Here is a 57,671-nt window from a genome sequence, read left to right as displayed (position 1 = left end):
TCGCCAAATTCGCTGATAAGGACTGCATGTTGGGTATGAGGTAATACTTGTTGAGTCATTTTAAATATCCTTATTTAATGATGATTATTCATTAATAATTATTGGTTTTATGAACAGTGAGTTATTTATTATTGTATTTAGAAAACTTGACTACTTTAACGCCAATTCTGCGCTAATAGGCAGATGGTCTGACAGTTTTGACCACGGCTTGCCCGTATGTACCCAAGCATCTTTAACAACTAAGTTACGCACATAAATACGATCTAAGCTCAATACCGGCAATTTCGCAGGAAAGGTCGGTGATAATTTACCATGACAATGTTTAAAGGCTTCGGTCATACCCAAACTTGACGCCAGCCGATCACAGGACATTTTTTTCCAATCATTAAAATCACCTGCCAATACCAGCGGCTGGTCAGGGGCAATGGCATGACGTACATAGTCGCTAATTGCCTGATACTGCTTGATACGGTCGCGCTCGAATAGATTAAGATGGGCGCATAAAATTACCACTGGCATCTCCCAACCTATCGGCTGTACTTCGCAATGCAACACCCCACGTTGCTCCAGCTTATTCACTGTGATATTAACATTATGCTTGGGGTCGAGTGGAAAGCGACTGAGTACCGCGTTGCCATGATGTCCATTATCATATTCTGAGTTTTTACCGTAGCTATTTTGCAGCTGCAAAAACTCTCCGAACCATTCGTGCTGCGACTGGTCAGGATACTCGTTATATTGCATATTACGTTTAAGGTTTTGCCCTTGAACTTCTTGTAAGCACAGCACATCTGAACCCACGCCTTCTAGTGCTTGGGCAATACCTTGCATTTTGACTTGTCGATTCAATGGCGACATGCCTTTATGGATGTTATAGCTGGTCAGGACAAAAGATTTTTTAGGAGTCATGGATTTAGTCGTCATCCGTAAAGTTAAAAATTTGAATTGAAAAAGCAAAAATGCTTAATCATAGTTTTAACGCCTAGCCATAAGTTTTATCGAGGTAATCAATAATATTTTGTGACTCAAACATTTTCGTATTCGTATTAGGGTCAATAAGGTAAGGAAATTGCAGCTTACCATTCATAACCTCATTCATGATGCGCTCACGTTTGCCGCCTTTGATCGGCTGGTATTTACCAAGGTTCAGACGCAATCCGAACACCCCAATATCTTCTATCTGCTCACGCGCTACATTATGACAGATGTAACCAACCTCAAGCTCACACAGCTTTTCACGTACCAAACGACAAAATGGACTGGCATCGAAACCGTATAAATGTAACAGCTGTTCAGGCTTACCGCGCGCGATATTCTTTTTCGGATGGACAGCTTTTACTCCACGCATCATCGAAGCAACACTGGTCGCTTTATTTAGTAAAGTAGCATTATCGCCACTAGGTTGCTGATATTTCTTAGGAGTCTTACCTTTTTGAGAATAATGGGCAAATAAATGGTCAATGATAACTTGAGAATCTAATAACTTATCATCTGTATTGTCATCTATTAAAAAAGGAACTTGCTTCTTGCCTGCCATATCTTCGAGATCATCACGGTAAACGTGACCTTTATGGGGACTTGGACGGCTTTCATAATCCAGATTAAGAGAGGTCATAACCTCTCGCACGCGACGTGAATAAGGGCATGCTTCATGCTCATATAAAATCAAGGCTTTATTAGGCTGCCTCGGCGTTGGCGTACCCATATTGCCACGTCCACCGCGTAATACAGTCGAGACTGTGGCTTGTACACTTTTTACTTTAAAACCAATGGTATTATTTGGAATCAGCATTGTCAGTGTCCTTCTTATTAAATCCAATATATTTTACTGCTATTTTATTTGTTAACACCGTTTTTCAAACCATTCTTAATAATACCTGACATAACTATCAATATAAAAAGAGTAGCAGTAATATAAAAGGAGCACCAGCTCTAGTGAACCAATGCTCCTTTTTATTGATTAGAATACTATCGTCGACGTAGTAGAATCCGACAACAATACAAATCATTTAGTCATTAATAACGGGTTACCAAGGCGATAGGTTGGTCTGCACTCATAATATCTTGTGGCATAAAGACTGCTTTGCCGCCATTATGAATCACATGCTCGATGATAAGTCCGATAGCGTCATCAGTCACGCCTGCGCCTCCTGTCTCGTCCGTCACACTTAAGGTCTGCGCATCTTCATCCACTTTAGCCGATTGCACATAGCCGCGACGCACATATAACGTCTCGCCTGCGCCTTGATAGGCTGCACGGTAAACATCTTGTAAATCCGTGCTTAACGCATTAGCACCGCGGGCTTTATCAATCTCGCCAAGCGCTGCTTCGTGTAAGGATGTACGATAGCTTTCTACTGCTTCTTGCACACCATCAATAATATGCTGGGCATTACCACTGTCAAGTTCAGTCAAATTTGAGACCGTTGCGATAATATTTTCAGGACGATCACAGACATCCTTATAATAGCCGATATTGCGCACGTCACCTACGATGACCAGCGGCATTTTATGCTCGCCCCACAGCTCTTGCACACTCTTGTCCACTTGATTAAAGAATTCTTTTAGGTAGCTATTTTCGTTATTAGCAGAGCGGTCAGAGCTGCCATCACCCGTGGTATATAGTCCATTATTATCGATGGGAAATGGGATATTTTCCATATTACTTTGCTGAATACTAGCCGCATCAAACTCTCTGACTACGCGATCATTTGCCGCTTCAATCAGCCGCGCTTTATCACGGGTCAATACGACGGTATAATAATGCACTGCACTTGCCATATCACGAACTAAATCACGGGTTGCAAAGCGATCAGAGATAACCACACGCTCAACCGTATCAAGTGGCATACGAATCACTTGCACATCATCAGTACTCGCGAAAATAGCCAATGTATCGAGATTATAATTATGATTCAGCTCTTTAGTCTCGGCATGTATTTTGTCCATAATCGCCGTTGCAGTATGCTTGTCATACTCATTGGTTAGACGCTCTTCAACCACTTTTAGCTGATTTTTTAGGGCAATGGGATCTTGGTCATTGGCAGGATGGGCACGGTGGGTTTTTACAAAAATGCTGACCGCTGGATTAGCTTTGGTTTCACGAAGACTTTTGAGTGTCGCTTTCATAAATACTTTTCCTTGTTTTATTATCATTAAGTTTGATAGTCATTAACTTTATAATGGTAAAAGTGAATTTTATTTGAAGCACATCTTTATTTTAATTTTGTTCTAAGATTTTGTTCTGCATCTTGTTCTATCAGTTTTATTCGAAGCTTATCTTCTTTAACCATAGCAAGTTCGTTGACAGCACTATACGGTGACTTTGCAAGGAAATGATGACAGTTTGTAAGTGAGCATAGATATTAATAAATATTCTAGTATTGGTTGATAATATAAAAGGTTGATACGATAAGCATCATACTTTAATGGTCTGGTTACCGCTCATTACTTAGTTAAGAGCTTGACTAAATGCTTGGCTTGCATTCTTCTGCCATCATACCCATCTTTTAGTTATTGCTATTTGATGTGACATAGCAAAATTTATTTAAAAAATTATAAAAGTGACATTGAACGCACTACTTTTCACATAACGATTCCTATTAACAAAACTTTTATTAACAAGATTTTATTCATACGCTTTATTCAACTTGGATACTTTTATGCCTACTCTGACTTCAGATTTACACCTTGTCGACTTTAGCACCGCTTCTGCTGACGACTTACAAACCCAAGTAACGGCAGCGATTGAGCAAGCCAATGCCTTTTTAGATACGCTCACGGCGCGTACCGATAACGGCAGTATGAGCGCAGAACAGGCGTTATCTGATATTATTGCCTTTGACCATATTAATTTGGCATTGGATCGCAGCTGGGGCGTTTTATCGCACTTAAATAGTGTGATGAGTAATGATGAGATTCGTCATGTGCACCATGAGCTACTGCCGCAGTTGTCTGCTTATGGTACGCGGGTTGGGCAACATCAGCCGCTCTTTGGCTGCTACCAAGCCATCACTCAAGATGCAGCGTTTTTTGCCACGCTTGAGCCAGCACGTGCGCGTGCTATCGAGCTGTCATTACAGCGTTTTGAGTTGTCAGGTGTGGCACTAGCCAAAGCAGATCAAGAGACATTTGCGGCGATTCAAAGTCAACTATCCACGCTGTCCGCTACTTTTTCAGATAACGTTATGGATGCTACCCAAGCGTATGCCTTACCTCTTGAGAAAGAGCAGTTGGCAGGGTTGACCGACAGTGGCTTGGCACTATTAGCGGATGCGGGCGAGCAGTATAAAGCAACGGCGTTAAAAAATGGGTCGCTCACGCCTACCGATATCGCAGCGTTACCTGAGCCTTATTATGTGGCGACTTTAAATATTCCAGTCTATTTAGCCGTGATGACTTACGCGGATAATCGCGAACTGCGTGAGACGTTGTATCGCGCTTATGTGACCCGTGCTTCAGAGTTTGATGCGCATACGAATACTAAGGGCGAATCGCTTAATAATGCCGATATTATGGGACAAATCTTACAATTGCGTGAGCAAAAAGCCCAACTATTAGGGTTTGCTAATTATGCTGAAGTGTCGTTATCGACTAAAATGGCAGACAACGTAGCAGAAGTTGAAGCCTTTTTGCGCAGTCTAGCGGTGCAAGCAACGCCCACTGCCAAGCAGGATTTGGCACAATTGCAAGACAGTGCTAAAGCTTATGGCATTGATGCGCTACAAGCGTGGGACAGCGCTTATATTGCCGAAAAGGTAAAACAAAGCAAATTTAGCTTATCGCAAGAGGAAATACGTCCTTACTTCCCATTACCTACTGTGATTGACGGTTTGTTTGCTATTGTTGAGCGCTTATACGGCATCACAGTACAAGAGCAGAAGTTAAATGATAGCCAAAACATAGCGCAAACAGATGACATACAAGTAAATACAGTATCGCGCTGGCATGATGATGTGCGTTTTTATCAATTATTCGATGCTGACGGCAGCTTAGTTGGTGGTTTTTACTTTGATTTATTTGCCCGCAGTGGCAAACGTGGCGGCGCGTGGATGAGTGGCTTTCAATCACGCTATCACCATGAGGATGAAGGCTATCAGCAGTTACCGGTCTGTTTTATGGTTGGCAATTTTACCCCAGCATTGGATGGCAAACCCAGCCTACTAACTCATGATGAAGTCATTACCTTATTCCATGAATTTGGTCATGGTTTGCATCACTTGTTAACGCAAGTGACCGTCGGCGATGTCGCGGGTGTCAATGGCGTTGAGTGGGATGCCGTTGAGTTACCCAGTCAATTTATGGAAAACTGGGCGTGGGATGCAGAAGGCATTGCCTTGATTAGTAGTCATGTCGAGACTGGAAAGCCACTGCCACAAGACAAGCTCGATGCGTTGCTGGCGGCGAAAAACTTCCAAAGCGGCATGCAAACCTTGCGACAGATTGAATTTGCCTTATTTGATTTATTGATACATTCGCACACGCCAGCGCTAGATTATGCCGGTATCTTGAGCACGTTAGATGGTGTGCGTGATGACATTGCCATTATGGAAACGCCAGACTATAACCGCTTTGCCAATGGCTTTAGTCATATCTTTGCCGGTGGCTATGCTGCAGGTTATTATTCTTATAAATGGGCGGAGCTACTGTCTGCCGATGCCTTTAGTAAGTTTGAAGAAGAAGGTATTTTTAATCCTATTATCGGCAAAGCCTTCCGTGAGACCATTTTATCTGTCGGCGGCAGCTTGCCTGCAAAAACTAACTTTGAGAATTTCCGTGGTCGTAGCGCCAGTATTGATGCGCTATTACGCCACAGTGGTTTTCATGATAAACAGGCAGGTAATGTTAGCTTAAACAGTGAGGCGAGCTGATGCGATATCAATCAGAAGCGCCAAAACGGCGATTTTTGGCAGGCGTGAGCTGTCCCAAATGTCAGCAAATGGATGCCGTGGTTCAGGTCAATATTGTCACACCAGTGCCCGATGAATATATCGAATGTACTCAATGCGGACATCGCGAGCATCGACCTGATCCCAATGTCATTAGCGCCAAAAACCATGCCGAAGACCAACTTATTCGTGATGCTATGGTAACGGGTACAAGTGGCACGGTGAAGTTTAAACCTTAAATACGGTCTGTATCATTCAAAACTGTATAACTAAAAAGGCAATGCCCTTGACGACGTTAACCTATATCGCCCACTATCCTGAGCACATTCAAGCGCAAGCCGCCACATTGATAAACAGTGGGCGGCTGGGCGACTATATTGACAATAATTATCCGACAAAGCATGAGATACAAAGCGATAAAGCCTTATATCAGTATATTAATGAGATAAAAAGTCAATATATGCGTAAAAGTAGTTCATTGTCACAAGTCAGTTATAACAGTAAACTGCAAGTATTGCAGCGTGCATTGGGCATACATACTTACCAGTCACGCGTACAAGGCAGTAAGCTAAAAGCGCACAACACCATCACCGTTGCCAGCTTATTTAAAGAAGCGCCGTTGGAGTTTTTACGGATGATTGTGGTGCATGAGCTTGCCCATTTTAAAGAAAAAGAGCATAACAAAGCCTTTTATCAATTGTGCTGTCATATGGAACCGAATTATCATCAATTCGAGCTTGATACGCGCCTCTGGCTGCAATGGCGAGAGTTGTAGGTAGTTCTCAATAAATAATAGTTAACAATTAATGGTCACTTTTACAAATTACTTTATGATATTCATCATGCCTATCAACACAAATGACAATATTCTGAAGTGATAACGATTTTTCATGACAATGATTTTTCATAAAGAGATATCTATTACTATGCTATCTTGCGCAGGTAATTTCCTCTCCTTATTAGTAATCTCCCTGATAAAACGCTATACCCAATTTCGGGCTCATTGTGCTGTACTGGCACCTTTTTTTGATTGATATTTATGACCCAACAGCTTGAGGTCGGGGACGTATCCCTCCGAACACAGTATTCCCGCATGATTCTTATGGGTGTCAGTGCTTTTGTAGTGAACACAACAGAGTTTGTCCCTGTTGCCTTATTGAGTGATATTGCGCAAGATTTTTCCATTACACCAGCAGAAACCGGGTGGATGGTGACGCTTTACGCATGGATTGTCGCTGCGATGTCTTTACCGCTCATGCTACTCACCAGTAAGTTGGAGCGTAAGCGCTTATTGTTGTTTGTATTTGTCATCTTTATCGCCAGCCACGTGCTATCCGTATTTGCATGGAGCTTCCAAGTTTTACTGATTAGTCGGGTCGGTATTGCCTTATCGCATGCGATATTTTGGTCGATTACCGCGGCGATTGCGCTGCGTGTGGCGCCTGTTGGTAAAAAAGCACTGGCGCTTAGTGTGCTTGCAACAGGTACGTCACTGGCGATGGTGCTTGGTGTGCCGATAGGGCGTGTGGTAGGTCAATGGTTTGGCTGGCGCACGACGTTTGGCGGTATCGGTGTCATTGCCTTTATTATCTTTATTCTGCAAGCAAAACTGTTACCGACTCTGCCCAGTATGTTCAACGGTTCATTTAGAAAAGTTCCGGAGTTACTGACCAACCCCTTATTGGTGTGCTTGTACTTATTCTGCTTTTTAGCGTTTACCGCCGATTACGCAGCTTACTCTTACATTGAGCCTTTTATGCGCGACGTTGGCGCTATCAGTGAGAACTTAGTCACTTTTATCCTGTTATTGTTTGGCGGTGCAGGGTTAATTGGTAGCGTTATGTTCAGTCGTTGGGGTGAGAAATCCACGACCAATCTGATGTTAATATCTACCATACTCATATTGCTATGTATGGTGACGATGTTGTGGTCAGTCTCGTCCATGTGGTTGCTGAGCCTTAATACCATTATTTGGGGTACGGCTATGATGTTGCTACTGCTGTGTATTCAAGTCAAAGTCATCATGATTGATGTCAATGCGCAAGATATGGTAATGTCAATGTTTTCAGGTATTATCAACTTAGGCATTGGCACTGGGGCGCTGCTCGGCGGCTATGCGGTTACCCATATTTCCCTCTCAAGCGTGGGTTATGTGGGCGCGGCGATCGCAGCTATCGCGCTGTTATTGATGATATTTATGATTCAACGTTTTCCAGCGCTGCGGCACGCTTCTGATTAAGTGAACACTTTAAGTTAAGAATATAAGGTGTTAAAAAAGTACAATAAGAATCAATAACGCTGTACTGAACTTAGGTAACACGTTATCAACACGCATAAAAAAACCGCCTTGAGCACTCATAATAAGTGACTCAATGCGGTTTTTTTACACTCAACTATTATATTATTAAAATAATAGCTTAGTTTTGCTCAACACCTTTCATGGTCAATTTGATGCGACCACGGTTATCGACGTCTTGTACCAGTACTTTCACAATTTGACCTTCAGTCAAGTAATCAGAAACGCTTTCTACACGCTCATCAGAGATTTGTGAGATATGTACCAGACCGTCCGTATTTGGCAATACGTTGACAAACGCACCAAAGTCAACGATACGAGCAACCGTACCTTCATAGGTTTTGCCTACTTCAACTTCAGCGGTCAAGGCTTCGATTTTACCAATAGCGGCTTTAGTCGCGGCTTTATTTTCACCAAAGATACGAATATTACCCGCATCATCGATATCAATAACCGCACCGGTTTCTTCAGTTAGCTGACGAATGGTTGCGCCACCTTTACCGATAACATCACGAATCTTGTCTGGATTGATAGCAATAACCGCATAGTTAGGAGCATGCGCGTTGATTTCAGTACGGCTCTCTGGCAATACTTTATTCATGGCGTCCAAGATATGGATACGACCAGCATGGGCTTGTTTGAGCGCTTGCTCCATGATATCTGGGGTAATACCTTCGATTTTAATGTCCATTTGCAGGGCAGTAATACCGTCTTTAGTACCCGCAACTTTAAAGTCCATATCGCCAAGATGATCTTCATCACCTAAGATGTCAGACAATACAGCAAAGCGTTCGCCTTCTTTAACCAGACCCATTGCGATACCAGCAACCGGTGCTTTTAGTGGTACGCCAGCGTCCATCAATGCCAAGCTTGCGCCGCACACAGAAGCCATAGATGATGAACCGTTAGATTCAGTAATCTCTGATACCACACGAATCACATATGGGAAGCGGTCGCTATCAGGAAGCATCGCTTGCACACCACGGCGTGCTAAACGACCATGACCGATTTCGCGACGTTTTGGTACACCTTCACGACCGGTTTCACCGACTGAGAAATGTGGGAAGTTATAATGCAACATGAAATGGTCACGAATCGTGCCAGCAAGTGAATCAATCATATTCACATCGCGAGTATTACCGAGCGTAGTTGTTACTAAGGCTTGGGTTTCACCACGAGTAAATAGCGCTGAACCATGAGTAAATGGCAATACGCCCACTTGCACATCAAGCGCACGAACGGTTTCTAAATCACGACCATCAATACGTGGCTTGCCTGACAGGATATTGTCACGAACAGTGCGGTATTTTAGGTCATTGTAAATTTCTTTCAGCTCAGCAACGTTATTGCTATAGGCTTCTGACTCTGCATCACCTGCAAGTGCTGCAATAGCTGCGTCTTTGATTTCATCAAGCTTCGCATAACGAGCTTGCTTATCAGTAACGGTATAAGCGTCAGACACTTGCGCGCCAAACTGCTCTTTCATACCAGTCTCTAACGCTTCATCGCGTTTCGGCGCAGTATATTGCTGCTTCGCTGTGCCCACTTCTTCGGCTAACGAGACAATGTTATCGATAACAATTTGCTGCTGCTGATGACCGTATAATACAGCGCCTAGCATTTGGTCTTCTGATAGCTCTGCTGCTTCAGACTCAACCATTAAGACCGCTGATTTTGTACCGGCTACAACCAAATCAAGATCGCTTTCTTTTAGCTGCTCAAGCGTTGGGTTAAGCACGTATTCGCCATTGATAAAACCAACGCGCGCAGCGGCAACAGGACCATTAAATGGCGCATCAGAGATAGCTAGCGCGGCTGAAGCACCGATTAGTGCTGCGATATCTGCTGATTGGGTTTTGTCAGAGGACACAACCGTTGCGGTGATTTGAATCTCGTTGACGTAGCCTTCAGGGAATAGCGGACGAATTGGACGGTCAATTAAGCGTGAGGTTAAGGTTTCAGACTCGCTCGCACGACCTTCACGTTTGCCATAAGCACCCGGAATTTTACCCGCAGCGTACATTTTTTCTTGATAGTTAACCGTCAATGGAAAGAAGTTTTGACCTTCTTTTGCATCAGACTTTACTACTGCAGCTACTAGTACAGTAACGCCACCCATGTGTACCAGAATAGAATGAGCTTGGCGCGCGATACGACCCGTTTCGATGACTACTTGCTGGTCACCGTATTGGAATTCACGTTTAATGGTGTTGAACATACTCTGATTTGTCATATAAATTTTTTCCTAATAATGAATGAAGAAGATAGTATCAGCTCTACATATTGCTGATGCTGATCACTAGAAACTTTGGTTATAGCACTTTATTGGTAAGTGTTGATATTACAGAACCTACCGTCAGTACGGCTATCAACGTACCTCTTACGGTCATACTACTAGATTCTGCTACTTCAAATTCAGTGTCATATCAGCCTTTATCAATTAAAAAAGACTCATATAATTTGTTTAGCTTTGTTCTATCTATACATTTATTTAGCGTCTGTTATATAGCACCTGCTATATATAGACAGAGATATAAAATTGCAGTGCATCATTTTACAGTGATTTGCCCGCATTGACCAATTTATTACATCAGTCTTTTTACTTTACGCGTCAATAGATTTTAGCCTCGAACTGGATAGCTATTTTTATGAATAGCTATCCTGCTTCATACAGGTTTTTTACCCTTATAATCAGACAATTTACCAGCTATAAATATAAAAAAAGCGGTGTGAAACTATTTCACACCGCTTTAATATTACTACTATTTGAGTATTTGGCGTTGAATTAACGACGTAGACCCAATTGGCTGATCAATGTCGTATAACGACCAAGATCTTTACCTTTTAAGTAATCAAGCAATTTACGACGGGTATTAACCATACGGATAAGACCGCGACGGCTATGATGATCCGCTTTGTGTGCTTTAAAATGGTTCTGTAAATCATTGATGCGTGCGCTTAATAAAGCAACTTGCACTTCTGGGGAACCCGTGTCATTTTCGCCGCGCTGATATTGGGCGATAATTTGTTCACGATCAGTATTAGTTAACATAACTTACTCCGGCAATGCTAAAAGAACCAAAAATACTCAATAAAATTAAGCAGGATGGAACAATAGAATAGGATAAAAAAATAGTCTGCTTATGATTCAGGACAACCCTGCATTACTAGAGTTGACCTAGTCATAAGCAAACACAATGTCTTAATGTGGCGCAATTATAGCAAAAAACAATCAAACTAACAGCTTATTTTGCTGCTAGCCTAATTGTTTTTTGCAAAACCTCGTTAGCGTTTAATAATAACCTACTCTTTAGTAACTTACTTTTTGGCATTTTCTTTAATATCCGCTTGCGTTGCGTGACCACCAAGCGCATCGTCGGCTAACGGTGCCGTTATCGCTTCAGCCAGACTTTCAGGCTCTTTATCTTTAGGATTAATATCATCCGCTAACTGTTCTATTTTTTGTTCTTCTGCATCCAGTATTTGTTTAGATTTATCCATATTATCTCTCCTTTCTATAGGCTATATAAATAACAACCCAAATACTGGAAAATAAAAATGCCAAACCTTTATTATGTTTGGCATTTTTAAAATGAAAATAAAAGTTCAAAGAAAAATTTACTATTTTTTTGAACATTATTTAAATTATTGTTCACTTATTTATTATTTGCTTACTCAGAGTCACTTTCATTATCATCACTATTTTCTGACTTACCACTTTCACTATCTTTTTCCGTTTGACCTTCTAACGCAGCTCTAGCAGCATCAGAACGTTGTTGCTCAAATGGCGTATCATTCGGGTTCGGCTGTGACATTGTGTACTCCTTCTTGATGGTTAGAATAGCTCACGATTTAAAATTAATACTTATATAAGTTTTCTTGCAATACTTCTTTCTCAGCAATCAACTTTTCTATTAATAATTTTATTAGTTAATATTTTTCTTATTTTTACCTTAATAGTTTTTTTACCTTAATAATTAACAGTGTCGCCTTCCTTAGCGGACAAGGTTATCTAACAAAAACTAGTGTATAAAAAAGGCAGGTTTCACTATAGATGAAACCTGCAATTAAATGTGACAGTATGTGATTAATGTATTTTGTACGTAAATATGACAAAAACTATCTAACGTTGGATTAATTTTTTCGGCTGCAAGCGTCCATTAAGGCTGACAGCGCCCAAACCTAAAAATTGTCCTGCTTCATCTATCAGACGAATATCAACAGGCAACTCATATTCCATTGGGATATCGGTAGCGCTAGAATTTGCCACCTCTCGCGCGATATTAGCGCTAATATATGCATTAAGCTCAGGCGTCAGTTGTTCAAGCACGTTTAAGCGTTGCCCCATATGTATACGCTCGCACTGCGCGACATTTAACATTAATGTGGCGCTAATATTGACGCAAGCATCAATAGGTAAAAGCTGTCCTAAACGGGCATTGATATCTTTTTGTTCGAGTTGCTCAATGGTAATAGCGTCACTCAGGCAAAATTTGCCCACTTGGATACGGCGTAAAGCAACCAAGTGACCAAGCGTTCCTAAATACTTAGCAATATCCTCGCCAAGTACGCGCACGTAAGTGCCTTTTGTACAAGTTACGGTCAGCTGTATTTGCTGCGCAGTCAGTAGCTCTAAGCTCAACGCTTTAGTCTCAATATCCCTTAATGGACGTTCAATCTCAATACCAGCTCGCGCATACTCATAGAGTTTTTTACCATCTTTTTTTAGCGCAGAGTACATCGGCGGCATTTGCTGCTGTGCGCCCATAAAGTGCTGAGCAGCCTGCTGTAATAAGTCTGCGGTAAGTATCGGTACGTCAGCTTGGGCGACAACTTTCCCATCAGCATCACCAGTATCCGTCTGACTGCCTAACAATATCGTAGCCTGATAAGATTTGTCTGCATCAAGCTGATAATGGCTAAATTTAGTCGCCTCACCTAAGCAAATAGGCAACAATCCTGTTGCCATTGGGTCAAGTGTCCCCGTATGACCCGCCTTTTTGCTGTCATGTATTGGCGACTTAAACAAATACTTAACCTTAGATACCACTTGCTGTGAGGTCATACCGATGGGCTTGTCAATTAAGATAACCCCTGAGATTTTTTCCTTTACTGCCAACTTTGACGCTATAGCCATAATAGTCATTTACTCGTCTATTTCTTGCACTTCAGTTTCGTTTTGCTCAGTTTTAGTCACTGCCTGATTGATCAAATCCATCATATAGTTGCCGCGAGCGGTAACCTCGTCATAATGAAAACGCAAACGCGGTGTAGTACGTGTTTTTAGGCTATGGCTAAGCTCCGTACGCAAGAAGCCAGCTGCTTTATTTAATACGTTTACGCTTTGTTCATGATTGGTTTTAACCATGGCATCATTGAGCTCAGGCTCCATGATGGTGACATAAATATCGGCATAACCCAAGTCAGGGCTAACTTTGACGGTAGAGATGGTTACAAAACCAGTCAGGCGTGGATCGTTAACAGCATCACGTATCAGTACTGCAAGTTCGCGCTGAATCTGATCGGATAGGCGTTGTAAACGTTGGTTCATATTATTATCCTGTTTCTTATAAAATAGCGGCGGTTATATAATAAAAAAGGTCTACCAGGATGAACCTGTTAGACCTAATTACAGCACAATATCCGTCAGCAATGCTAAAAAGATGCGCAGCTGGTTAGGCGTATCGTCTGTTTAGAGAGTACGCTGGTTTAGATGGTACGCTCAAACTGCTGAATTTCAAATACTTCGATTTTATCACCGGCTTCAACATCATAGCCACGAACAGCAAGACCACATTCCATGCCAGTACGTACTTCGTTAACGTCTTCTTTATAACGACGTAGTGACTGCAATTGACCGGTAAAGATAACCTTGTCATCACGCAATACACGAATAGGTTTATTACGGAAGATTGTACCTTCAACCACCATACAACCAGCAGCCGCGCCAAACTTACTAGAGCGGAATACTTCACGTACGTCGGCAATACCTAAGATTTTCTCACGATGTTCAGGAGCAAGCATACCACTCATTGCCGCTTTTACATCATCGATCAAGCCATAGATAACACTGTAATAACGAATATCCATATCAGCAGCATCTGCTTTACGACGCGCCGTTGCATCCGCACGAACGTTAAAGCCAAGCAATACCGCCTCACTAGATTCAGCAAGGGTCACGTCAGATTCAGAAATCGGACCAACACCTGAACTGATCACACGAACTTTAACTTCATCCGTCGATAAGTCGTTCAACGCTGAAAGCAGCGCTTCAAGCGAACCGCGAACGTCAGTTTTAAGAACAATGTTTAAGAAGGAGACATCGCCTTGTTCCATTTGCTCAAATAAGCTTTCTAAGCGCATAGTGTTTTGACGTTCAAGCTGCTGCTCACGTTCACGACTGGCTCTAAATTCTGCCACTTCGCGTGCTTTTTTCTCATCACTAACGACTAAGAATTCACTACCAGACGCTGGTGTTTCAGGTAAGCCTAAAATCTCAACAGGAATAGAAGGACCTGCTGATTGAATGCGTTTACCATGTTCATCAATCATGGCACGAACTTTACCATAATGTTCACCGGCTAGTACTAAGTCGCCTTGCTTCAACGTGCCTTTTTTGACCAAGACAGTAGCAACAGGACCACGACCTTTTTCAAGTCTTGACTCAATAACCACACCTTGGGCAGCGCCGTCTAATGGAGCTTCTAATTCCATTAGCTCTGCTTGCAAGCTGATATACTCAAGCAGCTCATCGATACCTTCGCCAGTTTTGGCTGAGATACGTGCCATTGGCGTATCGCCACCCCATTCTTCTGAGATAACTTGCTTGGCGGTCAATTCATTTAACACACGATCAGGATCGGCGCTTGGTTTGTCCATTTTGTTAATGGCAACAATAATAGGCGTACCCGCAGCACGTGCGTGATCAATAGCTTCTTCAGTTTGTGGCATCATGCCATCGTCAGCAGCTACTACTAACACCACGATATCTGTTGCTTGAGCACCACGTGAACGCATTGCACTAAAGGCGGCGTGACCTGGAGTATCAAGGAAAGTAATAACACCACGTGCAGTTTTCACATGATAGGCACCAATATGCTGGGTAATACCGCCTGCTTCACCTGTGGCAACTTTCGTTTCACGGATTTTATCAAGTAAAGATGTTTTACCATGGTCAACGTGACCCATGATGGTCACCACTGGTGGGCGCGCTTGCACATTACTACTACGCTCATCAACGGCGTCATGCAGATCATCTTCGACTTTGGTATCACTAACCGGTACTGGGTTGTGACCCATTTCTTCAACGATTAAGCTCGCTGTAGCTTGGTCAATACTATCTGACTCGCTTGCTAACTCACCCATTTTCATAAGTAGCTTAGTCACTTCGCGGGCTTTAACAGCCATACGTTGTGCTAAATCTGAAACGGTGATTTGCTCGCTAATTTCAACATCATAAACGATTTTTTCAACTGGCTTTTCAAACTTATGCTGTGATGCTTGTGCTGAACGTAAGCCGTTATTACGATTTTTAATTTCGCGCTCATCTTGATTTTTACGGCGACGTCCGCGAGCACCCGTGCTAGTGGCGCCGCGCTTGATTTCGCGACGTTCTTTTTCAAAGGACTCTTCTAATGCATCACCTACCAAACCTTCAGCCAATGGCTCATCTTTACGCACTTCCGTTGCTGGCTGATCAGTATATTGACCTGCCATTTTACGCATTTGCTCAAGCGTACGCTTTTGCGCTTCTTCAGCTTGGGCGCGACGCGTTTTTGCCTCGATTTGACGTAGACGTTCTTCTTCTACTTCACGTGCTTCACGAATTTTGCGTTCAGCAGCTGTTTCAACTTTAGGCTTGGTTGCTGCAACTTTTTTCTTCGCTTTCTCTTTTTCTTTTACGATGATTTCAATGGCAGCATTTTTGCCACCTTTTTTTACTACCACTGAAGAGTTGGCAACTTTAGCGCTTTTGCCAGAAGAGTCTTTACTTGAACCAAGACTGGTGCGCATGGCAGCAAGTGTTGCCGCTTGGCGCTCTTCTGCCTTTTTCTTAGTAGCAGCACGTTCTTCTGCATCTTTAACCGCGCGAGCTTGTGCTTCTATTAGCGCTTGCTCGCGTGCTGCCAATTCTTCAGCCATCTGTTCAGGATTTGGCTTCTCAAAGGTTTTCTTTTTGCGCACTTCAACATTGACACTCTTCGATTTGCCTGAAGAGCCGGTCACGCGAGCGGTACTGGTCGTCTTAGATTTTAGGCTAATACGGCGCTTTTCTTGCTGACCATGACTTTGTTTTAAATACGTCACCAACTTTTCTTGCTCAAGTTCGGTGACCAAGTCATCCTCACTACGAGCAGGCAGCCCAGCATCCAACAATTGCTGTTGTACAGCACTTGCGGCTTTGCCTACCATATCTGCCAGTTCTTTGACGGTCTTATCTGCCATTGATTATCACCTACTGTCTATTGTTTGCTATATGTTCAATTCAATTATTGGCTACAAATGATTGCGTTAAGCGGGATAACTGGCTTTTTATACACCCAATTATCCGTGCTTTATGTCGCTAGCATATCACCAAAAGACAGTGATATGCAGTTAACGCCTATTCATCGAACCAAGATTCCCGAGCCTTCATAATCAGCTGTCCTGCTGTTTCAGCATCTAAGCCTTCGATATCTTCCAAATCAAATACTGCTTGTTCAGCCAAATCATCAACGGTAATGATGTCTTTTTGAGCCATTTTATAAGCCCAACCGACTGTCATACCCTCTAGATCTTGCAGCTCTTGACTCGGCTCTTTCATATTTTGTTGTTTTACCAATTCATCCGCGATTACAACTTCTTTTGCGCGCTCTTGAATCATATCAATGGCTGCATCGTCCAAGCCTTCGATATCATAAAAGGTATCGGCAGGCACATAAGCCACTTCTTCAATACTGGTGAAACCAATATCAACCAGCGCTTGTGCCAAGTCTTGATCCACCTCTAAGCGCTCATAAAAAAGCGTGATAAAGACTTTTGATTCATTTTCTTGGCGCTGCTGATATTCTTCTTCTAGCATCATGTTGAGCTTATAACCAGTCAACTCTGACGCTAAGCGTACGTTTTGACCTTGCGAACCAATGGCACGTGCCAGTTGATCGTTGGTAGCAAATACGATATCAGCCGTCTTGGTATCTTCATCTAGAATAATACTACTAACATCAGCAGGCTCAAGCGAGCTAATGATATACTGTGCAGGATCATCTGACCATACTACGACATCAATGCGTTCGCCATCAAGCTCTTGCTGAACCGCTTGGATACGCGTACCACGCATACCAATACAGGCACCAACAGGATCAATACGATGATCATTGGTTTTCACGGCTATTTTAGCACGAGTACCTGGCAGACGAGCAACATTACGAATCTCAATAATTTGCTCAGCAATTTCTGGCACTTCTTTTTGCATCAAGGCAGATAGCATCTCAGGACGTGTACGAGATAATAATAATTGGGCGCCGCGATTCTCACGATTCACATGATATAAAATAGCGTTAATACGTGACTTTGCTCGTAATTGCTCACGTGGCAGCATCTGATCGCGTGACAAATAACCCTCAGTATTATCGCCTAAATCAACGATATAACCATCACGGGTCTGTTTTTTAATTTCTCCATACATCATCTCACCAACGCGCGGCTCAAAAGCATCAGCAACAAGCGCACGCTCTGCTTCACGAATTTTTTGGATGATGACTTGTTTCGCTTGCGTAGCTGCAATACGACCAAATTCAATCGATTCAATCTGTTCTTCTTTAATATCACCAATAGACCATTCTTCTTGATCAAGATCGGTAATTGCCAACTGGCAAGCAGGCATTTCATGATCTTCATCAGCCACAACAGTCCAGTAACGATAAGTATCATAATCGCCTGTTTCGCGATTAATCGCCACGCGCACTTCTACTTCCGGCTGATCGGTATAGACTTTTTTCTTGGTCGAAACCACCAAAGCGTCTTCTATTGCTTCAAAGATGTCTTCAGGATTTAAGCCTTTTTCATTACTGACGGTTTCAACTACCGTTAAGATTTCACGACTCATGCTATACCTGTCCTATCATTTTATAATTGGCTTCAATGGTGTCAGTGCTGAATCAATAGCTTATAACTATGTTCAGCGACTTACTATTTCGAAAGTTACGGTTAGATACTTATCTGTTATAGCTATACGCTAATACCTTTATAACAAAGCTGTTACGCCAACGCCTCTAAAGTAATTTTTTAGACCATGACTGAGTCAGCAATGATTAAGTAATAACTAAGCATCTTCATAAATTAAATTGGCTTTATCAATATTGCTCAATGCAATGTCAAACTGCTCGCCGTCTGTTGCGGTCAAAGTCAAGTTTGTCGCATCAATACTATTCAAGATACCTGTTGTTTTGCGACGTTTTTTGTCGCCTTCCCCGATTGCTTGAATCAAACGTAGACTCACCGTCTGACCGATATAACCATGCATTTGCTCATCAGAGAAAAAGGCACGATCAAATCCAGGTGACGAGACTTCTAAAATAAATTCGCCAGCAATAGGGTCATGCACTTCTAAAATACCGCTAACTTGATGATTCACCGCTGCGCAGTTTTCAATCGTTACCTGCGTACCTTGGGCTTGCTCTGCTGGCAACGCCTCAATATAGATACGTAGTAATGAGCGCTGCCCTTGCGGTACAAATTCAACGCCCCATAAAGCCACGTCACAAGCAGCAACGGCTGGGGCAATAATCGTAGTCAACTCTGTTACTTTGGTCGAAAGTTTCATAATCTGTTTATATCTTCCTAATCACTTAGTTATTATATTAAGTGAATTATATAATGGGTGGGTATGTTTTTTTAAAGAGTTAGGTAAGATTACTTTAATATAGTTAACTTTTAATGTGTCTGACGAAGTTGATATAAGTATTGTTGTTGCTATTAAGCTCAATGTTGCTATGACCTAATCTTATTCTGCTATAACCCTTATATGTATAAGGCCAAATAATGAGCACGCACTAAAAAGCTAATGCAGACATTTATCATAGGAAATAGGGATAAAAGAACATAGCCTTCATCATGATAAGCTAAGAGGTGGCGATTGCTGGACGCTGTAAATCAAAAGCTTAGCATATATATGACAAATACCGAGATAACACCAACCGTTAGATACAAAAAAACCCACAAACATTATGGTGGGCTGATTGTTACTGACAAATTTAGGTTACAAAACATCAGTATAAAAAGTGGTAGCGGGGGCTGGATTTGAACCAACGACCTTCGGGTTATGAGCCCGACGAGCTACCAGACTGCTCCACCCCGCATCAATCTAGAACGCACATTATAGGTAGGTTTGATACAACTGTCAATCTTTATTTTAAAATAACTTAAATTAAAAATTTCGTTGCTACAATCTCTAACTTCACGCGGTGCTGCGTGTCAAAAACTTGGTGCGATTGGGGGGACTTGAACCCCCACAGCTTGCGCCACCACCCCCTCAAGATGGCGTGTCTACCATTCCACCACAATCGCTTATCCTGCTATCTACTTATGCTACTTTTTACTTATCTCAATAATCATGAGGACGATTATCATTAGTAAACTGCGCTAAAAGCAGGTAAGCATTGTAAAACTAACTCATACAAATTGCAAGGGCAGCCCATGAAAATGCGTTCATCGGCGCTATCAGACAACATTAGCCATCTAAAATCATTAATACAAACTGAGCATTATTAATAGTTTAATGAGTAGCATTAATAAGTTACTGGCTATTACCAGTTAATGGACGCGGCGTTTGTGGCACTGATACTGGCGCATCTAAGCGAAACTGGTCATCAGCTTGCTTCCGGGCTTGTACGGCTAGCGTCATACTGGTCACAAAGAAGATAGCAGTCAATACGGCAGTAGCACGAGTCAAGAAGTTGGCAGTACCCGCTGCACCAAACACAGTACCTGAGGAACCGGCACCAAAAGAAGCCCCAGCATCTGCCCCTTTACCATGCTGTATCAAAATCAAGCCGATCATGGCAATCGCCACGATAATGTGCAAGGCTAATATAAATGTATACATGGTGTCCTCTTGTGCCGCGTAATAACGGCGGATAACGGTAGTTAAATCTTACAGTTGCAACAATGACGATAAAGAACAATGCGCTTAACTGATGCTATTAAATTGAGAATATTAAATAAGGCGCATTGTACACGATTGCAAGGTCACTATTAAAGTGACTTGTCATAATTTATCACTAACCGTTTAGATAGGTGTAATAGTAGCAATAATAAAAGTTGCACGGCGGCTATATCCATTTATCTGTGTTGGGCGTTAAGCCTTAACACAGTGGCTGTTATGCTTTGGCACGAGCAAACGCACCTGCAATAGCTAAAAAACTATCAGCATTTAAGGCAGCGCCGCCAACCAACGCCCCATTAATCATCGGACTTGCTGCAAAGTTATCGGCATTAGCAGTATTAACACTACCGCCATATAAGACACTGACATTGGCAAGCGGGGTAGCAAAACTGGCAACGGTTTGTTTGATATATTCATGAGTGGCGCTGACTTCGTCAACGGTAGGTACTTTACCAGTACCAATTGCCCATACCGGCTCGTAAGCGACAATCAAACGCTTAGCAAGGATTTCAGCACAGTCAGCAACTTGCCCTGCTTGTTGTAACAGCGTCTGTATCACTGCCAATTGTTCTGTTAACACGGCTAGCGTTTGCTTGGCATCATACTGAGCCTGAGTCTCACCAACACACAGAACAATACCTAAATTTTGGCTAAGGGCATTGCTCATTTTTTGTACAAGGATATTGTTACATTCTCGATGATATTGTCTACGCTCTGAGTGACCTAAGATTGTCCATGACGCACCTGCATCCGCCATTTGCTCAGCGGAGCAATCACCGGTATAAGCACCAACACTTGGGCTATGAGTGCTGATATCTTGCGCGGCACACAGCAGTGATGAGCCTTGCAAGCGAGCGCTTACCGTTGCCAGATGAATGCAGCTGGGCGCAACCATCAATTGGCATTTTTGTTGATCAATACCTGTATTTGCTGCGCTTACTAATGCATCCACAAGTGTCATCGCATCACGATTCGTTGCTGGATTTTGCTTCCAATTGCCAATTACCCAAGATTGCATTACTACCTACCTTATAATCATTGTCAGTGCCGATATGGCTAATATGCGCGCAAGTATAACAAATATTTGTCAACTGCTATAGTATAGGCATTATCCTCTTATCTCTTAGATTATACCTTCTATCGAGCTTGCAGTAATAAGACGCACCTAGATGGAACTTATATTTAAGTAACGCTTATTTTAATAGCGCTAAATTTTAAGCGCGAGTGATGTCATCTTATTTTTATTACGCTTACTTTAAAGAATATTAATTCGTTTTAAAAGCCACTCATTAATAAAGTGGATATGGGAGCCTATTAAGTAACACAGAGTTGTCACGTTTCTTGCATGTATTTTCAGTATATTGATCGTTTTTTGCTTATATAAGTATTAAGGAGCAGGCCTAATGTCTAGCACAAATAACAAATTTGGTGGACTGCCACAGTATTTGATTACCGAAGGCGTTCTTAGCGAAACGCTAATGAAGTCAGCACAGGCAGAAGCGCAGCAACAAGAAATTGGGCTGGTTCCTTATTTAGTAGACAATAAGATTGTCAGTGCTTCCCTATTAGCTCAATTATTATCAAAAGCTTTTGACGATCCTTATTTTGATCTCAATGTGCTGAGCAATGAACATATTCCTAAAAACTTAGTCGACGAAAAAATTGTCCGAAAATTTAATGCCTTACCTATTTTTAAGCGAGGTCAGCGCCTATTTGTAGCGCTTAGTGATCCAACTCGCTTAGATGCTATTGATGCCATTGCGTTTAACTCAAGATTGCCGGTAGAAACGGTGGTGGTTGAAGAAGACAAGCTAAAGCAGCGTATTGAAAGCTTGTATGCCAATACCATGCAGAGCTTTGATAGCTTTTCGAGCAGCGATTTAAACGTTGATTTTGAAGATAGCGCGGAAGATGATAACGAAACAAAATTAAACGATGGCGTGGATGAGGCTCCGGTTGTAAAGTTTGTCAATAAAATGCTGGTCGACGCCATTCGTATGGGCGCGTCCGACTTACACTTTGAGCCGTATGAAAAAACCTATCGTGTCCGCTTTAGGGTCGATGGAGTCATGCAAAAAATGGCAAATCCGCCTGTACAGTTGGCGCAAAAAATCGCGGCACGCCTAAAAGTCATGTCTCAAATGGATATCTCTGAGCGACGCGTGCCACAAGATGGGCGCATTAAGCTAAAACTGTCAAAGACGAAAGCCATTGATTTTCGGGTAAACTCATTACCAACGCTATTTGGTGAAAAAATCGTGCTGCGTATTTTAGACCCTTCTTCTGCAATGCTCGGCATTGAAGCGCTTGGCTATGAGCCGGATCAAAAAGAGATGTTTTTGGAAGCGCTACACAAGCCACAAGGTATGCTGTTGATTACTGGTCCAACAGGTTCTGGTAAAACCGTCTCTTTATATACTGGTATTAATATTTTAAATACTGGCGATACCAATATCTCTACCGCTGAAGACCCGGTGGAGATTAACCTTGAAGGCATTAATCAAGTTAACGTCAATCCCAAAGTCGGCTTAACTTTCTCAAACGCACTAAAGTCTTTTTTACGTCAAGACCCGGATATTGTGATGGTTGGGGAAATTCGAGATCTTGAGACGGCAGAGATTGCCATTAAAGCGGCGCAAACTGGACACATGGTGCTCTCAACTTTGCACACTAACTCTGCGCCTGAAACCTTAACGCGGCTCAGTAATATGGGCGTTGCTTCCTTTAATATTGCTACTTCTGTGAACTTGGTCATCGCGCAACGATTGGCGCGCCGCCTCTGCAAAAACTGTAAAAAGCCACTCAATATTCCACAAAAAAGTTTATTAGAACTGGGGTTTTCAACGGCTGATTTGGAAAACCCAGAACATACTATTTATGAACCAGTAGGCTGCAGTGAATGCCGAGATGGTTATAAAGGTCGTGTGGGTATCTATGAGGTGATGAAAATCACGCCTGATATTTCTCGTATTATTATGGAAGGTGGCAACGCCATTAATATCAAAGATGCTGCTCTGAATAACGGATTTCGAGATTTGCGCCGCTCGGGTATCTTAAAGGTATTACAAGGGGTGACCAGTATTCCAGAAATGATGCGTGTTACCTCTGAGTAATAAAATGCGAGCTAAAAAAAACTTGCCCTCACAATGCAATGAAATTGTTATGTAGAGCGCTGATACCGTTCAATCACGTTGATCTATTTTGCAAAACAGCCAAAATTTGAGGTGCTAATATGGCAAAAGTAAAGACTGACCATCTTTTAGACTTCGTTTATGATGGGGTTAATCGACGCGGTCAAAAGGTAAAAGGCGAAACCACCAGCCGCAGTTTGGAGCTCGCAAAAGCCACACTGCGCAAACAAGGTATTACGGTTAAATCCATTAAAAAGAAATCAAAACCTTTATATACCTTTAAAAAAGCCATTAAGCCGATTGATATTGCTATCTTTGCGCGTCAGTTAGCGACCATGATGAAAGCAGGTGTGCCGTTAACTCAATCGTTTGAGATTGTTGCTGATGCCCTCGATAATCCAAGCATGAAAGAGTTGGTGCTACAAATTAAAGCAGATATTGAATCTGGCGGTACCTTTGCCTCAGCGCTGCGTCGCCATCCGCGCTATTTTGATGATTTATTTTGCTCTCTTGTGGATTCTGGTGAGCAGTCAGGTGCGCTTGAAACCATGCTAGAGCGCGTCGCTACTTATAAAGAAAAAAGTGAATTACTTAAAGCCAAAATTAAAAAGGCTTTAAAATATCCTATCGCTGTTATCGTAGTGGCAATTATTGTGACCATTATTCTACTAATTAAAGTAGTACCCGTATTCTCAGGGTTATTTGAATCCTTTGGTGCTGAATTGCCTGCGTTTACACAAATGGTGGTAAGTATGTCTGAATGGATGCAATCGTGGTGGTTTGTGCTAATTGTAATGATTGGCGGCGCTATTATTGGATTTTCTGAAGCAAAAAAACGCAGTAAAAAGTTTCGCGATTTCTTAGATCGTTTAACTTTAAAAATGCCAATATTTGGCAATATTGCATATCAAGCGATTATCGCACGTTTTTCTCGCACTTTATCCACCACCTTTGCCGCTGGTGTTCCGTTAATTGATGCGTTGGATTCTACGGCTGGAGCAACCAATAATGTGGTGTTTTATAATGCCACTCAGCAAATTAAAAACGATGTGTCGACCGGGCAGCAACTACAGTTTTCCATGCGCAGTACCAATTTATTTCCGAGTTTGGCGATTCAAATGGTTGGTATTGGCGAGGAATCGGGAAGCTTGGAGGAAATGCTAGATAAGGTAGCTGTGTATTATGAAAATGAGGTCGACAATGCCGTTGATGGATTGACCAGTTTAATGGAGCCGCTGATTATGGCAGTACTTGGGGTTTTGGTTGGTGGCTTAGTCATCGCTATGTATTTGCCTATTTTCCAAATGGGCTCGGTAGTAGGTTAACGACTAATTACAGGACAGTCAGCGGATGGAATTGATAGCATTATTACAAGACAATATGAGCGTTGCGCTCATCGTATTTACCTTACTTGGGCTTTGCGTCGGCAGCTTTCTAAATGTGGTGATTCACCGTATACCGCTGATGATGCATCACGCCTGGCGACAAGAATGCAGTCAGTTTTTAGCGCAGCAAGTCGATATCCCTGTTGAACCGGCTAATGTGCTGACCAACATTGTGGCAGCTGATACGGCCATTACTTTAAGTAAACCAGCATCGCGCTGTCCGAACTGCGCTCACAAGATTAGCTGGACAGAAAATATCCCACTGATTAGTTGGCTGCTATTACGCGGACGCTGTTCCGACTGTAAAGCGCCTATTAGCGTGCGTTATCCTATCGTTGAGTTGGTCACTGCCTTACTATCGGCACTGGTCATTTATCATTTTGGGGTTACTATGGCAGGACTGTCCGCCTTAGTCTTGGTGTGGACGCTGATTGCGCTCACTGGTATTGATTTTGATACTCAGCTGTTGCCAGATCGCTTAACCTTCCCTTTGGCTGGACTAGGGCTGGCGGTAAATTCGCAAGGCTGGTTTGTCAGCCCAACCCAATCCATTTGGGGATTACTATTAGGCTTTCTGTCGCTGTGGGTAGTGGTAAAAATATTTTATTTGATTACGAAAAAACATGGTATGGGGCAAGGCGACTTTAAATTATTGGCGGTATTGGGCGCGTGGCTTGGACCAATGATGTTGCCGTTAATTATCTTATTGTCCTCTTTAATTGGCTCTATCGTCGGTATTATTTTGCTTAAAAAACAAGGGGAAAGCCAACCCTTTGCCTTCGGTCCTTATATTGCTATTGCTGGCATTATTGCCTTATTATACGGCACGGACATCGTCAATGGATATTTGGGCATGTATGTCTAATAGCATAGCAAGCTCAAAATTAGCACAATCGAGATTAATACATTTAACCAGTACCTCTAAAATTAGTGCGTTTAAAATTTGAGGTTGGTCAAGCGCGTCTCCATAACCTTATCATTCTGTCTCATTTTCTATTTTATTCGTCCTATTCTATCAGCCAAATAAGTCACTTCTATGTCAACAAACTATAGTACATCGTCTCATCACGCAGTTGATAATACCAACCTTATGCGTCAGCAAGATAATAGCCAGACTGCAAATACTTCGTTAAAAAAGACGCTTGTAGTCGGCTTGACCGGTGGTATCGGTAGCGGTAAGTCCGCAGCAAGTGACTGGTTTGCCCAGCAAGGGATTGATATTATTGATGCCGATGTGATTGCGCATGAAGTGGTCGCAAAAGGCAGTGAGACCTTGCGCAAAATTCAGAAAAAATTTGGCGATTGGGTATTAAATCCGGTAGGAGAGATGGATCGAGCGGCGGTACGCAATCACGTGTTTAGCCACCCTGAAGCACTAATAGAGCTTGAATCTATCACTCATCCAGCAATACGTGAAGCGGCAAAAGAACAATTGCGTACGTGTACATCCGACTATATTGTATTGTCAGCGCCATTATTAATTGAGGGCGCAGAAGCTGGATTAGCAAATTTATGCCAGCGTATCTTAGTCATTGATGTTGATGAAAACATCCAGCTTGCGCGTGCCAGTTTGCGTGATGACCAAAGCATGACCAAGATTAAAGCGATTATGGCAAATCAATTAGACCGCGCGGCTCGTAATCGCCACGCTGATGATGTCATTGTCAATGAAGGAGATGTGGCGGCACTACATACACAGTTAGTACCGCTGCATCAAAACTATCTTACCCTTGCGCAGCAGCTAGCGTACGCTGTCGATTAACCTCGTACAGCGCCATGCCAGTGGCGACGCTTACATTTAAGCTTTGCAAATTACCGTGCTCATTGCCTGACATCGGGATATAAACCAGCTCATCACAGCTTTCTGTAGTAAGCCTGCGCATGCCTTCGCCTTCTGAGCCCATAATTAGTGCCGTCTTGCCAGTCAAGTCAGCGGCATGTATCGGCTTGGCATCAGCATTAAGTGCCGTACCAAACACAAAAACCCCAGCGTCTTTAATATGCGCTAATGCTCGTGCCAAATTTGTCACGCTAATAATGGGCATCATCTCAGCTGCCCCGACCGACACTTTAGCGACGGTAGGTGTCAAGCTTGCTGCATGATGCTTGGGACAAATAACGGCATCAACGCCCATTGCCACTGCAGTACGCAAACAAGCACCAAAATTGTGCGCATCGGTAATCTGATCCAATACCAACAATAAGCACTGGTCACGCGCAATGATGGTATCTAAAACTGCTTCATTTGCAAAGCCCAAGGGACGGGCATGCATTACAACCCCTTGATGCTGAGGACTGCCGCATAATTGGGTCAGCTTTTCTTTTTGCGTTGGCTGTAGACTGATGCCCTGTGCTTGAGCTTGCGCCATGATTGCTTGTACATGACTGTCACTCTCTCGCCCTTGTTGCACAAAGAGGCTGAGCGCATCGGTCGGACGATATTCAAGTAACGCTTCAATAGCATGAATGCCATAAAAATAAGTGGGTTTTGCCATAACATGCCTATTGATCAAAAAAGAACTACCGCTCATGCGATAGAAGGTAAATACTGCGCTAAACTATTTGCCCAACTGCCTAACCTTCTAAATGACAAACATATTGGACGATTTCTTCGGTGCGTAAGCTAAAGCCACTATTGCCTTCAACCACAAACGATTGACCAGCGCGGTAATAGCTGTAGTCTTCTTCGCCATCGATTTTGACTTCACATTCGCCACTGATGAACTCGATACGTTCGGACGTATTGGTACTGAACTGGTAATATTCGACGCTGCTATCACAGGGTAAAATGACGCCTAATGTCTTATGGCGACCGTCTTCAAACATGATGGTATGGCTAGAACAGCGTCCATCATACGTAATCGTGGCCTGCGCATTGACTGTCACGTTGGTAAATTGTGCGGCTGTCATAATGACCTCCTTATCAAATAATTGTGGCTAAACTAAAAAATAAGTGACTGATTATCAGGGCTTACTTCACAAAGCAATTCTTAAAAAGGGCTTAAAAACTGTTGGCAAAATGCCCAGCAGCATGTACTTTTTCACACTAAAAAGGCAAGTAAACAAGACATCTGGGCCTTATTTAATCGCCGTCTATCGTGAAAGAAGGGGGTATAAGTTATGATTCGGTAAGATTATGCTACCACATTATATCTATAAAGTTTGTTACAGCGCATCTAGAAGCTAAAATAAATGCTAGAAACAATCACTTTTTTGACTTGGTTATACATTATAAATGGCTGATGCTATGTATCTTTGAGGTTAAATATAATGAAGGTAGTATCATTGAAAAAATAGTTTAAAATGAACCACTAAACACAACTATTTTTATCTACACATATACATATATAACAATCTTTATTTGTCTATTCAAATAGTTCGTATTGAGCTTTTTAAGCCTCATTTCTACTATAATAGAGCTTTTGTTAAAGCGCTATTTTTAATTTATAGACGTTGATTGCTTTTATTATTTATATTTTTATCCTTAAAACATCCTATATTGACCTATAACTTCCACTGAATCGACATTATCTTATTTATATTTTTAAGATATTTTCGGTTGATTGTCTGCTATGAGAGAACTTGATGCTGCTATCACTTACCTTACGTCAGTTTGCGCTAATTGCTGAGCACGAGCTCAATGTGGCAGATGGTTTTAATGTTATTACCGGAGAGACGGGCGCTGGAAAATCCTTGTTGCTAGATGCCTTGTCGCTGTGCGCGGGTGCACGCGCGGACAGTGCCATGGTGCGGCATGGCGCAGACAGTGCCGATATTTATGCCAATTTTGACGTTACCGATAATAAAGTGGTGGCAGAATGGTTTCTTACCAATGAGCGGGTATTAGAAGAGACGGACTTGCTGATTCGTCGACAACTGAGCAGTAACGGGCGCTCAAAAGCATGGCTAAATGGCACGCCGGTCAGTATGGCGGAACTAAAAAGCCTTGGTACCTTACTCATCAACATTCATAGCCAACATGCTCAGCAAGCCTTACTCAAACCGCAATTTGTGGTGCAGTGGCTTGATGCGATGGCACAATTAACGCCTCTTGCGACCCAAATGGCAAGCGCTTATCAAGATTACCAACAGCTGAAGCGCCATGCGGATAATCTTGCCAATCGTGAAGCACAACGTCAAGATAGAATCCAGCTGCTGCAAAGTCGGCTAGCTGATATTGCGCCCTTACTGAGCGTCAATTATCAAGAAGTTGAAGCGGAGCACGAAGAGCTGTCCAATATTGAAGCATTGATGACGGAGGCCAGCCATGGCTTGCATCTGCTCGATAATGATACTGATGAGCCTGATGTGATGACTTTATTGGGGCAAGCAATCAAGCTATGTGATCAGCAAATGGGCGTCAGTAACACCTTTGGGCAAGCGTCAGAGCAGCTGCATTTAGCCCAGCAGCAGATTACTGAGGTGACGGCGCTATTGTCCGATTATGCCGAACAGCAATTACCTGACCCTGAACGCTTGCAAGAACTAGATAGTCTCATCAGTCTGGGACACCGTTTATCACGCAAACATAACTTGCCAGCCAGCGATTTAATCGATGAAGCAAAGACATGGCAAGAGCAATTAGAGCAGTTAGAAAATGAGCCAAGCAGCGAGGCGTTAACCGCTCAAATTGATCAGGCATGGCAGCAGTATCTAGCGCTTGCCACATCATTAAATGAGCAACGTATGCAAGCAGCGCCACCGATTTGTGCGCAGCTGATTGCCCAACTGCAACCGCTGGCACTGCCCAATGCACGCTGCGAGTTTGTATTTACCCAAAAAAGTGATACGGCATCTTATAATGCTCAAGGCTGCTATGATATCGACCTATTATTTAGCGCCAATGTCGGTATGCCGATGCAGCCGCTATATAAGATTGCCTCCGGTGGCGAGCTGTCACGTATGGCATTGGTCATGCAAGTGCTTCAAGTCACCAGCGCCGATAACAATGCGGCAAAACCAATGCTGGTCTTTGATGAAGTTGATGTCGGTATTAGTGGCGGTACGGCGCAAGTGGTCGGCGAACTATTACGCGCGCTTGGGCAATCGCAACAGTTATTAGCAATTACCCATCAAGCTCAAGTTGCCGCGCAAGCGCATCAGCATATCTTGGTACAGAAACATCATCATGAGCAGACCCAAAGCGAGCTCATCATTTTAACCCATAGCGCCCAAGTTGATGAGTTGGCGCGTATGTCAGGGGGTATTACTATTACTGACGTCACGCGCGAGCATGCCAAAAGCTTACTGACCGATGTCAAATCTTAAACACCCATTAATGCTCTTAACGGGTTAGCAACAGACATCTGTTGCTTTCTTAGCGCCTATCACCATATAGTAATCTCTCCCCTTTTTCTGATGTTGTGCCTGTCCTTATGTCTAAAGCCAATCTAACCCATCATTTTTTAATCGCTGCCCCTGAGCTGTCCGACCCACGCTTTGAGCGCACGCTGATCTATATCTGCCGTCATGATAAGCATGGCGCATTGGGCTTGGCGGTCAATCGACCAATCGAGCACTCTAGCGTTGGCAAGTTGCTAGAGGATTTAGATATAGAGGTGAGCGACGCGCAAGTGATGGAAGATATGGCGTTGGATGGTGGTCCTATGTATCCTGAAATAGGTTTTGTGCTGCATACTGGTCAGCCGCAGTGGGCATCCTCGTTTGCGATTTCAGAAAACGTCTGCATCACCACCAGTCAAGATATCCTTGAACGTATTGGCGCCGCTCAAGGTATCGGGCATTACCATCTGTGCTTGGGGCATGCGAGCTGGGGTAAAAAACAACTGGACGAAGAGTTAAAGAATGGTGATTGGCTGGTGTGTCCGGCGGATTTGACCCTTTTATTTGATACGCCTTTTGAAAAGCGCTGGCAAGTGGCGGCTGAAAAAATTGGGGTGAATTTTGATTATTTAAGTAGTGACATTGGTCATGCATAGAAAAGCTAATGCTTAATATTGGTCACGTTTAATACAATGAGAATCTGTGTGGCTAAATAAAATTTAATCTAGTAAAAACTATTAAGTACATACATTGAACATAGGAAAAAGTCGCTACTATGACGATAGCAGACCGTAATACCATAACGGATATTGAAAGCGAAACGTTACCTATTGATAACGCTCAGCCAGTGCCAAAAGCGCATCTTATCTTGGGATTAGATTATGGCGTTAAGAAAATGGGCATGGCGCTGGGTAATAGTATTACCGAAACCGCACGTGCTTTTGATATTTTAGCGATGAATAATGGACAACCTGATTGGGATAATTTGCTGGGCATTATTCAAACGTGGGGCGTCACGACAGTAGTAGTGGGACTGCCGCTTAATATGGATGGCAGCAGCTCGATGCTATCAAAACGTGCGCATAAATTTGCCCGCCGCTTGGCGCATCGGTTGATGGAACAAGGCGTGCCTACCAGTGTGCTGCTATCTGATGAGCGCTTGACCTCAGTCGGTGCGCGTGAGCTGGCGTGGGAGCAAGGCTGGATTAAAAACGAGCGTGACCCGATTGATGATATCTCCGCCTGTATTTTATTATCTGCCTATTTTGCTGACCCAAGTTGTGCGCTACCGATTGATGCGATGAAAGCAGAATAAGCAAACATGGCTGGATAACTATCAGCATAGTTATACCATTCTTAATCATATTTATATAAAAGATGGCTGTTTGTTATGACCACTGCTCCAAACCAATCCTTACAAAATGCCTCGCAACATGGCTTTGCGCCGCTTGCCATTGCCCGTATTAAAGGCGCACAGCAAGCGAATACAATAGCTATTTATTTAATTTATGCCGCCATTATTGCCTTTATGGTCTTTGGTACGATTGCCAGTATTAAGATGTTTCATGACAACACGCTACTGTATCGCCTGTTTTTTAATTTGCCGTATGCACTGATTGGGCTCACTATTCCTATTACGCTATATGATGCATTTATTATTTATCGCTATCGGCTCAATCAAGCGTCGATGGTGAGAATGACAATTGGCGTTTCAACTATCGTATTGATTGGTGGCTTATTATTTGCCGATACCGCTTGGCTTGGGCTCTCTTGCTGGCTTGGCGTGGCGTTTTTATTTAAAGTCAGTTTTAAGCGGTTTTTTGATTTTTTGGCAGTATCGAATGAGCCTGAATCAGCTCCTCATGAAGAATAACTCATAAAGACTAGCTGGCAGTAATAAGCAAACTATTAACCTATTTTTAAACCATACAAAACGATGACTATGACTACTTTGACTCAAGATACGACTGTTAATCATCATCTAGACACGCAAGGGCTGATTTGTCCTGAACCAGTGATGATGCTGCATAAAACTATACGTCAAGCAGACGGCGGCCAGATTATCGAAATCCTTGCCACTGATCCAGCAACGACGCGTGACATTCCTAATTTTTGCCGTCATTTAGGACACACGCTTGTTCATCAAGAAACGCTGGATGACGCGCCAACGTATCGCTATTTGGTTAAGAAAAAAAGCGCTTAATAGCGGCTAGGGGCATCAGCAACATCTCATTCATAAGTTAAAGGTAGGTCGCGTGTTAGCAACAGAAAAGCAGTATGTGCAGTGGTTTGACAACGAAACGTTATGTCATGCGCGCTGGTTGTCTGAGAGTAATCAAGTGCCGCCTGCACGTATCGTTTTGGTCGACGATAAAACGAGTGCAGATGAAGCATATCGCTTGGCTTGCGCGGGCACATCAATGCTGTGGCACGGTGACTTTCAGAATGCGCGGCAATTATTACAAGCTCTCACGCGACGTATTGAGCGCAGTGAAAAGCGCAAAATGAGCAAAGTGGCTAATAAATTGAGTAAAGCTGCTGAGTCTGAACGCGCGGCTAAACCCTTAGCAGCATCTAACTTAGAAAATCCTAACTTAGTAACTTTGAATTTGGAAAGCTCTAAAGAAATACCCAATTTATTCCATCAGCAACGCCAAGCACAAGCTCAGCGTTCGCGCTTATTAAGTCGTTTATTGTTAGCGCTTGATGCCGGTTATGTCAGCCAGTTACGTCGCGCGCCCGATGTAAGCGCGGCATGTACGGCGGCGTTTGGTAAGCTAGATAAGCCGTGCTTGATTTCATTTCGTGACTTGCAAGGGGCGTTAGGCGCGGCAGGATGGCGTGCGAAAGGCGTGCCAATTACAAATTTAGGACTATCCATTTTTCCACATTATGGCGTGTTTGCCCCTACCCGTCATGAGTATGTGCAGTTATTGCTTGATGCACCTCTCCCTGATAAACATGATGTTGCCTTTGATATTGGTACGGGAACTGGTTTGCTGGCGATTATCTTAGCGCAGCGCGGTATAAAGCAGATAATCGCAACGGATTTGAATCCGCGTGCGTTGGCTTGTGCCAGCGATAACTTTGCACGTTTAGCCTTATCTACTGTGCAGTTGCAGCAAGCTGATTTGTTTCCGACTGACGCGCCATTGGCTCATCTGATTGTCTGTAATCCACCTTGGCTGCCTGCTAAACCAACTTCCCCATTAGAATATGCCGTCTACGACGCCAATAGCGCCATGTTACGTGGGTTTCTGCAAGGTGCAAAACAGCGCTTAGCTGAGCAAGGAGAGGTCTGGTTAATTCTGTCAGATTTAGCAGAACATTTGCAATTGCGCAGCCGTGAGGAATTATTAGGCTGGTTTACGGAGAGTGGTTTAAAAGTAAAATACCGTCTTGATACCACGCCTAAACACGGTCGCAGTCAAGACAATACTGACCCTCTATTTGCAGCACGCAATGCAGAAATCACCTCGTTATGGTGTTTAGTGCCTTTTGCTGATTGAAGTAATATCTAAATAGTACTTCAAGTATAAAAGCTGCCTAGCAAAATCTTATTAACGCTTTATTGATATTGTTAGAAGATCAAGTTAAGCAATAAACTTCTCAGTAAGTCAACTTATCTCATTCTGTTCTATAAAACTGCCGAGTATTGTCTTATGAGCCGTGATCGTGCCGTACAGCCGCGCCAACCAAAAGCGCTAGCCGTCGATGACGAACCGGCTTATATCACCGAATTTCGTCAAGCGATGCTCGCGCGTGGTCTAGCGACGCGTACCCGTAATGCTTATGTGCGCGACTTGCGCTCTTGTGAGCTGACCAACCGTAAAGCGCTAACGATTTGGCTGCCCGAAGATGTCCTGCATTGCTTGTCTATTCTTTCTAAAGATGGCAAAACCCCACGCACCCAAGCACGTATGCTTTCAAGCCTACGTCAGTTTTATCTGTGGATGATTGCTGGTAATCTACGCGAAGATAATCCATGCGAACGTATCAAAAGCCCAAAGCTTGGACGACCGTTACCGAAAGACTTATCCGAAGCCGATATTGATAATTTACTTGCCGCACCCGATAGCAGCACTGCGCTTGGACTGCGTGATAAAGCCATGCTTGAGGTGCTCTATGCTTGCGGTCTGCGTGTGAGCGAGCTGATTAACTTATCACTTGAACAAGTCAATCTCAATTCAGGCTGGCTACAGATTACAGGAAAAGGTAATAAAACCCGTTTAGTGCCATTAGGTGAATTCGCATCAGAAGCGTTAGAGGATTATCTCACGCATGGTCGTGGCGATTTAATTGCGCATCTAAAAGCGGGAAATTGCCAAGCGGTATTTTTGACCGCGCAAGGCGGTTATATGACGCGGCAAAACTTTTGGTATCTTATTAAGAAGTACGCCAAAGTTGCCAGTATTGATAAAGAATTATCACCCCACACCTTACGTCACGCTTTTGCTACCCATTTACTCAATCATGGCGCGGATCTTCGTAGCGTACAATTGTTATTAGGGCATAGTGATCTGTCCACCACTCAGATTTATACTCATGTGGCAACAGCGAGATTGCAGAAATTACATGCGGAGCATCATCCGAGAGGATAAGTTGTTGGCGTGTGGCGCGCCCTACTCCACTATCATTATGCTAGGGTTACGTGCTTGTATTTCTCGATAAAATTGCGGCTTATCTTTTGGTGATATTAATACTTCTTTGTTTTGATAATTTATTTCAAGCCTGTCTAATGAGAGCGCTGGCGCAGAAATAGAACTTCGACTTGGGGTAATATAAGTAATATCGGCAAGTTCAATACGCTGGGTAAAAAAACCATTATTTACGAGAAGCTGACTATCCGTTAACGTATATTTCGTACCAAAAAATGGCATAAGCATCAAAGCAATAAATGGTAAAAGAATAATCGTAAGCAGTATACTTTGGGCTAATGAACCGTTTTCATTCCGTTTCCATTGCCAAAATGGAATGGCAATTACTAGTAAACTGCTGCCCCAGAGCACCAACGCAATCCAAAAATCAACTTTGGATATAAATACAATGTCTGACATGATGTCACTTTAAGATTGATTAAGACGAACTTCAGTTTAGCATAGCCGAGTGATTTTTCATCCGTATCGCTGTATCACAATTTCTACCAATCCCTAGCTGCAAACCGCTCCTTTTCTCGTTACAATACCCGTCATAATATGTACGCTGTTTTATTCCATCGCGTACCGCCTTTTACTTATCCATTATTCGAGAAAACCATGAGCCATAGACCCCCTGCTGACCTATTAGAAAAAGCCAAACACTGGCGCGAAGATATTAATTTTCGTCAAGACGTACTGGGTAAGCCGTTTGATTTTGCCACCACGTGGGGTATTTTTTCACCGCAAAAGCTTGATGACGGTAGCCTCATGCTGCTTGATTATGTAGACTTTCAGCAAGACGATGATTCGATAGATTTGGGCTGCGGTTACGGCGTGCTCGGTATGACGGCAGCGCGCGAATGTCCGAACGGTCAGCATACTTTGATTGATAAAGACTTTATGGCGGTAGAATATGCGCGCCAAAATTGCGAAAAAAATGGTTTGTCTAATGTCGATGTGCACTTATCAAATGGTTTTAATCATGTCGATAAAGCAAAAGACTTTAGCCTTGTGATGTCAAACTTGCCCGCAAAAGTGGGTAAAGAGCAGCATTATCTCTATTTCTTAGATGCCCATGCGCGTATGCGTAAAGGCGGACGTTTTTATGTGGTGACAATTAATGGCTTGCGTCAATTTATGAAACGCTCATTTACCGAAGTATTTGGCAATAGCGAAAAGGTCAAACAAGGCAAAACGTATACCATTACTATGGCAACGAAAGATTAAAACTTAAGCTATTAATGAAGATTTAAGAGTAATAAAAAGCACGCTATATCTTCGAGATTTAGCGTGCTTTTTGTGGCTAATTATTTAGTATTACATCTGCCGTTTTATCAGATAACCACCTGCCGCGGTACTGGCGATAATGGGTAATAGCACCATCAGTAACGGTGAAAAACCAGTGGCGAGCGATATAAAACCGACCAAATCTTGCACATAGCTGAACAATAAACCGAATAATAGTGCCACCACGATACGCAAACCTAAACTGTGCGTACGGAGCGAGCCAAATACGAATGAGCACGCCACAATCACTAGCGATAAAATCGACAAGGGCGACAGCAACTTTTGCCAAAATGCCAGCTCATGCGTCAGAGAACGTTTGCCTTGTTGGCGCATAAATTGGCGATGCTCATAAAGTTGGGTAAGCGATAAATCTTCAGCTTGACGGGTAAGCAGATATACAGACTTTGGCGCAAAGGGCAGACTTATAATATCCGATGCGGTCGTAGATTGGCTGCTACCAAAGCCTTGATTGATACTTAAGGTGGTCATATTGCCCAACTGCCACTCGTAGCGATATTGCTCACTGGGACTAGCATTGTCGCTGGTGACCGCTTGGCGACCGGTATATTTACCACCTGTAGCATGAATTGCGGTTTGCAAATTGCCACTATTATCTAAATGCCAGCGTTTTATCTCACCAAGACTACCCTTCACATCAGCGTAGTCAATATACAGAATATCGCTGCCATCCGGCTGTACACTTGCTTCATCGGCATTATTATTAGTATTGTCATTTGAACTATTACTGTTAGTAGCAACAGTCTTAAAGCGCGGCTGTACCGTCCAATAACCGCGAACTGAGGTAACGAGCGAAGTGTTGTCTTCATTATTGATTTCATTGGCGCGCTGATTACTATAGGGCAGTACAAACTGATTGATTGCCAATGCCAGCAGCACAAATAACAAGGCCGGTTGTAATACCCAACCAACGATACGGTAAATACTCACGCCAGCCGCGCGCATGACCACCAGCTCACTTTTATTTGCCAGCAGACCCAAGCCCACTACTGCACCGAGTAGCGCCCCAGTCGGCATAAATTCTTCTAAAAAATAGGGCGAGCGATAAAAAATAAAGGCCAGCGCATCGGACATGGTGTAGCTGTCGCTTAGCGCATCCAGCTCAGATAAGTAAGAAAACAATACTTGCAGCGCCCACAGCCCAATCACAGCAGCGATAATGGCTAATAATGCATTGAGTTTTACATAGCGCCCCAGCACTTGTAAATTGGCGTTACCATTAACATTGATATTTGACGTTCGGGATTTAGGGAACAAAGAGCGCATGATTACTGCCCTCCTTGTGAATGCTGATTTGGATGCTCTACTGCTAATGCAGGGTCTTCTTTTAGACGCAAGCGCAAGCGATGTTGGATGCGACTACCCCAGTTCATATATAGTGCCAGTGTCATAAAACCAATAACAAGCCACGCATATGACCAAACGCTGACACTGCCTTTACTCACTGCATTTTTAAGTGAAATAACCCCCAGCGCACAGCTGACAAATAATAGAATCGATGGGAACAAACGTAACCAACGCCCTTGACGGGGACGAACTTGTGATAGCGGCACTGCGAGCATGGGCGCGATAATCATCAGCCACGGCAGCGCCAAGCGATAACCAAGCTCCCCTTGCGCGGCACGCATCGCATTGACGCTGCCTACCTCTGAGCCGCCAGTTGCCGCTCGCCACAATGGGACAATCGCTTGAGTTTCAATATTGTTCTCAGTCACCACTTCTTTTGGCGACTCTGACAACGTAATGCGATAGCGATCAAAGCCGACTTGATTATATTTTAAGCTGCCTGCACCCACTTCATAGCGCCGCCCTTGGAATAAGTCCAACTGAGTCACACCGCTGGCGCTGTTTTCTACTTGCTCGGCACGCTTGGCTAAGGTAATAATGTCCTTAGTAATTGCATCTTTACCGGCAGTCGCATTGATACCATCGATACGCTCGTTGATCGCTGTTGGTACACCATCGACTGGAAGCGTCTCATTAATGGCAGCTTGGGCTGCTTTATTGTCGGCATTACTATCTTTATTTGAGCCTGAACCCTTCGGCGCAGGCTGAGTTTGAATCAACACCACATCTTGCAGCTGAGTTTTATCGTCACTTAAGCTGCCCACATATAGATGATAATTGCCGTTACTGATAAATTCATTGGGGCGAATTAAATCAAACGCGCTGCTCAAAGCTTGCTGCTGCCAGATATTCTCTGCCGAGCGCACGCCCCACGGCTTGCCAACCATGGACAATGCTGCCTCACCGATAAACAATGCCAAAATTAAAGGCGTCATTAGCCGAGCAAGCTTACCGCGTGACATACCGCTACCATTAATTACCGCCATCTCTTGATCGACATACAGCCGACCAAAGACCAGCATCAGCGCAATAAAAAATGCCAATGGCAAAATAAGCTCTAAAAAGTAAGGTAAGTTATAGCCGATAATGGTAAACAATAAACTGATGTCTAAATTGCCTTCAGCGGCAATACCAAAGTAACGAATTAAGCGACCGCCTAGCATCAGCACCACCAAAAACCCCAATACCAAAGCAGTGGTCGAGGCAACCTGACGGGTCATATAGCGGCGTAATATCAAAATAGGCACTCTTAAAAGTTGGTCATTAGAAGATAAGTCGCAGAGATATACAGAAATTTTTGATAAGATTTCTGTATAGATTTTTCATGCAGCACGGGTGCACAAAATATAGTGCCATTAGCCTTCATTTCAGCCAATAGCAGGACTGCTAATGCTAGCATGTTTTTGTAATCAATGGCGGTGAAATGTGTTTGCAAACATTACCTAAGCCTTACACACTGCGCAGTTGTCCCCTGGTATGCTACACTAGCTCACACGCTCCATGAGCATAGACAATCAATTATAACGCTAAATAACGATAGACTTTATTATAGTCACCATTTTTAGTTTTCGTGTGGCAGACCTATCGTCAAAATGTTAATTCTGCTCTTAAAATTATATGCCCGTTGTCTACGGGTCAAAACAATGTCTTGTTAGTTTTATCAGTCTTATTACTCTTCTCGTCAATAAGGATAACCATATATGAATATTAATCTAACGCAAAATCTACCAGAAACGCATACTAAAAAAATGCTTAAAAAAGCCGCCAATGACAAAGACGCATCTTGCCTTGTTGTTTTGGTTGATGATAAGAAAAATATATTAGCGGCATCAGCGTTAACTGAGTATCAAACCCGTATTGAACAGTTGATTGACGTCTCACACTTTAAAGGTAAAGCATGCGAAACGGTTGCTGATTATGCTTTAGCGGGCGATAAGAAAACCACCAAGCAAAACCCAGTGCAACTGTTACTTGTCGGTGTTGGATGTGTGGATAAGCTGAGCAATGTTGTCCTGCAAAAAATTGCCACGACCATTTATCAAAGCACTCAAAAACGAATTGGGTCTATTACCGTAGCCTTAGGTGATGCTTTAGAAGAAGACGAGTTTGGTCAATTTGCCTTAAATTTATTGGCAGCAAGCTACCGTTTTGAGAAGTATAAATCTGAGCAATCCACGCCCGTATTAACCGATATCTATCTGCTTGCCGATGCCACATTACAGTCAACGTTGGATTTTGCTGAATCGGTATTTGCCGGTCAAAGTCTGACCCGTGATGTCGCTAATGAGCCAGGCAATATTTGCTTCCCAGCTTACATGGCAGAGCAAGCACAAGAATTAGCCAAAGCTTATCCTGACCTCTTAAAAGTGACGGTACTGGGCGAAAAAGAAATGGCTGCTTTAGGGATGGGCTGCTTTTTATCCGTATCACAAGGCTCTACCAAAGAAGGTCAATTGGTCATTCTAGAGTATCAAGGCAAATCTAAATTTAGCGCCACCGATGATACAAACACCGGTACTCAAAAAGTTAGCAATGCCGCAAAAGTAACCAGCGGTATAAAAGCTATCACCGATAAGCTTCCTCTTAAAGGCACTGGCAAAAAAGCAGATAAAAACGATGTGACTACCCAAGTAGCTCCTGACAATGCGCCAATCGTATTGGTTGGTAAAGGCGTGACCTTTGATTCAGGCGGTATCTCAATCAAACCGGGTGCGGCAATGGATGAGATGAAGTTTGATATGGGTGGCGCGGCTTCAGTATTGGGTACGATTAAAGCATTGTGCATATCGCGTCTGCCGATTAACGTGGTTGGTGCGCTGGCATGTGCTGAAAATATGCCATCAGGCGATGCGACGCGCCCTGGTGATATTGTGAAAGCGATGAACGGAAAATCGGTTGAAATCATGAATACCGATGCCGAAGGTCGCTTAGTATTAGCCGATACCTTATGCTACGTACAGCGTTATAACCCATCTGCCATCATTGATGTAGCAACGTTAACGGGCGCTTGTGTGGTGGCATTGGGTCATGTGCGCTCAGCAGTATTTAGTAATGATGAAGACGTGTTGTTTGCGTTAGAGAATGCCAGTGCTCAGTCAGGCGATTTGATTTGGCACATGCCGTTAGATGATGCCTATCAGCCACAAATAGACTCGCCGATTGCTGATATTCAAAACATTGGTGGTAAATCTGCTGGTGCTGTCACTGCCGCTTGCTTCTTAGCGCGTTTTATTGAAGATGGTCAAGCATGGGCGCATTTAGATATTGCTGGTACCGCATGGATCTCTGGCGCGGATAAAGCAGCAACCGGTCGCCCTGTACCATTATTTATGCAATATCTTAAAAACAGCGCAAATATGGCATAATCTATTAATAGAAACTAATTAATAAAAACTAATTAATGAAAACCAGTTTATGAATATTAGCTTTTATGTATTAAGCGAGAGTAAAGCCCAAGACAGCTTGGGCTTTACCTGTCAGCTGACGCAAACGGCGCTCAATAAAGGCACTCAATCGCTGCTTATTCTTACTGAGGATGAGACGATGCTTGACGTGCTTGATGATGCGCTGTGGGCGGATGAAGCGACCAGCTTTATTCCGCACCAGCGTTTGGTCACTGATGACATTATGACTGACCAAACAGCGTCAGCTGGAGCGCCCGTTTTTCTGGGTGCTTATTTACCAGCGAATTTTAATGGCATTATCATTAATCTCACGTCCCGTCCCATTACCGACTTTATGACCATAACCAACAATGCCACGCCGACACGGGTGCTTGAACTCATCAAACCCGATACCGCAAGCATGCAAGCAGGTCGCGATAACTATAAGCATTATCAACAATTGGGCTATGAACTAACCCATTTTAAAGTCTAGTTTCTTTATTATTTTATTGTTCTATATCTTAGTAGATTAATGAGTTTATTTACTTTATCCATCTCTTCCTTAACTTTGAATTTTCCCAATTCTCTTTTTCTAATATTACTCACTTAATTTTTTCTCAGAATACTTTTCTGTTTTTGAGATGGTCTGTTGTCGTCTTTGAGATGATGCGCCCATTCTATTACAGTAGGCGAATATCTGAAAAAATGCTACCATCCCCTGCTTATTATAGTATTGATATGATTCGACTTTCATGATTGATGTTTGTTGAATAAAACCAGTGATTAACTTAAGTAAAGGTGGGGTAATGCGTTCATTGATTGCGATGTACCAGCGAATAGGGCTAGTACCGCTGATTATTATTGGCTTAATATTAGGGGTGTTAATCGGTTGGCTGGCGCCCAATATTGGCATTGCCTTGGGCTTGCTCGGTACTTTATTTGTCGGGGCGTTGAAAGCGGTCGCACCAGTGTTGGTATTTGTGCTGGTCATGGCAGCGATTAGCCAGCATCGTAGTGGCAATGAGGTGTTCGTTAAGCCCGTCATTATTATGTATATGTTTGGCACCTTTTTGGCGGCACTGACAGCGGTAGTCGCAAGTATGTTATTTCCCACCAAACTGGTATTAATCAATGCCACGATTGAGCAAGTTCCGCCTGCTGACCTACAAGAAGTGCTGACCAATTTACTACTCAATTTGGTCGCCAATCCCGTCAATGCTATTGCCGAAGCCAACTATATCGGCATCTTGGCGTGGGCAATTATCATCGGCTTTGCACTCAAGCATGCCAGCGCTGCCACTCGCACGGTGGTCAGCGATTTTGCCGATGCCATCTCGCAAGTAGTCAAATGGGTGATTGCGTTAGCACCCTTTGGTATTTTGGGCTTGGTTGCTAATACCATCGCCGTTACTGGCTTTGAAGCACTAAACGGCTACGCGCGTTTGTTAATGGTATTAATCGGCTGTATGCTATTTATTGCCTTAGTTGCCAATCCTTTAATCGTGTTTGTAAAGACGAGAAGAAATCCGTATCCACTGGTATTTACCTGTTTACGTGAATCAGGAATCACGGCATTTTTTACCCGCAGCTCAGCGGCAAATATTCCAGTAAACATGAATCTAGCTGGTAAACTTGGTCTGCACGAAGACACTTATTCGGTGACTATTCCACTCGGTGCGACTATTAATATGGCAGGCGCGGCAATTACCATTAACGTATTAACACTGGCAGCAGCGCATACATTAGGCATCGAAGTGACCTTTGGTTCAGCATTATTATTAAGTATTGTGGCGACGATTAGCGCGTGCGGGGCGTCAGGTGTGGCGGGTGGCTCATTACTACTGATTCCGCTTGCCAGTAGCTTATTTAGCATTCCTAACGACATTGCCATGCAAGTGGTGGCGATTGGCTTTATCATCGGTGTGGTGCAAGACTCTGCTGAAACGGCACTGAATTCATCAACTGACGTCTTATTCACTGCGGCGGCTGATCCTAAATATGCGCGTTAATAACGTCCAATAGTTCGCAAACTATTATTTTTAACGATAAAAAAGGGCAATAGATGCCCTTTTTTGTTGCCTAGCTTTTATTACATTGCTTACCATTTTTAAAAGCATTGTCTATTTAAAAAATAAACCTATTTACTCTTCAATCTCAATCATTAGCGTCTGTCTGTCCCATTGACGTTTAAATTGACGTAGCTGCTCAATCTCATTCAATAAGTCTAGTATCAGCCCAAGCGCCGGCACACTGGCATCAAAATCTCGGCTCAGCCTTGCTGCACGGCGCACAGTGGTTAATTGGTAGCCGCTAAACTGTCTACTTTCAGGCACATCGTAATCGATAATACTTTCTTCAATCAAAGCCATAACCCATTGTGGTTCTTGCCCGCATGCCGCAACCAGCTCATCTAAGCTCATGACAATGTCGGTTAATTCAGGTGACTGTTTCATCATTATTATCCTCTTTTACGCTATATGTCATCTATCTTATGGTGGTTATCTCTATTTTAACTATTAAGGGTGGTGCTAAGAGTACCGCTAAAACTATTTAAAAAATACTTAGCGCTGAATCGTGCTATTAGCAAAGGCTTGTTTGAGCTGCTCATAGGCGGCTATCTCAGCATCCGTGATTACTTTTGGGTTAACAATAGTCAATGTTAAGTATAAATCTCCTACTTCTTTGGCAGGAATCCCTTTACCTTTAAGGCGTAAGTTGCTACCAGATTTGGTGTTTTTTGGGATAGTAACGCCTAAAGTACCAGCTGGCGTGGTAACGTTTATTTTGCCGCCAAGCGCGGCTTCCCACGGGGTAATATTGACAGTTTGATAAACGTTTGCGCCTTCTAGACGAATATTACTGGCATGAGTAATTTTGACTTTTAAGAACAAATCACCATTTTTACCGCTACCAGCACCTGCCGCGCCTTGTCCGGCTAGACGAATTTGTTTGCCATCAGTGATACCTTTTGGAATTTTGATTTTTAAAGTTTTATTATCGTAGCTGACATCGCCATTTATTTGACGAACCGGGACATTGAGTTTAATACTGTAATCATCACCGCTATACACCGATGCTAAATCGACATTAATCTCTGCATGTTGGTCTTGACCCTTGCTATCGTGACTACTAAAACCGCCACCAAATTGATCAAAGCCGCCCTGTTGCGAGCGCCCACCTGCTTGCCCGCGCGCGCCCCCAGAACCAAAGGCTGAGAAAATATCGTCAAAACGGAAACCGCCACCACCATACGCCTCGCCTTCGCCGAACTGATCCCTCATATCTTCCCAACGGAAGCCACCTTGCTGTTCACCGCCCGCTTGTCCGCCAAACCCGCCCTGACCCCCTTGACCACTGCGACCCACAAATGGGTTGGCAAGCATGGCATCATATTCAGCGCGCTTATCTTTGTCCCGTAGCGTTTCATAAGCATTATTAATTTCAGCAATTTTGACATCAGAGTCAGGCGCGCTACTGACATCGGGGTGATATTGTCGTACTAATTTACGATATTTTTTCTTAATATCGGCATCGCTGGCATCTTTTTTTACGCCAAGAATATCGTAATAGTTTTTTTCTGCCATTGTTGTTTTCCCTTTTGATTTGTTAAAAATTTTTTAATTATGGGGATAGTGCAATTTTTCAATATAATTTCTTAATAATAGGTGTCTGGCTGATATACAAATACTAATGGCATTACACAATAAAAAGGACTATTGAATGGATAGATTCTAGCACCATTGCTTTTTGAGAATTGTTGCGCCACTGTCAGCCAACTGCAAGTGACTGTCCTTTTGAACGCAAGGGTTTTTTACACAGCGGTAAGACCATGGCAAGCTTAGTCTTGTAAAATATGTATATTATTCATAGTCATAGGGAATATGAATAGCATAGGCAAGGGTATCTGTCTATCTTATTAATTACGTAAAGGTATTAAATGTCTTATTTTATAAAGTCCTTGGTGGTCACGTTGTCACTGTTGTTAACGACCAGCGTTTTTGCGGCTAACACCAGTTATTACGGTAGTAAATTCCATGGTAAACGCACGGCAAGTGGTAGCATTTTTAACATGAACTCTTTAACCGCTGCCCATAAAACCTTACCATTTGGCACCAAGGTACGTGTGACCAATAAAGAGACCAAAGAGAGTGTGATTGTAAAAATCACCGATAGAGGACCATATATCCGCGGACGGATATTGGATTTATCGAAAGCGGCTGCCAGTAGAATAGATTGTCAACTTTGTACCACTAGTATGAAGATATTGTCTTATGGCGATGGCAAATACCGCCGACAGTAGAATGACAAAAAGGGGAACGCAGTTGCGCTCCCCTTTTTTATGGGCTAAAAGTTAGTCTATCAGCTTTTTAATTACCTAATCTGACCATTAGAATTTTAGGAAATAATGATGTTTAAAGATGTATTTAGCTGAAAGTTTTATTCTCAACTAAGCAAACTTTGCTTCCATTTCTTCAAGCGTTGTCATCGCCAGCAATAGCTTTTCTTCGTTTTCACTATGCTGTTGCTGCTGCGCGGTTTGCTCATTCAGCAGCGCTAATAGATCTGCTTTTCGGCTCTCATCATACAACGTAGTATCGGCAAGCTTGTCCTCTAGCGTTGTCAGTTGAGTGTCAATTTTAGCCAACGCTTTTTCTGAATTCTCAATATCACGGCGAATAGGTGCAGTGAGCTTGCGCTGTTCGGCGGCAAGTTTGCGCTGATCTTCTTTACTTAACGATGATACAGCGGTTGCGCCACCATCTGATTTAGGATTTGCTAGTTTTTTTTTAGCGTGCTTATGATTATCAGGCTGAGAACCGTGATTTTCAGTATCAGTTTCACGTGAAACATCATCTTTATTCACGAATTTTTTCTTCGCTTTTTTATTCTTGCCTTTTTTATCAGCGCCTTTATCTGAGCTATTGGCTTCTTTACGCTTGTCAGAAAGCCATTTGCCATAATCGCTGATGTCGCCATCAAACTCATCGATTTGACCGTCATGCACGAGGAACAATTCATCACAGACGTTGGCAATCAGTTCGCGATCATGCGATACCAATACCACTGCGCCCTCAAAACCTTGCAATGCCATAGTTAAGGCTTGACGCATTTGTAAGTCTAAATGGTTGGTTGGCTCATCAAGTACCAGTACATTTGGACGCTGCCAAACAATCAAAGCTAAAGTTAAACGCGCACGCTCGCCACCAGAGAATAGCTCACTTGGGGTGTCAATACGTTCACCGCGAAAGTCAAAGCTGCCCAAAAATGAGCGTAATTCTGCGTCAGAGGTTTTACCCGCTAAGCGGCGCATCATTTCTAGCGGGGTAGCAGTAGCGTCTAAAGCATCCATTTGATGTTGATTAAAATAACCCAGTTTGAGCGTATCTGAGACATTATAGGTGCCAGATAATACTTTCAGCTCACCGACTAAGGCCTTAATCAAGGTTGATTTACCTGCGCCATTCATACCCAGTAGACCGATACGCGTATCTGGTGTCACTTGAATATTGGCGTTATGCAGCATCGGCGTATCGGTGTAGCCAATACCGGCATTGGTCAGTTCAATCAGCGGCGTGCTCATATTGGCAGGCTCATAAAACTGAAACGAGAACGGATTGTCCGCCATCATCGGTGATAGCTCAGCCATACGCTCAAGCTGTTTGATACGGCTTTGCGCTTGCTTCGCTTTACTGGCTTTGGCGCGGAAACGACGAATAAAATCATCTAAATGCGCCTTAGTCGCTTCTTGCTTCTCAAACGCTTGCTGCTGCTGTGCCATACGCTCATGACGGGTACGAATAAACTGTTGATAGTTACCGGTGTATAGCGTAATTTTCTTTTGCTCAACGTGCAAAATATGCCCAACGGTATTATCCAAAAAGGCTTGGTCATGTGAGATGACAATAACGAGACCGGTAAAGGCATTAATCCACGTCTCTAACCACAGAATGGCATCCAAGTCCAAATGGTTGGTTGGCTCATCCAGTAACATTAAGTCAGCACGGCTCATCAAGGTTTTAGCCAAGTTTAAACGCATACGCCAGCCGCCAGAAAAGCCTTCTACCGGCAGTTCATGTTGCCCAGTATTAAAGCCCAAACCCGCCATAATTTGTGCGGCTTTGGTTGGGGTACGATAACCGTCAATTTCGTCAAACTGCTGATGCAATATGCCAATTTGGTCATCACTAACCGTACTTAAATCACTTAAAGCAGCATTGATTTTATACCACTGTTCATCACCGCTCAGTACATAATCAATCGCCGTCTGCGCGCTTGCGCCCACTTCCTGCGCCATGTGCGCCACATGCCAGCTATCCGGAATACTCACTTCTCCGCGATCGACGGTAACTTCCGTATCACCTGTGCCCATCCGCGTTAATAACAAGGCAAATAAGGTTGATTTTCCGGTTCCGTTGTTGCCCGTCAAGCCTACTTTGTGACCTGGATGTAGCTGAAAGCTAGCACCAGCAAATAATTCACGACCATCACGGCGAACACCAACGTCTTTAAATTCGATCATAGGGTTTTTTCATCTCAAGGGTTTTGTAAAAAGTATCATTAACACTAATAAAAGGATAAGCAAAGCACGCACTACGCATACCAACTGCGCGCTATTATTTCAAACGCCCAACAGATAGGCAAACAATTAAATAAGTATTTCATAATTAAGCGATTAATGACGCTTAATAGTGGGCGATATCCACCGTTTACGCTGGATTTTTTATATCTACCTTATTTTTTACCCCAATGGCATCATTCTCTTTAAATAGCATCAGGGCACTTGACAAATCAATCATGACCCCAATTATGGTATACTAGCAAAACACTATTGACATCAATCACATAAGTACTAATACCCTTTGTATTAGTAAGGCATTTTTGTCTCATTAAAAGTCATTATTTAACAGTGACTCTATCATTATTATGAATATTTTTGAGCAATAGTGATCCTATTTTCCCAAACAATAACAACCAAAATATTCAATTTTAGCCATTGAGGTAGATATGAGCACAGCAACCAACCAATACAACCCCAGTGCCAGCCAGCCTGTAGATCCGACAGTATTGAACCTTACTGATAGCGCTGCGCAAAAAGTTCGCCGTTTGCGTGAAGAAGAAGGCGACAGTAACCTTATGCTACGTGTGTATGTCACAGGTGGCGGCTGTTCAGGTTTTTCTTATGGCTTTAACTTTGCCAATGAGTTAAATGAAGACGATGCTAATTTTGATAATAATGATGTGACTCTTGTGGTTGATTCGTTAAGTTATCAGTATTTACAAGGGTCGACCGTTGATTATACTGAAGGGCTAGAAGGCGCGCGTTTTATCGTCCAAAATCCGAATGCCACCACCACTTGTGGCTGTGGTTCATCGTTTTCGATTTAAATTTATTTTTAAACCACTACTTAAACTATAAATAGAAACACGTATTTTTTTAAAAGCATTTATCTAAGGGTAGATGCTTTTTTTATCTCAATATTTAGAAAACACCTAGTATGCATTTTTATCTTAAACCTTATGCTTAAAGTTCATAAAGATATGGACTATCAAAGGTTACTGGTTTTGTAATCGTGGATAGTTTTTAAATGGGCTTTGGGCTAAACTGACGGCATTACTGACTCTAAGTTTCAGTCACTTCTGAGCAAGTTTGCCCGTTTTTGCCCAGCCATAATGAATAACAATAGATGACTATTATGAGTAATTTTGCCCCAACCTTTGCTAATTTTGAAATCCCAAGCTGGTTTAACAGCGAGCTTTTAGTGGGCATGCTACGCGGCATCGAAAAAGAAGGTCTACGCGTACGACCCGACGGCTATCTGGCACAAACACCGCATCCGGCAAAGCTGGGCTCAAAACTGACTCACCCTTTTATCACCACTGACTATTCAGAGAGTCTACTTGAGCTCATTACTGACCCCAAAAAATCGCCAAAAGAGACGCTTAATATGTTGCGTCAGCTTCATGTTTTGGTTTATCAAGGTTTACCTGAAGACGAGCTGATGTGGCCGCTGTCCATGCCTTGTATGCTGTCATCGGACGATAAAGACATTCCGCTTGCCGATTATGGCAGCTCAAATACGGGCAAGCTTAAAACCTTATACCGTAGCGGACTGGGTATTCGTTATGGTCGCCGGATGCAAACTATTGCAGGGTTGCACTACAATTTATCTTTTGGCGATACGCTGTTTGCCGCATGGCAAGCGCATACGTTGCAAGTGCAAACGGACAAGCAAGCAGAAGCGCAATCCCTTGCCGATTTTAAAAACGCAAAGTACTTAGGTCTGATTCGTAACTTTAAACGTCTGACCAGTTTAGTCTTGTATTTACTAGGAGCAAGCCCAAGCGTTTGCCCGTGCTTCCTTGCGGGTCGCGAGCATGATCTAGAGCTGCTAAACGATGCCACCTATTATAAGCCTGCGGCTACCAGTCTACGTATGGGTAAACTTGGCTATACCAATAGTGTGCAAGAGCATCTTGATATCCGCTATAACTACCTGCCAGAATATGTCGCCGGTCTGCGCCGCGCTATTCAAACGCCACATGAGAGCTTCCAAAAACTGGGCTTAAATGATGAGGCGGGCAACCCGATTCAAATTAATGATCATATTCTACAAATAGAAAATGAATACTATAGCCCTATTCGCCCTAAACAAATCGCTGCCAGTGGTGAAACGCCAACTGAGGCATTGGAGCGCCGTGGTATTGCCTATGTTGAATTTCGCGCAATTGATTTAGATCCTTATAGTGATGTTGGTATACGCTTATCGAGCTCTTGTTTTTTAGAGGTGATGGCGCTTTATTGTCTGCTTAATGACTCTCCTGATTTGTTGCCTATAGAAGAAGAAGAGCTAGCAGTTAATCTTGAGCGTGTGGTCAATGAAGGTCGCGTTAATGGCTTAAATATTTTGAATAATGGTATTGAGCAACCTCTGCAAAGCTGGATGCTTGAGCATTTAGAAGGTATGCGCCCATTAGCAGGATTGCTTGATGCACATTATGGCGGCAACGATTATCGGGCGGCGGTAGCATTGATGCAAGGCAAAGCGGGTCATTCGGAGTCGACTATTTCAGCGCAAGTGAACGCAGATAGTGAACGCTTAGGCAGCTTGTGGCAGCTTGGCTTTACCTTAGCCCAGCAGCACCGTGATTCACTATTACAGCAAACGCTTAGCCCAAATACTCAGGCAAAGTATGAAGTACTGGCAGAAAAATCCATATTACAGCAAGAAGAACTTGAAGCAGCTGAAACCGAAGATTTTATGAAGTACCTACAGCAATATCGCTAATCGTTAAGGGTGTTTAAGCCTTATGAGTCAATCAATCCATTATCCGTAAATCAGATTGATCATGATGCCTTTAAAAGTAAAACTTGATTTTTAATCTCATAATATTCTGCCAAACCCATTTATAAGAGTAATTGCCCGATGCAACGATTGACCACTTATCGTTATTTACAGCTGTTTTTGGTATTCATGTCTGTACTTGGGATGAGTTTTGCACTGTTGTTTTTACAGCGCTATATGGGCTTTACCCCTTGTCCGCTCTGTATCTTCCAACGTATTGGGTTGATGGTAATGGGCGGTTTTGCCTTGATAGCTGCATTGTGGCATCCCAAATCTACTCTTATCAAATTGGGCTTATGGCTTGGTAGTCTGCTAGGTATTGTATGGGCAACTGGAGTGGCAGCGCGGCACGTTTGGCTACAGCATTTACCCGCTGATCAAGTGCCGTCATGTGGTCCGGGTTTGGATTACTGGATAGATACCTTACCGATGCAGCAAGTGCTTAACGAAGTTTTGGCAGGCTCTGGCGAATGTGCCTCGGTTGAATGGCGTTTTTTAGGCATGAGTATTCCTGAACAGTCACTGATATTTTTTAGTGTGTTATTGCTGGTTCATGGATTGCTACTTTGGCGTATTTTGCGCCCGCAACCAACCACGCGCTAATAAAATTATTTATTATTAAGATAACTTAATCACTATTTTTTTCCTTAATCTGGCTTTATAGCGTCATCACTTTTTTATTCCCTTCTCCCATATGATTTCTCATTAATATTTCTTTAATCACTAACTGGCTGGTCTATTTAGTTAGTGGTTTGCATACCCTTGTCATGATAATGTCATAATGATAACAAAAAGCTTACAGTGTCCCCATTAACCTTTGTTATCTTATAGGCTTTTATCGCCCTTCTTTTATCACACTTTAGGTGCTTGCTCATAGCTATATGGATTGACAGTATGTTGAGCGAGACTAACTGTAGGGAATTCATAAAAAAATAAGGGTTAATTTAGTAAGTGCGCTTACGTTGTTAGACACCCTTTAGCGATGGATACGCTTCAATAATGCGCCTTATCATCATGATGATATAGGCAGCTTAAATGCTTGCCGTTATTGCAACAATAAGGTTATTTGTGGTTAGTATGATGATGAGACATTCTGCACTTTTACATTCACGCTTAAGTGCTCCTTTATCGTCGCAATGCGATAGATATGAGCATGGTTTAGCATTTTCTTTATGTAAGTTCTCTTTAAGTAAACACTCATTATGCGTATTAACTTCGCTGTGTCTGTTACTTACCGGCTGTGACAGTGGGTCTGCTACCTCTTCCGTGGGTATGGATAAGCAAGCCACCAGCAACACTACGAATCTTTCAGTAAAAAATGCTGCATCAATCGAACAGCATGCCGTTACAGACTTACACACCTCGAATACCTCTGATTCTAGCAACAACAGTCAAGTGAATGATTCAGCCAGAGGACAGTCCTTAATGAGCGCTTCAAAAATAGATAATGGGGCGGACGTGCAGCGTACACCTATGATATCAGAGGGCGGTACGGACAGTACATTGCAGGCAACCTTGATTGGCGACTATAAAGGCATGTTACCGTGCAAATTTTGTGATGGGATTAACATGACCCTAAACTTATTGTCTGATGGTTCAGTATTAAAAACCAGTATTTATGAAAATCCTGAGATGCCAACAGCGCCCCTGATAGAATCTGGGGTATATCGTCAGGATAACCACACCATTATTGTGGTTTATGACGATAAAAATATTGAAATGTACCGCATTGAAAACAATCATTTAATAATGTTGGATGAAAATAAAAAGCCAAATCCCGATTATACGCTGTCGCGTAAGTAAAACGATAGCTCAGGTCATGCCACCTTATTAACGCCTACTTCTCAGGCGTTTTTTATTGGTTATCTATCTGCCTTTACTTTACAATAACTTCCATTGATTTTTAACTTCTTCCCTTCTCTTATCTAGCGCGGAACGTCTATGCATATTCATATCCTTGGTATTTGTGGCACATTTATGGGTTCTCTTGCATTGCTGGCGCGTGCACTTGGACATACGGTGACTGGCTCCGATACCAATGTGTATCCGCCCATGTCAACCCAGCTTGAGAAGGCAGGCGTGACGATTAGTGAGGGTTACTTGCCGCAGCATTTACAGCCAGCACCAGATCTGGTCGTTGTTGGCAATGCTATGAAGCGCGGAATGGATGTCATTGAATATATGCTGGATCAAGGCTTGCGCTATACGTCAGGACCACAGTTCTTATCAGAAGAAGTGCTACAGTCGCGCCATGTTCTAGCCGTTGCTGGGACTCATGGTAAAACGACGACGACAACAATGCTGGCTTGGATACTGCAGTATGCTGGTATCGATGCTGGGTTCTTAATTGGCGGTGTGCCGTTAGTAGATACAACTGACGCTCGCTTGCAGCAAGTTTTTGCCCATAGCAGTTATTTGGGTGCTGATATGATTGAGGATATAGAGACAGGCGAGACAAAATTAGGCTACTTCGTTATTGAAGCGGATGAATACGATTCGGCATTTTTTGATAAACGTTCAAAGTTCGTTCATTATCGCCCGCGCACGGCTATTTTAAATAATCTTGAATTTGATCATGCCGATATTTTTGCCGATTTAAATGCCATTCAAACTCAGTTTCACCATATGGTGCGTATGATTCCAAGTACGGGCAAAATTATCATGCCAGCGGCAACCGCAAGCTTAGAAGAGACACTGGCAAAAGGCGTTTGGACACCAGTTTGGCGTACCTCAGTCACAGATAATGCTTTATCTAATACCAAAGATAACACTCATAATATAAATAATAATGTCATTGATGACACAACTAAATCAATGAGCAGTGACTGGCAAGCAGAGCTGCTAAGTGCTGATGGTAGCCAATTTAATATATATTTTTCTGATCATAGAGATGTAAGTGCGACGGTCGATTGGTCAATGAGCGGCATGCATAATGTCAATAATGCCCTCGTAGCTGTGGCAGCGGCTTATAATGTTGGCGTGGATATTCATACTGCTTGTGCAGCGCTATCCGCATTTGCCGGTATCAAACGACGTATGGAACTGATTGGTGAAGTCAACGATATACTTGTCTTTGATGATTTTGCTCATCATCCGACTGCTATTACCACCACTTTAGATGGTGCAAAAAAGAAACTGGCGGGTAGACGCATTTGGGCAGTGATTGAACCACGTAGTAATACGATGAAAATGGGTATTCATCAAGACAGCTTGGCGTCATCAGCAGCGTTGGCTGACCATACAATTTGGTATGAGCCAGCAGGTCTTGAGTGGGGCTTACAAGAAGTGATCGAGCGCGCCACCAATCTGGGTAACAGCACAGCAGCGACCTCACTCCTAAATCCACAGCAAGTCATGCCAAGTGTCGATGCCATTATTGAGCATCTTAAAGTGCATGCTCAAGCAGGTGACGCGATTATTATCATGTCTAATGGTGGCTTCGAAAATATCCATCAGCGCCTGCTGACTGCCTTAATGCCTTAATGCCTTAATGCCTTAATGCCTACTACCGTTTAGTTTATATATCTACAGGCAGGATATTACTAAATCGTACTGCTCTTCGTATTACAACAAAATTCACTGTAAAAAAACTATCTTTAAACACTAAAGCTAGCGTCACTCTCTATTTGAGGATGGCGCTTTTTTATAACTTTTTATCGTTAAACCACATATCACAATCTGCTCTCGTTAGCGTTATCGTTAAACCTACCTTATTAACCTGCCATTTACCTAAACACTCTGCATAATAGCAATTTTCTCATTTTCCTCACATAGTGCCTACACAGATAACATTTTGCGCTTATTTTTTATTAGTACTATTGCTTACAATAAGCTCATTAAATAAGCAGTCGCTCAATTTATAAAAATATAAATAACTATTAATAAATTTAGGAGAGAAATAATGGGTTTTATTTGGATGATTATTGTAGGTCTGGTTGCTGGTTTATTGGCTCGTGCGATTAAGCCTGGTAGTGACCCTATGGGTTGGATTATGACCATTATTTTAGGTATTGTAGGTGCACTGCTTGGTGGATTTATCGCAGGATTAGTAGGTATTGATGCCGATGGCGGATTTACTGGACTTATCTTCTCAGTAGTTGGTGCTATTATCGTACTATTTATCTATGAGATGATTATGAGCAAACGTCGTCTATAATAGAGGTTAGTTTATCTATAAAGATAATTAACACTAGGATGAATAAAGAGACCTTATATATAAGGTCTCTTTTTATGTGTGATTCTTTTGAAAAATAGTAAGATATCTCCTTTAAAATTTGCTGTTAGCGACAAACCTATATTTAGGTTGTTAAATTTTAATTAAGACGTTAATTTGTGCACCAATTAGAGCATCAGTTACACAGTCAAACAGTGAAAGTCATTGATAATCGTTACTTTTATCTCCATATAACTTATAATAATCCGCCTATTCTATCCCTATTCCTGAGGTGAGCTGCATGGCACTACTCCCGATATTGAGCTATCCCGACCCGCGTCTGCGCACTATTGCTGCGCCCATCAAAACCATCACTGCGGATATTAAGACGTTAGCCGCTGATATGATTGAGACCATGTATGACGCGCAGGGTATTGGTCTTGCTGCTACGCAAGTAGATAAGCATGTGCAGCTGATTGTCATGGATTTGTCTGAAGATAAAGACGCACCAATGGTATTTATCAATCCTAAAGTCACGCCATTAGTAGAAGAAAAACAACCTTATGAAGAAGGTTGTCTGTCGGTGCCTGACGTCTATGACAAGGTTGATCGCCCTAATAAGGTTCGCATTGAAGCTTTAGATGAGAATGGTAATGTTATTGATATGGAAGTAGAAGGCTTACTTGCCGTCTGTATCCAGCATGAAATGGATCACTTAAATGGGGTTATCTTTGTAGATTATTTATCCCATCTTAAGCAAACTCGTGCACGTGATAAAGTCCGTAAAGTATTAAAAGTGCGTGACAAACAGCAGCTAGATCACGATAGAAAAGTTAAAGAAGCGCAAGCTACTCCTGTTTAATTTAAGGCTAATGCTAAACGCTACTATTGCTTACTATGTTAAGAGTATGCTGCTTTAGATTATTAAATCGTTAGTATTGCTTAATCTGTTTTGTGTCCTGCTTGCACTGCAACAAATAGCTTATTATTTATATAAAAGGTTTCCTATCATGACCATGATCAAAATTGACCAATATTTTGACCCTGCCGGTTGGCAGAAATTCACTCAAGCTGCCGAAGGTCGTGAGACTCCTTTTTTAGTGGTTGATCTTAACCGTATTAAAACCAAATTCAATGAGATGGTCAGTCTTTTTCCAACTGCCAAGATTCATTACGCCATGAAAGCCAGCCCTGCGGTAGAGGTGATTAACCTCCTTGCTGATTTGGGCTCCAACTTTGATTGCGCCTCAGTTTATGAGCTTGATCGTGTGCTTGATTGCGGAGTGACGGCTGAGCGTATTTCTTATGGTAATACTATCAAAAAAGCCAAAGATGTTAAGTATGCGTATGAAAAAGGCGTACGTTTATATGCCACTGATTCTGAAGCGGATTTAAAAAATATTGCCACATATGCACCTGGCTCTAATATCTTCGTACGTATTTTGGTAGAAGGTTCGGATACTGCTGAGTGGCCATTGTCACGCAAGTTCGGTTGCCATCCAAATATGGCGATTGACTTATTGATTCAGGCGCGTGATTTAGGGCTTGTACCGTATGGTATTTCTTTCCATGTGGGCAGTCAGCAAAGAGACGTGGCAGCATGGGATGATGCGCTTGCTAAAGTAAAATATATGTTTGACTGGATGCTGAATGAAGAGCAAATTAAGCTACAGATGATTAATTTGGGTGGCGGCTTTCCGGCTAACTATCTAAGTGAAGTCAATCCGATACAAGTGTATGCAGAAGAAGTAAAACGTTATCTGACCGATGATTATGATGACGATGACATGCCAGAGATTATTCTTGAGCCGGGTCGCTCATTAGTGGGTGGTTCAGGGGTGCTAGTCAGTGATGTGGTACTGATATCACGTAAATCGCAGACCGATTTGAAGCGCTGGGTGTATACCGATGTCGGCTTATTCCAAGGCTTGATTGAAACCTTGGGTGAGGCTATTAAGTATCCTATTTATACGCCTAAAATGGAAACCTCAACCAGTCAAGGCATGGTAGTATTGGCAGGTCCAACCTGTGATTCAGCGGATATCATGTATGAAGAAACGGGCTATCAGTTGCCGTTAGACCTTGAGATTGGCGATAAAATTTATTGGCTAACCACTGGTGCTTATACCAACTCTTATTCGTCTATTGAGTTTAATGGCTTTCCGCCATTGGACGTGGTTTATGTTGATTAATTTACAATAAATTTGTGCTCATAAAAAAGCGCGGTACTGTGATTTGCAGTGCCGCGCTTTTTTATGAGCACAAATCTTATTTCGATGCTAATTTACTGTACTAATAATTGTATAGGTACACTGTTATTACCAGTCATTGTGCTACCAGTCATGACACTATCATTATTATAGCTTGAAAGCTGGTTTTGTGAATTCTGCGTTATCTGTCCGATAGTGACCCATTGCCCACGCGCTACAATAATAGTCGTATCTAAACGCTGCGCCTGAAAACGTTGCCCTTGAATAACGTTATTGACGTTATTTTTCTGATAATAAGGTGACTTTGACGATACAAATTTTTCTTCAACTTGAAATAACTTCACTTCGACCTGTCCGTTTGGTAACAGTCTTGGCATAACTGTAATGCCTTGGGTCGTTGGCAATAATACCTGCTGCTGAATAATTATTTGTCCTGATGGTCGATTGGTTGATGGGTAATAATTAGGAGTGGAATTGTGGGTCAATGACCAAAGCGTGCCGGTACTGATACTCGCGGCGCTACCTGACAGCGTTTGTACTTGATATATACTATTGCTCTGCTGCTCATTACGACTTTGATTGATGATGCCACTGCCTTGAATACCTCGGTTAGTGATACTTATCTGACCTTGGCGAATATTGGCTTGGCTATTGCTATTACTACCTACGCGTACAGCGATTACTAACGCTTGTGGTTGGGTGTCAATGCGCGTGAGCAACTGTTGAACGGCTTGATAATTGGTCGCTGTGGTATTTAGTACCAGTTTATCTTGGTAAGTGGTGACCGTCCCACCATCAGGGCTGGCGTTCAGCTGCTGGCGGACAGTCGGTAACAGAGCATTACCACCATAGGTGGCAATAACGTAGGTGTTATAAGGCGCTGCTTGGGAAGTTACGGAAAATAGAATAATGCTTATTATTAGCCAGCGCACATAAAATAAAGTATCCGCTAGGAAAACAAGGGTTTTTCTAGTACCCATGACCAGCTCCTTATCGTAAATAACCAAATGTACTTTAGAGCAACCTAATCATTTAATCCCAACACATCTTGCATATCATATTGTCCAACAGGTTGCTGCACTATCCAAGTAGCTGCACGCACAGCACCAGCAGCAAAGGTCATGCGGACGCGCGCGCGGTGAGTAATTTCAACGACTTCCCCAT

Annotated in this window: 53 protein-coding genes and 2 tRNA genes (2 of these 55 running past the window's edge); 28 read left to right on the top strand and 27 right to left on the bottom strand. The window is 42.8% G+C overall.

The window, feature by feature from the left end; all coding sequences use genetic code 11:
* The 4 genes from H2245_RS03215 to H2245_RS03200 form a co-directional block, all read right to left on the bottom strand.
* Window positions 1-59 carry the beginning of an NADP-dependent oxidoreductase gene (locus H2245_RS03215; protein WP_182405848.1) on the bottom strand. Its footprint begins 940 nt before the window's first position, so only the first 59 of its 999 coding nucleotides appear in the window; its start codon is at window positions 57-59; its stop codon lies off the left edge, out of view.
* Between the two features lie 91 nt (window positions 60-150).
* Window positions 151-909: an endonuclease/exonuclease/phosphatase family protein gene (locus tag H2245_RS03210; RefSeq protein WP_182405846.1), complete on the bottom strand. Its 759-nt coding sequence runs from the start codon at window positions 907-909 to the stop codon at window positions 151-153.
* A gap of 73 nt (window positions 910-982) precedes the next feature.
* On the bottom strand, window positions 983-1,792 hold the full coding sequence (locus H2245_RS03205) for a glutathione S-transferase N-terminal domain-containing protein (protein WP_182405844.1): 810 nt from the start codon (window positions 1,790-1,792) through the stop codon (window positions 983-985).
* A 224-nt stretch (window positions 1,793-2,016) separates the two neighbouring features.
* Window positions 2,017-3,129 (bottom strand): hypothetical protein, encoded by a 1,113-nt coding sequence (locus H2245_RS03200; RefSeq protein ID WP_182405842.1) that lies wholly within the window; start codon window positions 3,127-3,129, stop codon window positions 2,017-2,019.
* Window positions 3,130-3,662: 533 nt separating this feature from the next.
* Here H2245_RS03200 and H2245_RS03195 point away from each other — a divergent pair.
* From H2245_RS03195 to H2245_RS03180, 4 genes are all read left to right on the top strand, one after another.
* Entirely contained in the window at window positions 3,663-5,870 is a 2,208-nt protein-coding gene (locus H2245_RS03195; RefSeq protein WP_182405840.1) for a M3 family metallopeptidase, read from the top strand.
* The gene (locus tag H2245_RS03190) at window positions 5,870-6,127 is read left to right on the top strand and encodes a YheV family putative metal-binding protein (RefSeq protein ID WP_182405838.1); all 258 of its coding nucleotides are present in this window, start codon (window positions 5,870-5,872) and stop codon (window positions 6,125-6,127) included. The genes H2245_RS03195 and H2245_RS03190 overlap by 1 nt, the downstream gene beginning before the upstream one ends.
* 47 nt (window positions 6,128-6,174) lie before the next feature.
* On the top strand, window positions 6,175-6,663 hold the full coding sequence (locus H2245_RS03185) for a M48 family metallopeptidase (protein WP_182405836.1): 489 nt from the start codon (window positions 6,175-6,177) through the stop codon (window positions 6,661-6,663).
* A gap of 264 nt (window positions 6,664-6,927) precedes the next feature.
* On the top strand, window positions 6,928-8,127 hold the full coding sequence (locus H2245_RS03180) for a sugar transporter (protein WP_182405834.1): 1,200 nt from the start codon (window positions 6,928-6,930) through the stop codon (window positions 8,125-8,127).
* 178 nt (window positions 8,128-8,305) lie between these two features.
* On the opposite strand, the gene pnp is transcribed toward H2245_RS03180, so the two are convergent.
* From pnp to tpiA, 13 genes are all read right to left on the bottom strand, one after another.
* The gene (gene pnp, locus H2245_RS03175) at window positions 8,306-10,402 is read right to left on the bottom strand and encodes a polyribonucleotide nucleotidyltransferase (RefSeq protein WP_182406231.1); all 2,097 of its coding nucleotides are present in this window, start codon (window positions 10,400-10,402) and stop codon (window positions 8,306-8,308) included.
* A 567-nt stretch (window positions 10,403-10,969) separates the two neighbouring features.
* Window positions 10,970-11,236, bottom strand: a complete 267-nt coding sequence (gene rpsO, locus H2245_RS03170) for a 30S ribosomal protein S15 (RefSeq protein WP_045443035.1) — start codon at window positions 11,234-11,236, stop codon at window positions 10,970-10,972.
* A gap of 266 nt (window positions 11,237-11,502) precedes the next feature.
* A complete protein-coding gene (locus H2245_RS03165) occupies window positions 11,503-11,685 on the bottom strand; it encodes a hypothetical protein (protein WP_182405831.1) in 183 nt (60 codons plus the stop codon).
* A 170-nt stretch (window positions 11,686-11,855) separates the two neighbouring features.
* On the bottom strand, window positions 11,856-11,999 hold the full coding sequence (locus H2245_RS03160; RefSeq protein WP_182405829.1) for a hypothetical protein: 144 nt from the start codon (window positions 11,997-11,999) through the stop codon (window positions 11,856-11,858).
* A 308-nt stretch (window positions 12,000-12,307) separates the two neighbouring features.
* Window positions 12,308-13,321, bottom strand: coding sequence for a tRNA pseudouridine(55) synthase TruB (gene truB / locus H2245_RS03155; RefSeq protein ID WP_182405827.1), 1,014 nt, complete (start codon window positions 13,319-13,321; stop codon window positions 12,308-12,310).
* A 9-nt stretch (window positions 13,322-13,330) separates the two neighbouring features.
* Window positions 13,331-13,735, bottom strand: coding sequence for a ribosome-binding factor A (locus H2245_RS03150; RefSeq protein WP_182405825.1), 405 nt, complete (start codon window positions 13,733-13,735; stop codon window positions 13,331-13,333).
* A gap of 158 nt (window positions 13,736-13,893) precedes the next feature.
* Window positions 13,894-16,629, bottom strand: a complete 2,736-nt coding sequence (gene infB / locus H2245_RS03145) for a translation initiation factor IF-2 (RefSeq protein WP_182405824.1) — start codon at window positions 16,627-16,629, stop codon at window positions 13,894-13,896.
* 157 nt (window positions 16,630-16,786) lie between these two features.
* Window positions 16,787-18,271: a transcription termination factor NusA gene (nusA, locus tag H2245_RS03140; protein WP_182405822.1), complete on the bottom strand. Its 1,485-nt coding sequence runs from the start codon at window positions 18,269-18,271 to the stop codon at window positions 16,787-16,789.
* Window positions 18,272-18,487: 216 nt separating this feature from the next.
* The gene (gene rimP / locus H2245_RS03135; protein ID WP_182405821.1) at window positions 18,488-18,988 is read right to left on the bottom strand and encodes a ribosome maturation factor RimP; all 501 of its coding nucleotides are present in this window, start codon (window positions 18,986-18,988) and stop codon (window positions 18,488-18,490) included.
* A 458-nt stretch (window positions 18,989-19,446) separates the two neighbouring features.
* Window positions 19,447-19,523, bottom strand: a tRNA-Met gene (locus H2245_RS03130).
* A 124-nt stretch (window positions 19,524-19,647) separates the two neighbouring features.
* Window positions 19,648-19,731: transfer RNA gene (locus H2245_RS03125), tRNA-Leu, on the bottom strand.
* Between the two features lie 229 nt (window positions 19,732-19,960).
* Entirely contained in the window at window positions 19,961-20,269 is a 309-nt protein-coding gene (gene secG / locus H2245_RS03120) for a preprotein translocase subunit SecG (RefSeq protein ID WP_182405819.1), read from the bottom strand.
* A 274-nt stretch (window positions 20,270-20,543) separates the two neighbouring features.
* Window positions 20,544-21,347, bottom strand: coding sequence for a triose-phosphate isomerase (gene tpiA / locus H2245_RS03115; protein WP_182405817.1), 804 nt, complete (start codon window positions 21,345-21,347; stop codon window positions 20,544-20,546).
* A gap of 385 nt (window positions 21,348-21,732) precedes the next feature.
* On the opposite strand from tpiA, the gene pilB reads away from it, so the two are divergent.
* The 4 genes from pilB to coaE all read left to right on the top strand — a co-directional run bounded on the left by pilB (window position 21,733) and on the right by coaE (window position 26,607).
* On the top strand, window positions 21,733-23,442 hold the full coding sequence (pilB, locus tag H2245_RS03110; protein WP_182405815.1) for a type IV-A pilus assembly ATPase PilB: 1,710 nt from the start codon (window positions 21,733-21,735) through the stop codon (window positions 23,440-23,442).
* 119 nt (window positions 23,443-23,561) lie between these two features.
* On the top strand, window positions 23,562-24,785 hold the full coding sequence (locus H2245_RS03105) for a type II secretion system F family protein (protein WP_182405812.1): 1,224 nt from the start codon (window positions 23,562-23,564) through the stop codon (window positions 24,783-24,785).
* Between the two features lie 25 nt (window positions 24,786-24,810).
* The gene (locus H2245_RS03100; RefSeq protein WP_182405810.1) at window positions 24,811-25,710 is read left to right on the top strand and encodes an A24 family peptidase; all 900 of its coding nucleotides are present in this window, start codon (window positions 24,811-24,813) and stop codon (window positions 25,708-25,710) included.
* A gap of 225 nt (window positions 25,711-25,935) precedes the next feature.
* Window positions 25,936-26,607: a dephospho-CoA kinase gene (coaE, locus tag H2245_RS03095; RefSeq protein WP_182406230.1), complete on the top strand. Its 672-nt coding sequence runs from the start codon at window positions 25,936-25,938 to the stop codon at window positions 26,605-26,607.
* Here coaE and rlmB read toward each other — a convergent pair.
* Window positions 26,570-27,340, bottom strand: a complete 771-nt coding sequence (rlmB, locus tag H2245_RS03090) for a 23S rRNA (guanosine(2251)-2'-O)-methyltransferase RlmB (RefSeq protein ID WP_182405808.1) — start codon at window positions 27,338-27,340, stop codon at window positions 26,570-26,572. The two genes, coaE and rlmB, sit on opposite strands and share 38 nt — an antisense overlap.
* Window positions 27,341-27,419: 79 nt before the next feature.
* On the bottom strand, window positions 27,420-27,755 hold the full coding sequence (locus H2245_RS03085) for a pyrimidine/purine nucleoside phosphorylase (protein WP_182405806.1): 336 nt from the start codon (window positions 27,753-27,755) through the stop codon (window positions 27,420-27,422).
* Between the two features lie 675 nt (window positions 27,756-28,430).
* Here H2245_RS03085 and recN point away from each other — a divergent pair.
* The 7 genes from recN (at window position 28,431) to xerD (ending at window position 34,729) form a co-directional block, all read left to right on the top strand.
* Window positions 28,431-30,113, top strand: a complete 1,683-nt coding sequence (recN, locus tag H2245_RS03080) for a DNA repair protein RecN (protein ID WP_182405804.1) — start codon at window positions 28,431-28,433, stop codon at window positions 30,111-30,113.
* Window positions 30,114-30,220: 107 nt separating this feature from the next.
* Window positions 30,221-30,784, top strand: coding sequence for a YqgE/AlgH family protein (locus H2245_RS03075; protein ID WP_182405801.1), 564 nt, complete (start codon window positions 30,221-30,223; stop codon window positions 30,782-30,784).
* A 119-nt stretch (window positions 30,785-30,903) separates the two neighbouring features.
* Window positions 30,904-31,443 carry a Holliday junction resolvase RuvX gene (gene ruvX, locus H2245_RS03070; RefSeq protein WP_182405799.1) on the top strand — a complete coding sequence of 180 codons (540 nt, stop codon included), beginning with the start codon at window positions 30,904-30,906 and terminating at the stop codon, window positions 31,441-31,443.
* Window positions 31,444-31,518: 75 nt separating this feature from the next.
* The gene (locus H2245_RS03065) at window positions 31,519-32,001 is read left to right on the top strand and encodes a hypothetical protein (protein ID WP_182405797.1); all 483 of its coding nucleotides are present in this window, start codon (window positions 31,519-31,521) and stop codon (window positions 31,999-32,001) included.
* 69 nt (window positions 32,002-32,070) lie between these two features.
* Entirely contained in the window at window positions 32,071-32,331 is a 261-nt protein-coding gene (tusA, locus tag H2245_RS03060; RefSeq protein WP_182405795.1) for a sulfurtransferase TusA, read from the top strand.
* 52 nt (window positions 32,332-32,383) lie between these two features.
* Window positions 32,384-33,637: a class I SAM-dependent methyltransferase gene (locus H2245_RS03055; protein WP_182405793.1), complete on the top strand. Its 1,254-nt coding sequence runs from the start codon at window positions 32,384-32,386 to the stop codon at window positions 33,635-33,637.
* Window positions 33,638-33,790: 153 nt separating this feature from the next.
* Window positions 33,791-34,729, top strand: coding sequence for a site-specific tyrosine recombinase XerD (xerD, locus tag H2245_RS03050; RefSeq protein WP_182405791.1), 939 nt, complete (start codon window positions 33,791-33,793; stop codon window positions 34,727-34,729).
* 21 nt (window positions 34,730-34,750) lie between these two features.
* Here xerD and H2245_RS03045 read toward each other — a convergent pair whose 3' ends face one another.
* The gene (locus H2245_RS03045; RefSeq protein WP_182405789.1) at window positions 34,751-35,185 is read right to left on the bottom strand and encodes a PH domain-containing protein; all 435 of its coding nucleotides are present in this window, start codon (window positions 35,183-35,185) and stop codon (window positions 34,751-34,753) included.
* Between the two features lie 198 nt (window positions 35,186-35,383).
* Between H2245_RS03045 and H2245_RS03040 the strand changes: the two genes are divergently transcribed.
* Window positions 35,384-35,992, top strand: coding sequence for a class I SAM-dependent methyltransferase (locus H2245_RS03040; protein ID WP_182405787.1), 609 nt, complete (start codon window positions 35,384-35,386; stop codon window positions 35,990-35,992).
* A 90-nt stretch (window positions 35,993-36,082) separates the two neighbouring features.
* Here H2245_RS03040 and lptG read toward each other — a convergent pair whose 3' ends face one another.
* The gene (gene lptG, locus H2245_RS03035) at window positions 36,083-37,336 is read right to left on the bottom strand and encodes an LPS export ABC transporter permease LptG (RefSeq protein WP_182405785.1); all 1,254 of its coding nucleotides are present in this window, start codon (window positions 37,334-37,336) and stop codon (window positions 36,083-36,085) included.
* Between the two features lie 2 nt (window positions 37,337-37,338).
* Window positions 37,339-38,655 carry an LPS export ABC transporter permease LptF gene (gene lptF / locus H2245_RS03030; RefSeq protein ID WP_404944652.1) on the bottom strand — a complete coding sequence of 439 codons (1,317 nt, stop codon included), beginning with the start codon at window positions 38,653-38,655 and terminating at the stop codon, window positions 37,339-37,341.
* Window positions 38,656-39,117: 462 nt separating this feature from the next.
* Between lptF and H2245_RS03025 the strand changes: the two genes are divergently transcribed.
* The 3 genes from H2245_RS03025 (at window position 39,118) to sstT (ending at window position 42,809) form a co-directional block, all read left to right on the top strand.
* Entirely contained in the window at window positions 39,118-40,782 is a 1,665-nt protein-coding gene (locus H2245_RS03025; protein WP_182405783.1) for a leucyl aminopeptidase, read from the top strand.
* 49 nt (window positions 40,783-40,831) lie between these two features.
* On the top strand, window positions 40,832-41,293 hold the full coding sequence (locus tag H2245_RS03020) for a DNA polymerase III subunit chi (protein ID WP_182405781.1): 462 nt from the start codon (window positions 40,832-40,834) through the stop codon (window positions 41,291-41,293).
* 313 nt (window positions 41,294-41,606) lie between these two features.
* Window positions 41,607-42,809: a serine/threonine transporter SstT gene (gene sstT / locus H2245_RS03015; RefSeq protein WP_182405779.1), complete on the top strand. Its 1,203-nt coding sequence runs from the start codon at window positions 41,607-41,609 to the stop codon at window positions 42,807-42,809.
* Between the two features lie 132 nt (window positions 42,810-42,941).
* Here sstT and H2245_RS03010 read toward each other — a convergent pair whose 3' ends face one another.
* On the bottom strand, window positions 42,942-43,253 hold the full coding sequence (locus tag H2245_RS03010; protein WP_182406228.1) for a chaperone modulator CbpM: 312 nt from the start codon (window positions 43,251-43,253) through the stop codon (window positions 42,942-42,944).
* Between the two features lie 108 nt (window positions 43,254-43,361).
* Complete coding sequence (locus H2245_RS03005; RefSeq protein WP_182405778.1) at window positions 43,362-44,384, bottom strand: DnaJ C-terminal domain-containing protein; 1,023 nt, start codon at window positions 44,382-44,384, stop codon at window positions 43,362-43,364.
* A 353-nt stretch (window positions 44,385-44,737) separates the two neighbouring features.
* Here H2245_RS03005 and H2245_RS03000 point away from each other — a divergent pair, with 353 nt between their 5' ends.
* Window positions 44,738-45,100, top strand: a complete 363-nt coding sequence (locus H2245_RS03000; protein WP_182405776.1) for a septal ring lytic transglycosylase RlpA family protein — start codon at window positions 44,738-44,740, stop codon at window positions 45,098-45,100.
* 147 nt (window positions 45,101-45,247) lie between these two features.
* Here the strand turns inward: H2245_RS03000 and H2245_RS02995 are convergent, their stop codons facing one another.
* The gene (locus H2245_RS02995; protein WP_182405774.1) at window positions 45,248-47,320 is read right to left on the bottom strand and encodes an ATP-binding cassette domain-containing protein; all 2,073 of its coding nucleotides are present in this window, start codon (window positions 47,318-47,320) and stop codon (window positions 45,248-45,250) included.
* Window positions 47,321-47,805: 485 nt separating this feature from the next.
* Here H2245_RS02995 and erpA point away from each other — a divergent pair, with 485 nt between their 5' ends.
* The 8 genes from erpA (at window position 47,806) to H2245_RS02955 (ending at window position 56,489) form a co-directional block, all read left to right on the top strand.
* Window positions 47,806-48,186 (top strand): iron-sulfur cluster insertion protein ErpA, encoded by a 381-nt coding sequence (erpA, locus tag H2245_RS02990; protein ID WP_259365060.1) that lies wholly within the window; start codon window positions 47,806-47,808, stop codon window positions 48,184-48,186.
* 308 nt (window positions 48,187-48,494) lie between these two features.
* Complete coding sequence (gshA, locus tag H2245_RS02985; protein WP_259365059.1) at window positions 48,495-50,087, top strand: glutamate--cysteine ligase; 1,593 nt, start codon at window positions 48,495-48,497, stop codon at window positions 50,085-50,087.
* Between the two features lie 138 nt (window positions 50,088-50,225).
* Window positions 50,226-50,747, top strand: coding sequence for a disulfide bond formation protein B (locus H2245_RS02980; protein WP_182405771.1), 522 nt, complete (start codon window positions 50,226-50,228; stop codon window positions 50,745-50,747).
* A gap of 474 nt (window positions 50,748-51,221) precedes the next feature.
* On the top strand, window positions 51,222-51,947 hold the full coding sequence (locus H2245_RS02975; RefSeq protein WP_259365058.1) for a copper resistance protein NlpE: 726 nt from the start codon (window positions 51,222-51,224) through the stop codon (window positions 51,945-51,947).
* Window positions 51,948-52,085: 138 nt separating this feature from the next.
* Window positions 52,086-53,627, top strand: coding sequence for a Mur ligase domain-containing protein (locus tag H2245_RS02970; protein WP_182405770.1), 1,542 nt, complete (start codon window positions 52,086-52,088; stop codon window positions 53,625-53,627).
* 418 nt (window positions 53,628-54,045) lie between these two features.
* The gene (locus tag H2245_RS02965; RefSeq protein WP_182405769.1) at window positions 54,046-54,300 is read left to right on the top strand and encodes a GlsB/YeaQ/YmgE family stress response membrane protein; all 255 of its coding nucleotides are present in this window, start codon (window positions 54,046-54,048) and stop codon (window positions 54,298-54,300) included.
* 298 nt (window positions 54,301-54,598) lie between these two features.
* Complete coding sequence (gene def, locus H2245_RS02960) at window positions 54,599-55,159, top strand: peptide deformylase (RefSeq protein WP_182405768.1); 561 nt, start codon at window positions 54,599-54,601, stop codon at window positions 55,157-55,159.
* A 154-nt stretch (window positions 55,160-55,313) separates the two neighbouring features.
* Window positions 55,314-56,489: a type III PLP-dependent enzyme gene (locus tag H2245_RS02955; RefSeq protein ID WP_182406225.1), complete on the top strand. Its 1,176-nt coding sequence runs from the start codon at window positions 55,314-55,316 to the stop codon at window positions 56,487-56,489.
* A 92-nt stretch (window positions 56,490-56,581) separates the two neighbouring features.
* Here the strand turns inward: H2245_RS02955 and H2245_RS02950 are convergent, their stop codons facing one another.
* Window positions 56,582-57,487, bottom strand: a complete 906-nt coding sequence (locus H2245_RS02950; protein WP_182405767.1) for a hypothetical protein — start codon at window positions 57,485-57,487, stop codon at window positions 56,582-56,584.
* 44 nt (window positions 57,488-57,531) lie between these two features.
* On the bottom strand, window positions 57,532-57,671 hold the final stretch of the coding sequence (gene dapB, locus H2245_RS02945; protein ID WP_182405766.1) for a 4-hydroxy-tetrahydrodipicolinate reductase. Its footprint extends 703 nt past the window's final position; only the last 140 of its 843 coding nucleotides appear in the window; its start codon lies off the right edge, out of view; the stop codon is at window positions 57,532-57,534.

Origin of the sequence: Psychrobacter sp. GP33 (assembly GCF_014119005.1) — a bacterium.
GTDB lineage: Bacteria > Pseudomonadota > Gammaproteobacteria > Pseudomonadales > Moraxellaceae > Psychrobacter.
This window is presented reverse-complemented; position numbering and strand designations above follow the sequence as displayed.

What these genes read in the sequence shown, in the direction of transcription:
- H2245_RS03210 (WP_182405846.1), bottom strand. Translation starts at nt 909, where the DNA reads ATGACTCCTAAAAAATCTTTTGTCCTGACCAGCTATAACATCCATAAA.
- H2245_RS03205 (WP_182405844.1), bottom strand. Translation starts at nt 1,792, where the DNA reads ATGCTGATTCCAAATAATACCATTGGTTTTAAAGTAAAAAGTGTACAA.
- H2245_RS03200 (WP_182405842.1), bottom strand. Translation starts at nt 3,129, where the DNA reads ATGAAAGCGACACTCAAAAGTCTTCGTGAAACCAAAGCTAATCCAGCG.
- H2245_RS03195 (WP_182405840.1), top strand. Translation starts at nt 3,663, where the DNA reads ATGCCTACTCTGACTTCAGATTTACACCTTGTCGACTTTAGCACCGCT.
- H2245_RS03190 (WP_182405838.1), top strand. Translation starts at nt 5,870, where the DNA reads ATGCGATATCAATCAGAAGCGCCAAAACGGCGATTTTTGGCAGGCGTG.
- H2245_RS03180 (WP_182405834.1), top strand. Translation starts at nt 6,928, where the DNA reads ATGACCCAACAGCTTGAGGTCGGGGACGTATCCCTCCGAACACAGTAT.
- pnp (WP_182406231.1), bottom strand. Translation starts at nt 10,402, where the DNA reads ATGTTCAACACCATTAAACGTGAATTCCAATACGGTGACCAGCAAGTA.
- rpsO (WP_045443035.1), bottom strand. Translation starts at nt 11,236, where the DNA reads ATGTTAACTAATACTGATCGTGAACAAATTATCGCCCAATATCAGCGC.
- H2245_RS03165 (WP_182405831.1), bottom strand. Translation starts at nt 11,685, where the DNA reads ATGGATAAATCTAAACAAATACTGGATGCAGAAGAACAAAAAATAGAA.
- H2245_RS03160 (WP_182405829.1), bottom strand. Translation starts at nt 11,999, where the DNA reads ATGTCACAGCCGAACCCGAATGATACGCCATTTGAGCAACAACGTTCT.
- truB (WP_182405827.1), bottom strand. Translation starts at nt 13,321, where the DNA reads ATGGCTATAGCGTCAAAGTTGGCAGTAAAGGAAAAAATCTCAGGGGTT.
- H2245_RS03150 (WP_182405825.1), bottom strand. Translation starts at nt 13,735, where the DNA reads ATGAACCAACGTTTACAACGCCTATCCGATCAGATTCAGCGCGAACTT.
- infB (WP_182405824.1), bottom strand. Translation starts at nt 16,629, where the DNA reads ATGGCAGATAAGACCGTCAAAGAACTGGCAGATATGGTAGGCAAAGCC.
- nusA (WP_182405822.1), bottom strand. Translation starts at nt 18,271, where the DNA reads ATGAGTCGTGAAATCTTAACGGTAGTTGAAACCGTCAGTAATGAAAAA.
- rimP (WP_182405821.1), bottom strand. Translation starts at nt 18,988, where the DNA reads ATGAAACTTTCGACCAAAGTAACAGAGTTGACTACGATTATTGCCCCA.
- secG (WP_182405819.1), bottom strand. Translation starts at nt 20,269, where the DNA reads ATGTATACATTTATATTAGCCTTGCACATTATCGTGGCGATTGCCATG.
- tpiA (WP_182405817.1), bottom strand. Translation starts at nt 21,347, where the DNA reads ATGCAATCTTGGGTAATTGGCAATTGGAAGCAAAATCCAGCAACGAAT.
- pilB (WP_182405815.1), top strand. Translation starts at nt 21,733, where the DNA reads ATGTCTAGCACAAATAACAAATTTGGTGGACTGCCACAGTATTTGATT.
- H2245_RS03105 (WP_182405812.1), top strand. Translation starts at nt 23,562, where the DNA reads ATGGCAAAAGTAAAGACTGACCATCTTTTAGACTTCGTTTATGATGGG.
- H2245_RS03100 (WP_182405810.1), top strand. Translation starts at nt 24,811, where the DNA reads ATGGAATTGATAGCATTATTACAAGACAATATGAGCGTTGCGCTCATC.
- coaE (WP_182406230.1), top strand. Translation starts at nt 25,936, where the DNA reads ATGCGTCAGCAAGATAATAGCCAGACTGCAAATACTTCGTTAAAAAAG.
- rlmB (WP_182405808.1), bottom strand. Translation starts at nt 27,340, where the DNA reads ATGGCAAAACCCACTTATTTTTATGGCATTCATGCTATTGAAGCGTTA.
- H2245_RS03085 (WP_182405806.1), bottom strand. Translation starts at nt 27,755, where the DNA reads ATGACAGCCGCACAATTTACCAACGTGACAGTCAATGCGCAGGCCACG.
- recN (WP_182405804.1), top strand. Translation starts at nt 28,431, where the DNA reads ATGCTGCTATCACTTACCTTACGTCAGTTTGCGCTAATTGCTGAGCAC.
- H2245_RS03075 (WP_182405801.1), top strand. Translation starts at nt 30,221, where the DNA reads ATGTCTAAAGCCAATCTAACCCATCATTTTTTAATCGCTGCCCCTGAG.
- ruvX (WP_182405799.1), top strand. Translation starts at nt 30,904, where the DNA reads ATGACGATAGCAGACCGTAATACCATAACGGATATTGAAAGCGAAACG.
- H2245_RS03065 (WP_182405797.1), top strand. Translation starts at nt 31,519, where the DNA reads ATGACCACTGCTCCAAACCAATCCTTACAAAATGCCTCGCAACATGGC.
- tusA (WP_182405795.1), top strand. Translation starts at nt 32,071, where the DNA reads ATGACTACTTTGACTCAAGATACGACTGTTAATCATCATCTAGACACG.
- xerD (WP_182405791.1), top strand. Translation starts at nt 33,791, where the DNA reads ATGAGCCGTGATCGTGCCGTACAGCCGCGCCAACCAAAAGCGCTAGCC.
- H2245_RS03045 (WP_182405789.1), bottom strand. Translation starts at nt 35,185, where the DNA reads ATGTCAGACATTGTATTTATATCCAAAGTTGATTTTTGGATTGCGTTG.
- H2245_RS03040 (WP_182405787.1), top strand. Translation starts at nt 35,384, where the DNA reads ATGAGCCATAGACCCCCTGCTGACCTATTAGAAAAAGCCAAACACTGG.
- lptG (WP_182405785.1), bottom strand. Translation starts at nt 37,336, where the DNA reads ATGCGCTCTTTGTTCCCTAAATCCCGAACGTCAAATATCAATGTTAAT.
- H2245_RS03025 (WP_182405783.1), top strand. Translation starts at nt 39,118, where the DNA reads ATGAATATTAATCTAACGCAAAATCTACCAGAAACGCATACTAAAAAA.
- H2245_RS03020 (WP_182405781.1), top strand. Translation starts at nt 40,832, where the DNA reads ATGAATATTAGCTTTTATGTATTAAGCGAGAGTAAAGCCCAAGACAGC.
- sstT (WP_182405779.1), top strand. Translation starts at nt 41,607, where the DNA reads ATGCGTTCATTGATTGCGATGTACCAGCGAATAGGGCTAGTACCGCTG.
- H2245_RS03010 (WP_182406228.1), bottom strand. Translation starts at nt 43,253, where the DNA reads ATGAAACAGTCACCTGAATTAACCGACATTGTCATGAGCTTAGATGAG.
- H2245_RS03005 (WP_182405778.1), bottom strand. Translation starts at nt 44,384, where the DNA reads ATGGCAGAAAAAAACTATTACGATATTCTTGGCGTAAAAAAAGATGCC.
- H2245_RS03000 (WP_182405776.1), top strand. Translation starts at nt 44,738, where the DNA reads ATGTCTTATTTTATAAAGTCCTTGGTGGTCACGTTGTCACTGTTGTTA.
- H2245_RS02995 (WP_182405774.1), bottom strand. Translation starts at nt 47,320, where the DNA reads ATGATCGAATTTAAAGACGTTGGTGTTCGCCGTGATGGTCGTGAATTA.
- erpA (WP_259365060.1), top strand. Translation starts at nt 47,806, where the DNA reads ATGAGCACAGCAACCAACCAATACAACCCCAGTGCCAGCCAGCCTGTA.
- gshA (WP_259365059.1), top strand. Translation starts at nt 48,495, where the DNA reads ATGAGTAATTTTGCCCCAACCTTTGCTAATTTTGAAATCCCAAGCTGG.
- H2245_RS02980 (WP_182405771.1), top strand. Translation starts at nt 50,226, where the DNA reads ATGCAACGATTGACCACTTATCGTTATTTACAGCTGTTTTTGGTATTC.
- H2245_RS02975 (WP_259365058.1), top strand. Translation starts at nt 51,222, where the DNA reads ATGATGATGAGACATTCTGCACTTTTACATTCACGCTTAAGTGCTCCT.
- H2245_RS02970 (WP_182405770.1), top strand. Translation starts at nt 52,086, where the DNA reads ATGCATATTCATATCCTTGGTATTTGTGGCACATTTATGGGTTCTCTT.
- H2245_RS02965 (WP_182405769.1), top strand. Translation starts at nt 54,046, where the DNA reads ATGGGTTTTATTTGGATGATTATTGTAGGTCTGGTTGCTGGTTTATTG.
- def (WP_182405768.1), top strand. Translation starts at nt 54,599, where the DNA reads ATGGCACTACTCCCGATATTGAGCTATCCCGACCCGCGTCTGCGCACT.
- H2245_RS02955 (WP_182406225.1), top strand. Translation starts at nt 55,314, where the DNA reads ATGATCAAAATTGACCAATATTTTGACCCTGCCGGTTGGCAGAAATTC.
- H2245_RS02950 (WP_182405767.1), bottom strand. Translation starts at nt 57,487, where the DNA reads ATGGGTACTAGAAAAACCCTTGTTTTCCTAGCGGATACTTTATTTTAT.